The organism is Burkholderia sp. MSMB1459WGS (assembly GCF_001534535.1).
In the GTDB taxonomy this organism is placed as follows: domain Bacteria; phylum Pseudomonadota; class Gammaproteobacteria; order Burkholderiales; family Burkholderiaceae; genus Burkholderia.
Genome location: NZ_LPMU01000067.1, coordinates 1 through 56,203 on the forward strand (window position 1 = coordinate 1; position 56,203 = coordinate 56,203).

At 66.6% G+C, this 56,203-nt stretch carries 52 protein-coding genes and 3 tRNA genes (1 of these 55 cut by a window edge); 36 read left to right on the forward strand and 19 right to left on the reverse strand.

Going from position 1 to position 56,203, the window contains the following annotated elements; translation table 11 throughout:
- The 6 genes from WT97_RS25930 (at position 1) to WT97_RS34330 (ending at position 2,873) form a co-directional block, all read left to right on the forward strand.
- A tRNA-Gly gene (locus WT97_RS25930) sits at positions 1 to 76 on the forward strand.
- Between the two features lie 99 nt (positions 77 to 175).
- Positions 176 to 249, forward strand: a tRNA-Cys gene (locus tag WT97_RS25935).
- 358 nt (positions 250 to 607) lie between these two features.
- Positions 608 to 1,069, forward strand: a complete 462-nt coding sequence (locus WT97_RS25940) for a hypothetical protein (RefSeq protein WP_257128558.1) — start codon at positions 608 to 610, stop codon at positions 1,067 to 1,069.
- A gap of 171 nt (positions 1,070 to 1,240) precedes the next feature.
- Positions 1,241 to 1,783 (forward strand): suppressor of fused domain protein, encoded by a 543-nt coding sequence (locus WT97_RS33540; protein ID WP_082751484.1) that lies wholly within the window; start codon positions 1,241 to 1,243, stop codon positions 1,781 to 1,783.
- 340 nt (positions 1,784 to 2,123) lie between these two features.
- Positions 2,124 to 2,711, forward strand: coding sequence for a hypothetical protein (locus WT97_RS34325; RefSeq protein ID WP_156440324.1), 588 nt, complete (start codon positions 2,124 to 2,126; stop codon positions 2,709 to 2,711).
- A gap of 56 nt (positions 2,712 to 2,767) precedes the next feature.
- Positions 2,768 to 2,873, forward strand: a tRNA-Ser gene (locus WT97_RS34330).
- Positions 2,874 to 2,924: 51 nt separating this feature from the next.
- Here WT97_RS34330 and WT97_RS25950 read toward each other — a convergent pair.
- Positions 2,925 to 3,545, reverse strand: a complete 621-nt coding sequence (locus WT97_RS25950) for an NADPH-dependent F420 reductase (protein ID WP_059501565.1) — start codon at positions 3,543 to 3,545, stop codon at positions 2,925 to 2,927.
- Positions 3,546 to 3,657: 112 nt separating this feature from the next.
- Between WT97_RS25950 and WT97_RS25955 the strand changes: the two genes are divergently transcribed.
- Positions 3,658 to 4,584, forward strand: a complete 927-nt coding sequence (locus WT97_RS25955; RefSeq protein ID WP_060354646.1) for a LysR family transcriptional regulator — start codon at positions 3,658 to 3,660, stop codon at positions 4,582 to 4,584.
- A 239-nt stretch (positions 4,585 to 4,823) separates the two neighbouring features.
- Here the strand turns inward: WT97_RS25955 and WT97_RS25960 are convergent, their stop codons facing one another.
- Complete coding sequence (locus WT97_RS25960; protein ID WP_060354647.1) at positions 4,824 to 5,372, reverse strand: GNAT family N-acetyltransferase; 549 nt, start codon at positions 5,370 to 5,372, stop codon at positions 4,824 to 4,826.
- Between the two features lie 50 nt (positions 5,373 to 5,422).
- Complete coding sequence (locus WT97_RS25965) at positions 5,423 to 6,040, reverse strand: helix-turn-helix domain-containing protein (protein ID WP_060354648.1); 618 nt, start codon at positions 6,038 to 6,040, stop codon at positions 5,423 to 5,425.
- A gap of 147 nt (positions 6,041 to 6,187) precedes the next feature.
- On the opposite strand from WT97_RS25965, the gene WT97_RS25970 reads away from it, so the two are divergent.
- Both WT97_RS25970 and map read left to right on the forward strand, forming a co-directional pair.
- On the forward strand, positions 6,188 to 6,424 hold the full coding sequence (locus WT97_RS25970; protein ID WP_059501559.1) for a ParD-like family protein: 237 nt from the start codon (positions 6,188 to 6,190) through the stop codon (positions 6,422 to 6,424).
- Entirely contained in the window at positions 6,424 to 7,230 is an 807-nt protein-coding gene (map, locus tag WT97_RS25975; RefSeq protein ID WP_059501557.1) for a type I methionyl aminopeptidase, read from the forward strand. Before WT97_RS25970 ends, map begins: the two co-directional genes overlap by 1 nt.
- Before the next feature lie 103 nt (positions 7,231 to 7,333).
- On the opposite strand, the gene WT97_RS25980 is transcribed toward map, so the two are convergent.
- Entirely contained in the window at positions 7,334 to 7,837 is a 504-nt protein-coding gene (locus WT97_RS25980) for a GAF domain-containing protein (RefSeq protein WP_059501555.1), read from the reverse strand.
- Between the two features lie 102 nt (positions 7,838 to 7,939).
- Positions 7,940 to 8,857: a LysR family transcriptional regulator gene (locus WT97_RS25985; protein ID WP_060354649.1), complete on the reverse strand. Its 918-nt coding sequence runs from the start codon at positions 8,855 to 8,857 to the stop codon at positions 7,940 to 7,942.
- 110 nt (positions 8,858 to 8,967) lie between these two features.
- Between WT97_RS25985 and WT97_RS25990 the strand changes: the two genes are divergently transcribed.
- Positions 8,968 to 9,834 carry a pirin family protein gene (locus WT97_RS25990; RefSeq protein ID WP_059824191.1) on the forward strand — a complete coding sequence of 289 codons (867 nt, stop codon included), beginning with the start codon at positions 8,968 to 8,970 and terminating at the stop codon, positions 9,832 to 9,834.
- A 135-nt stretch (positions 9,835 to 9,969) separates the two neighbouring features.
- Positions 9,970 to 10,461: a GNAT family N-acetyltransferase gene (locus WT97_RS25995; protein ID WP_060354650.1), complete on the forward strand. Its 492-nt coding sequence runs from the start codon at positions 9,970 to 9,972 to the stop codon at positions 10,459 to 10,461.
- Positions 10,462 to 10,483: 22 nt separating this feature from the next.
- On the opposite strand, the gene WT97_RS26000 is transcribed toward WT97_RS25995, so the two are convergent.
- Genes WT97_RS26000 through WT97_RS26010 form a run of 3 tightly spaced genes read right to left on the reverse strand, consistent with a single transcriptional unit; the run spans position 10,484 to position 12,454 of the window.
- Positions 10,484 to 11,353: a cytochrome c oxidase assembly protein gene (locus tag WT97_RS26000; protein ID WP_060354651.1), complete on the reverse strand. Its 870-nt coding sequence runs from the start codon at positions 11,351 to 11,353 to the stop codon at positions 10,484 to 10,486.
- Positions 11,354 to 11,363: 10 nt separating this feature from the next.
- The gene (locus WT97_RS26005; protein WP_059824185.1) at positions 11,364 to 11,810 is read right to left on the reverse strand and encodes a copper chaperone PCu(A)C; all 447 of its coding nucleotides are present in this window, start codon (positions 11,808 to 11,810) and stop codon (positions 11,364 to 11,366) included.
- Positions 11,811 to 11,818: 8 nt separating this feature from the next.
- On the reverse strand, positions 11,819 to 12,454 hold the full coding sequence (locus WT97_RS26010) for an SCO family protein (protein ID WP_059791441.1): 636 nt from the start codon (positions 12,452 to 12,454) through the stop codon (positions 11,819 to 11,821).
- Between the two features lie 408 nt (positions 12,455 to 12,862).
- Between WT97_RS26010 and otsB the strand changes: the two genes are divergently transcribed.
- The gene (gene otsB / locus WT97_RS26015; protein ID WP_034206805.1) at positions 12,863 to 13,615 is read left to right on the forward strand and encodes a trehalose-phosphatase; all 753 of its coding nucleotides are present in this window, start codon (positions 12,863 to 12,865) and stop codon (positions 13,613 to 13,615) included.
- Entirely contained in the window at positions 13,612 to 14,997 is a 1,386-nt protein-coding gene (gene otsA / locus WT97_RS26020; protein WP_059501547.1) for an alpha,alpha-trehalose-phosphate synthase (UDP-forming), read from the forward strand. The genes otsB and otsA overlap by 4 nt, the downstream gene beginning before the upstream one ends.
- Positions 14,998 to 15,080: 83 nt before the next feature.
- Here otsA and WT97_RS26025 read toward each other — a convergent pair whose 3' ends face one another.
- On the reverse strand, positions 15,081 to 16,913 hold the full coding sequence (locus WT97_RS26025) for an ABC transporter ATP-binding protein (protein ID WP_034206807.1): 1,833 nt from the start codon (positions 16,911 to 16,913) through the stop codon (positions 15,081 to 15,083).
- A 566-nt stretch (positions 16,914 to 17,479) separates the two neighbouring features.
- Here WT97_RS26025 and WT97_RS26030 point away from each other — a divergent pair.
- The 3 genes from WT97_RS26030 (at position 17,480) to WT97_RS26040 (ending at position 20,074) form a co-directional block, all read left to right on the forward strand.
- Entirely contained in the window at positions 17,480 to 18,544 is a 1,065-nt protein-coding gene (locus WT97_RS26030) for a glycosyltransferase family 4 protein (protein WP_034186533.1), read from the forward strand.
- A 225-nt stretch (positions 18,545 to 18,769) separates the two neighbouring features.
- Positions 18,770 to 19,570 carry a hypothetical protein gene (locus WT97_RS26035; RefSeq protein WP_059501544.1) on the forward strand — a complete coding sequence of 267 codons (801 nt, stop codon included), beginning with the start codon at positions 18,770 to 18,772 and terminating at the stop codon, positions 19,568 to 19,570.
- A 39-nt stretch (positions 19,571 to 19,609) separates the two neighbouring features.
- Entirely contained in the window at positions 19,610 to 20,074 is a 465-nt protein-coding gene (locus WT97_RS26040) for a DUF2214 family protein (RefSeq protein WP_060354652.1), read from the forward strand.
- 211 nt (positions 20,075 to 20,285) lie between these two features.
- On the opposite strand, the gene gudD is transcribed toward WT97_RS26040, so the two are convergent.
- The gene (gudD, locus tag WT97_RS26045; protein ID WP_059501540.1) at positions 20,286 to 21,638 is read right to left on the reverse strand and encodes a glucarate dehydratase; all 1,353 of its coding nucleotides are present in this window, start codon (positions 21,636 to 21,638) and stop codon (positions 20,286 to 20,288) included.
- 356 nt (positions 21,639 to 21,994) lie between these two features.
- Here gudD and WT97_RS26050 point away from each other — a divergent pair, with 356 nt between their 5' ends.
- Entirely contained in the window at positions 21,995 to 22,744 is a 750-nt protein-coding gene (locus WT97_RS26050) for a FadR/GntR family transcriptional regulator (protein ID WP_034206811.1), read from the forward strand.
- A gap of 138 nt (positions 22,745 to 22,882) precedes the next feature.
- On the opposite strand, the gene WT97_RS26055 is transcribed toward WT97_RS26050, so the two are convergent.
- The 3 genes from WT97_RS26055 to pdxY form a co-directional block, all read right to left on the reverse strand.
- Positions 22,883 to 24,031: a branched-chain amino acid ABC transporter substrate-binding protein gene (locus WT97_RS26055; protein ID WP_059782139.1), complete on the reverse strand. Its 1,149-nt coding sequence runs from the start codon at positions 24,029 to 24,031 to the stop codon at positions 22,883 to 22,885.
- 367 nt (positions 24,032 to 24,398) lie between these two features.
- A complete protein-coding gene (locus WT97_RS26060) occupies positions 24,399 to 26,543 on the reverse strand; it encodes a phosphocholine-specific phospholipase C (protein ID WP_059791437.1) in 2,145 nt (714 codons plus the stop codon).
- Positions 26,544 to 26,916: 373 nt separating this feature from the next.
- Entirely contained in the window at positions 26,917 to 27,777 is an 861-nt protein-coding gene (gene pdxY / locus WT97_RS26065; protein WP_060354653.1) for a pyridoxal kinase PdxY, read from the reverse strand.
- 184 nt (positions 27,778 to 27,961) lie between these two features.
- Here pdxY and WT97_RS26070 point away from each other — a divergent pair, with 184 nt between their 5' ends.
- On the forward strand, positions 27,962 to 29,023 hold the full coding sequence (locus tag WT97_RS26070) for an alpha/beta fold hydrolase (RefSeq protein WP_059501534.1): 1,062 nt from the start codon (positions 27,962 to 27,964) through the stop codon (positions 29,021 to 29,023).
- A gap of 36 nt (positions 29,024 to 29,059) precedes the next feature.
- Here WT97_RS26070 and WT97_RS26075 read toward each other — a convergent pair whose 3' ends face one another.
- Positions 29,060 to 30,058, reverse strand: coding sequence for an LLM class flavin-dependent oxidoreductase (locus WT97_RS26075; protein ID WP_059501532.1), 999 nt, complete (start codon positions 30,056 to 30,058; stop codon positions 29,060 to 29,062).
- Positions 30,059 to 30,695: 637 nt separating this feature from the next.
- Between WT97_RS26075 and hpnI the strand changes: the two genes are divergently transcribed.
- The 5 genes from hpnI (at position 30,696) to WT97_RS26100 (ending at position 36,024) form a co-directional block, all read left to right on the forward strand.
- Complete coding sequence (gene hpnI, locus WT97_RS26080; RefSeq protein ID WP_060354654.1) at positions 30,696 to 31,871, forward strand: bacteriohopanetetrol glucosamine biosynthesis glycosyltransferase HpnI; 1,176 nt, start codon at positions 30,696 to 30,698, stop codon at positions 31,869 to 31,871.
- A gap of 133 nt (positions 31,872 to 32,004) precedes the next feature.
- Positions 32,005 to 33,447, forward strand: a complete 1,443-nt coding sequence (gene hpnJ / locus WT97_RS26085; protein ID WP_306453344.1) for a hopanoid biosynthesis associated radical SAM protein HpnJ — start codon at positions 32,005 to 32,007, stop codon at positions 33,445 to 33,447.
- 3 nt (positions 33,448 to 33,450) lie between these two features.
- On the forward strand, positions 33,451 to 34,335 hold the full coding sequence (gene hpnK / locus WT97_RS26090) for a hopanoid biosynthesis-associated protein HpnK (protein ID WP_059501528.1): 885 nt from the start codon (positions 33,451 to 33,453) through the stop codon (positions 34,333 to 34,335).
- The gene (locus WT97_RS26095; RefSeq protein ID WP_060354655.1) at positions 34,332 to 35,381 is read left to right on the forward strand and encodes a lysylphosphatidylglycerol synthase domain-containing protein; all 1,050 of its coding nucleotides are present in this window, start codon (positions 34,332 to 34,334) and stop codon (positions 35,379 to 35,381) included. Before hpnK ends, WT97_RS26095 begins: the two co-directional genes overlap by 4 nt.
- Positions 35,382 to 35,469: 88 nt before the next feature.
- Entirely contained in the window at positions 35,470 to 36,024 is a 555-nt protein-coding gene (locus WT97_RS26100) for a lipoprotein (RefSeq protein WP_034206821.1), read from the forward strand.
- Positions 36,025 to 36,027: 3 nt separating this feature from the next.
- Here the strand turns inward: WT97_RS26100 and WT97_RS26105 are convergent, their stop codons facing one another.
- On the reverse strand, positions 36,028 to 36,324 hold the full coding sequence (locus WT97_RS26105; protein ID WP_060354656.1) for a BrnA antitoxin family protein: 297 nt from the start codon (positions 36,322 to 36,324) through the stop codon (positions 36,028 to 36,030).
- On the reverse strand, positions 36,308 to 36,634 hold the full coding sequence (locus tag WT97_RS26110) for a BrnT family toxin (RefSeq protein ID WP_082751485.1): 327 nt from the start codon (positions 36,632 to 36,634) through the stop codon (positions 36,308 to 36,310). The genes WT97_RS26105 and WT97_RS26110 overlap by 17 nt, the downstream gene beginning before the upstream one ends.
- 368 nt (positions 36,635 to 37,002) lie before the next feature.
- Here WT97_RS26110 and WT97_RS26115 point away from each other — a divergent pair, with 368 nt between their 5' ends.
- The 11 genes from WT97_RS26115 (at position 37,003) to WT97_RS26165 (ending at position 49,661) form a co-directional block, all read left to right on the forward strand.
- Positions 37,003 to 37,692: an ABC transporter permease gene (locus WT97_RS26115; RefSeq protein ID WP_006488734.1), complete on the forward strand. Its 690-nt coding sequence runs from the start codon at positions 37,003 to 37,005 to the stop codon at positions 37,690 to 37,692.
- The gene (locus WT97_RS26120) at positions 37,689 to 38,402 is read left to right on the forward strand and encodes an ABC transporter permease (protein ID WP_034206823.1); all 714 of its coding nucleotides are present in this window, start codon (positions 37,689 to 37,691) and stop codon (positions 38,400 to 38,402) included. Before WT97_RS26115 ends, WT97_RS26120 begins: the two co-directional genes overlap by 4 nt.
- 20 nt (positions 38,403 to 38,422) lie before the next feature.
- Positions 38,423 to 39,223 carry an ABC transporter ATP-binding protein gene (locus WT97_RS26125; RefSeq protein ID WP_034206824.1) on the forward strand — a complete coding sequence of 267 codons (801 nt, stop codon included), beginning with the start codon at positions 38,423 to 38,425 and terminating at the stop codon, positions 39,221 to 39,223.
- Positions 39,224 to 39,245: 22 nt separating this feature from the next.
- On the forward strand, positions 39,246 to 40,286 hold the full coding sequence (locus WT97_RS26130; RefSeq protein ID WP_060354657.1) for a GlxA family transcriptional regulator: 1,041 nt from the start codon (positions 39,246 to 39,248) through the stop codon (positions 40,284 to 40,286).
- A gap of 1,005 nt (positions 40,287 to 41,291) precedes the next feature.
- The gene (locus tag WT97_RS26135) at positions 41,292 to 42,524 is read left to right on the forward strand and encodes an aspartate aminotransferase family protein (protein WP_059501812.1); all 1,233 of its coding nucleotides are present in this window, start codon (positions 41,292 to 41,294) and stop codon (positions 42,522 to 42,524) included.
- A 30-nt stretch (positions 42,525 to 42,554) separates the two neighbouring features.
- Complete coding sequence (aruF, locus tag WT97_RS26140) at positions 42,555 to 43,607, forward strand: arginine/ornithine succinyltransferase subunit alpha (protein ID WP_060354658.1); 1,053 nt, start codon at positions 42,555 to 42,557, stop codon at positions 43,605 to 43,607.
- Positions 43,604 to 44,635, forward strand: coding sequence for an arginine N-succinyltransferase (gene astA, locus WT97_RS26145; protein WP_059791429.1), 1,032 nt, complete (start codon positions 43,604 to 43,606; stop codon positions 44,633 to 44,635). The genes aruF and astA overlap by 4 nt, the downstream gene beginning before the upstream one ends.
- 7 nt (positions 44,636 to 44,642) lie before the next feature.
- Entirely contained in the window at positions 44,643 to 46,106 is a 1,464-nt protein-coding gene (gene astD / locus WT97_RS26150) for a succinylglutamate-semialdehyde dehydrogenase (protein WP_059501818.1), read from the forward strand.
- Positions 46,107 to 46,120: 14 nt separating this feature from the next.
- Positions 46,121 to 47,461, forward strand: a complete 1,341-nt coding sequence (gene astB, locus WT97_RS26155; protein ID WP_059501819.1) for an N-succinylarginine dihydrolase — start codon at positions 46,121 to 46,123, stop codon at positions 47,459 to 47,461.
- A gap of 7 nt (positions 47,462 to 47,468) precedes the next feature.
- Complete coding sequence (gene astE / locus WT97_RS26160) at positions 47,469 to 48,512, forward strand: succinylglutamate desuccinylase (RefSeq protein WP_179949812.1); 1,044 nt, start codon at positions 47,469 to 47,471, stop codon at positions 48,510 to 48,512.
- A gap of 354 nt (positions 48,513 to 48,866) precedes the next feature.
- Positions 48,867 to 49,661 (forward strand): ABC transporter substrate-binding protein, encoded by a 795-nt coding sequence (locus WT97_RS26165; RefSeq protein ID WP_006490898.1) that lies wholly within the window; start codon positions 48,867 to 48,869, stop codon positions 49,659 to 49,661.
- 87 nt (positions 49,662 to 49,748) lie between these two features.
- Here the strand turns inward: WT97_RS26165 and WT97_RS26170 are convergent, their stop codons facing one another.
- Positions 49,749 to 51,278 (reverse strand): HDOD domain-containing protein, encoded by a 1,530-nt coding sequence (locus tag WT97_RS26170; RefSeq protein WP_060354660.1) that lies wholly within the window; start codon positions 51,276 to 51,278, stop codon positions 49,749 to 49,751.
- Between the two features lie 27 nt (positions 51,279 to 51,305).
- On the reverse strand, positions 51,306 to 53,048 hold the full coding sequence (gene cdpA, locus WT97_RS26175) for a bifunctional diguanylate cyclase/phosphodiesterase (RefSeq protein WP_218919463.1): 1,743 nt from the start codon (positions 53,046 to 53,048) through the stop codon (positions 51,306 to 51,308).
- A gap of 278 nt (positions 53,049 to 53,326) precedes the next feature.
- Between cdpA and WT97_RS26180 the strand changes: the two genes are divergently transcribed.
- Positions 53,327 to 53,875 carry a peroxiredoxin gene (locus tag WT97_RS26180; RefSeq protein ID WP_059791418.1) on the forward strand — a complete coding sequence of 183 codons (549 nt, stop codon included), beginning with the start codon at positions 53,327 to 53,329 and terminating at the stop codon, positions 53,873 to 53,875.
- Between the two features lie 85 nt (positions 53,876 to 53,960).
- Here the strand turns inward: WT97_RS26180 and WT97_RS26185 are convergent, their stop codons facing one another.
- Entirely contained in the window at positions 53,961 to 54,590 is a 630-nt protein-coding gene (locus WT97_RS26185; protein ID WP_034206834.1) for an SDR family oxidoreductase, read from the reverse strand.
- 251 nt (positions 54,591 to 54,841) lie between these two features.
- Between WT97_RS26185 and WT97_RS26190 the strand changes: the two genes are divergently transcribed.
- On the forward strand, positions 54,842 to 56,203 hold the 5' portion of the coding sequence (locus WT97_RS26190) for an NYN domain-containing protein (protein ID WP_060354661.1). It continues 138 nt past the right edge of the window; 1,362 of the gene's 1,500 nt are visible here — the first part of the coding sequence; it begins with the start codon at positions 54,842 to 54,844; its stop codon lies beyond the right edge, outside the window.

Below are 56,203 nucleotides of genomic sequence, written 5' to 3' on the forward strand. Positions count from 1 at the left end.
GCGGGAGTAGCTCAGTTGGTAGAGCGCAACCTTGCCAAGGTTGAGGTCGCGAGTTCGAGACTCGTCTCCCGCTCCAGGTAACGGGGAAGCCACGCTTCCCTTTTTATTTGATGGACTTCCGGTCCTCGAATAAAAATCTGTCGCTTGCCTCACGGCATCCGGACAGTCCGCTTTTGGCGCGATAGCAAAGCGGTTATGCAGCGGCCTGCAAAGCCGTTTAGGCCGGTTCGACTCCGGCTCGCGCCTCCAAGTAAGAAGAGAAAAAGCCCTGAGAAATCAGGGCTTTTTCTTTTTCCAGTCCTGCTTTCATCCTTGTAAGAAAGTCGCCTAGAGTGGTACAAAGTCGCCTCTAACCACTCAAGAAACACGCGCAACCACGCCTTAGTCGGCTCTTTGGCCGTATAGGTGAGTTCGCATTAATGCATGGCGACCAAGCGACTACGACCCTCCGGAACGTGGGAATACGTCATCCGGCGTTCGAAACTTCTTCCAAAGCCACTTTCCCTGACGTTCCAATCTGAAGAAGAGGGTGACGCGTATGTCGCTCGGCTTGAGCAGTTGACTCGACGCCGGCATCGTGCCGGCAGACGTCGTAGAGCAACGGGAAATGATCTCGACGACGTCCGACGCTATCCGCGAGTATTTGCGTCGTGTCTCGGTGCCCGATTCTGATGTCCAGGTGCTCAATACACTGCTCGGTCGGCTGCCAACGAAAGCGCTTACCACAGTCGACTATGAATGGGCCGAACGATGGGTGATGGGCATGAAGCGCGAGCGTCACTTGTCGCCGTCGACAATTCGCCACAATGTTGGTGCGCTTGCCCGCTGTTTCGATTGGGTAGTCAAGTCCGGTACCTCGATGCTCGCGGTGAATCCACTTCGATTGCTCCCGAAGCGCTATGCGACCTACACCGATGAGGATCGCGTGGCGGTCGAGGCGCAGGACGTTGCGGCGAAAGACGATGTGCATCGCGACCGACGTCTGAGCGCGGCCGAGGAGGTCGAGATCCGACGCATCATGGCGGGTGGAAAGCCCAAGGGGCGAGAGCGAGCCTTCGAACTACCGTAAGATCACTAGATCTGAGGCGATTGAGCAGGCAAATGCGCCAGGTAATATAAATGGTGCCTGTACGTCCTGTAATAGTTCTAAAGGGGCGCGGGAGTTGAGCCGGACAGCGGGCCCTGGCAAGTGGGTGGCCCCGAATGGATTTTATCCTGAATAACGTGGTGGATTGATGTGATGAAGCTTGAAAAGTACCAAGCCGCCGTATTGACATTTCTCTTCGATAGGGTCCCGATAGGGGATGATGTCGATTCGTTGGAGTTTTCTTTATCTGGCGAGTTTTCAGGAAAGTACCGTGTGGTTCATTCGGTTATTGAGTCTGACGGTCGGCCGGTGCGAGTGGTTTTCACATTGCCGACTTACTCGCGTAGTGTTTTTATTGCACTGACTCTAACGAGACCAAACGAAACGGCGCGGATCTTAGCAAATTTGGAAGACTATGAGCGAGAGTCTTCCACGGCACTGGGACTCGGAGAAGTTGTTGTTACGCCTGATCATGGTCCGGAAAGTGCCGACATGCCGTACGCCGTGATCTTGATGAGAACCGCGACGTCTCTCGACTGTGCTGGAGTGCCGGACCACCAGATGATTGGTGGAAAGCAAACGCAGTTCTTTCTCGTGGTGCCGCTTTCGAGGGACGAGTGGGAATTACGTCGTCAGAGCGGGCATGATGCCCTTATCGATCGATTCCGAGACGACCAGAAGGAGCTTTTCTTCTAACGGTGAAGTATTCCGCGATGCGAGTACGAACTGGCAGAACTGGTTCTATGTGGGCAAACTTGGAGGTTGCTTTGCAGCCAAGTGGCAGGATCTGCGCTCAGAAGCACAAAAGCCCGCTGCGAGCGGGCTTTTTCATGTGCTACAAATTTGCTACAGCAAGGGGTGGAAGCCTTGCTGGACAAGCCTTGCGCTTGTCATTCCATCCCCTGAACTACGGGACGGATGCCTGCCCTTCGCAGCAACTCACCAAGAGGTCACTGGAGCGAAACCCAGGTGGCGTTCTTCTTTTTGTCCTACCATTGTTCTCGGCGCCAATCCTAGGTGAAGCGAGGAAAACAAGATGTCGACCCATAGCTCGGATACGTCGAAGGACGACGCGGTGACGCAGGCCAACGCGGAAGATTCCGCAGGGCATGTGGTAATGCAGCAGCATCAAAGCATCCAAGCGCCGACTTCAGCGGACGTGGATCCGCCGGCCGAAGCTACCGCCGGAGGTAACTGGAGTGGTGTAGGCACTTCGGAGCAGGCGCCGTCGCCGGCCGACGCGATGGCCTCCGTGCCCAGAGGGATGGCGTATCAGTCGACGGCGCACTCGACGGGCGCAGCAATGCAGCAGACTCAAGAAAGCAACCCCGACGTGGCGCGTCCTGGTGGCGTGGCGACAATTGAAGATCCCCCCGAATACAGTGCCACGAATCCGGATACAGCCAGTAAAAACGATCGGTCGGGTGCCTCGGAGGTAATGCCTCAAGAAAGTCTACGCGGTGGTCAGCTCAAGTGGAACGAGCAGCGTAGTGATTTGGCTTTGGACTCCGCCGAACCAGGGATTCCGAGTGCCGGTGATCCGATCAATCACGACGATCCGGTCGGGGAACGTGTAGAGAAGCCGGATGATCTTTCCCCGTTCGGCAGCGGTGGGGTCAACTAGTGGCAGTGTCGGCCGGGTTCGACTACCCCTGAGGCAAGTCACCCACCCGTGCTCTTGGGGCGGCTGAATTGGATGGTCAAATATCTCAACGTTCTGATTTTCAAAGGGTTCTGACGGCCTGCAAAGCCGTTTAGGCCGGTTCGACTCCGGCTCGCGCCTCCAGAAAAAGCCCCGCTTCGGCGGGGCTTTTCTTTTTTCTGCGTCGCTTCGTCGTTACTGATCCAGCTGGGTGAGGTTAATCACTGCGAGCGGCCCACCCGGAAACTGGATAAGCCGACCTTCGTCCACACCACCGAGATCGACCGGCGCGAAACCGAGGCGAACGATCAGGTCGCTGACGGATTTCTTTGCATCAGCATCTTGTCCGGCCAAGAACAGCACGCGTCGACCACCGTCAACCTTGGGGCCAGAGGCCAGCGGCCCGGCACTCAAATGGTTGAACGCCTTCACAACCCTTGCTCCAGGCGCCCACTGCGCGACTAGCTCGCTGGAAGCGCGACCGCCAAAATCGATAGCATGGAACGACGGTACGTTGTCGACACCGATTCGTACTTCTACCGCGTTGTTTGCGTCGACCAGAACGCGGGCGTTCCACGGGCCGAGATCCTTCAAGACAGTCGCCACCTGATCCCAAGGCACCGCGAGAAACACGATGTCGGCGCGTGCGGCCTCTTTTACGCTCACGGCTCTGATATAGGGGCCAAGTTCATTGGACAGTGCCTGTAGTGATTGCGGTCCACGGCTGTTGGCAATGGAAGCCGAGATGCCACTACGGGCGAGATTGCGCGCGATGGCCGAGCCGATGGCGCCGGCCCCAATGATTGCGATACTCATACTGGTTCCCTCTGGTTGAAAGTGATTTCGTAGAAGGACTTTATGCTCGTCGAGCCTTTACAGGTAGTTGAATGCAAGTAGAATCAGTTTCAATCAATATTTGAAGCCCATCATGGAAAGCCTTGCCAACCTGGAATGCTTCGTCCGGAGTGCCGAGTCAGGAAGCTTTTCGGCGGCTGCACGCAGGCTCGCGCTTACGCCTGCAGCGGTCAGCCGCAACGTTGCGCACCTTGAGCGCAACCTGGGCGTCCAACTGTTTCAACGTAGCACGCGCGGCCTGACCCCCACCGAAGCGGGCGACCGTTTTCTGCTGTCGGTGCGGAGCGGTCTCGACAGTATCCAGGGTGCGATTGCGGATCTCATGGTCAATGCCACCAAACCCTCGGGCGTTCTGAAGCTGAGCGTTCCAGCGGGTTTCGGAATGGACTACCTGTTACCGCTGATGCCTGCTTTCCTGGAGCGCTATCCTGAGGTGAGGCCGGATTGGTTTTTCGATAACCGGCCGGTCGATCTCATCGGGGAAGGATTCGATGTGGCAATTGGGGGCGGTTTCGAGCTACCTGCCGGTATGGTGGCTCGCGAGTTGGGCCGGATTCATTTGATTGCGGTGGCATCACCGGCATTCATGGTCGGTAAACGTTCCCCGAAAGATCCCGCTGATCTCGCGAGACTGGGAAGCGTGACGATGCGTTCGCCTCTAAGCAGTCGTCAGCGCGCGTGGGTCATGCGCGACTCGGTCGGCACCGAGATGGCCGTAGCAGAAAAGCCAGTGATGCTGGTCAACGACCCCGATGCGGTATGTCGGTCGGCTCTACTGGGTATTGGCGTCGGTGTGGTTTCGCTACTACATGCAGCGCCACACCTCGCCAGCGGCGCCCTGGTGCGAGTGCTGGAAGATTGGCATGTCGATGCTGGGCCATTGTCGTTGTATTTTTCGAACCAAAAACTCTTGCCGGCCAAAACACGCGCGTTCGTGGACTTCATCACCGAGTCATTTCGGGCGCAGAAGTTGCCGAGGATTGAGCGCAATCGGAGGTAGCGTAGAAGATGGTGAAGCCGCCATGCAAAGACTCGCATTCAGGAAGCGGCTGCCTTGGCGGTTAAACCGTATAAGTAATTGAAGTAAAGGAACTCATCGCGGCCTGCAAACCGTTTAGGTCGGTTCGATTCCGCCTCGCGCCTCCAGGTAAAACGAGATAATGCCTCGCTTCGGCGAGGCTTTTTTTTCGCGTCGCTTTGAAACAATCGCGCACGATGCATACGACGGCCGCCAACCAATCACCCATCCACCGGCTGCACCGGCGTCTCGAGCTTCAACTGATAGAACGCCGCATCGAGCCAGCGGCCGAACTTGAATCCCGCCTCGGCGATCGTGCCCGCGTGCACGAAGCCCAGTTTCGTATGCAGCGCGATGCTTCCGGCATTGGTCGCGTCGATGCAGCCGACCAGCACGTGCACCTGCGCTTCGCGCGCACGCCGCACGACTTCGCGCAGCAGCAGTTCGCCGAGCCCGCGACCGCGCTGGTCGTTGCGCACGTACACACTGTGTTCGACCGTGTACTTGAACGCCGGGAACGCGCGAAACGTCCCCCAGCTCGCGAAGCCGAGCAGCGTGCCCGCTGCGTCGACGGCGCCGAAGACCGGAAAGCCGCCCGCGCGCTTCGTCGCGAACCACGCGACCATTGCTTCCGGCGGCCGCGGCCGGTAGTCGTACAGTGCGGTCGAGTTCACGATCGCGTCGTTCAGGATCTCGAGAATCGCCGCTGCGTGTTCGGCCTCGCTGCAATCGATCAGGCGCACGTCGTCGCGCTGTGTCGGAGAGTTCATATGGATTCCTTCCTGTTGGCTCTAAATCGGTTGCGCACACGCCGTGCGCATCACGCGCTCCGCACGGCGGCGGATGCGTCGCAGATCGCGACGACATAGTGCGCGGCATGCGACGACGGATTGCTGAAGATGAGCGGCCGGTCGAGCCGCATGGCCAGGCAGTCGCCTTCGCAAAGCTCGTGAAGCGCATCGCCCAGCGTGACGTCGACGCGGCCGCTGATGATCCACACCTGCTGATGCAGCGCGTTTTCGCGCCCGCCGCTGTCGTACGCGACGCGCGCGCCGGGCGGGAAATCGACCTCGACGAGCTGGAGCGGCGACGGCCAGCCGGCCGGCGACAGGTTGCGTCGCACATAGCCGGACGCCGGGTCGCGCCATTCGGCCTGCTGCGCGCGGCGGGCCAGCGGCTGCGCGGGTGCGTCGTCCCGGTCGCCACCGAACAGCCCGGCCAGCGACACGCCGAGGCCGGCGGCGAGCTTGTCGAGCACGACGGCCGTCGGGCTGGCCGACGCGCGTTCGATGAGCGAGATCATCGAACGGCTGACACCGGAACGCGCGGCCAGCGCATCGAGCGTGTAGCCTCGAACGGCGCGCAGGTCGCGCACGCGCCGGGCAATGCGCTCGTTGATACCGGCGTCGTCGGCCGTGGGGATCGCTGATTCTTTCATGATGGATTTATTTTCCAGCAAGATGGAATTCGATGTCAACGGCATTCCCCCGAGGGGGTTGAAGAGGGGCGGAAGCCAAACGGCTTGCCCGGTCATCATGCGCAGCGTAATATACGAAACAGCTACGTTTCGTTTAATTGGGGATATATGGGCATCATCAAGATTTCCGAGCACATGCATGAGCGGCTGCGCTCGACGAGCACGGCGCTGAGCCGTTCGATCAACGCGCAGGCCGAACACTGGCTGCGCGTCGGAATGCTGGCGGAACTCAATCCGGCGCTGTCCTATGGCGACATCTGCAAGATGCTGATCGAGGCAGAGGCGCGTGGCGGCGACATGGGGCCGGCGGAACCGGTCGCGCAGCACATCGAGCAGGTGGCGTAATGGCGAAACGCGAAATCCCGATCCGCGGTGCCGCGGAAATCGCCAAGTCGCGCGAAGCCGCGAAGCTCGCGTCGCAGGTGCTGACGATGATCACCGAGCACGTGAAGCCGGGCGTCACCACCGACGAGCTGGACGCGCGCTGCCGCGAATACATCGTCGACGAATTGGGCGCGATTCCCGCGAACATCGGCTACCACGGCTATCCGAAGACGCTGTGCACGTCGGTCAACCACGTGGTCTGTCACGGCATTCCGACGTCGCGGCCGATGCGCGACGGCGACATCGTGAACCTCGACATCGCGGTGATCAAGGACGGCTGGTTCGGCGATACGAGCCGCATGTATTTCGTCGGCGAACCGAACGCGCTCGCGCGGCGGCTCGTCGCGGCGACCTACGAGGCGATGCATGCCGGCATCCGCGCGGTGCGCCCCGGCGCGACGCTCGGCGACGTCGGCTATGCGATTCAGCAGGTCGCCCATCGCGAGGGGTTCAGCGTGGTGCGCGAATATTGCGGGCATGGCATCGGCGACGTCTATCACGACGAACCGCAGGTGCTGCACTACGGTCGCCCGGGCACCGGCCTGCCGCTGCGGCCGGGGATGATCTTCACGATCGAGCCGATGCTGAATGCGGGCAAGCGCGATACGCAGGTGCTGGCCGACGGCTGGACGGTCGTCACGAAGGACCATTCGCTGTCCGCGCAATGGGAGCACATGGTCGTGGTGACGGACACGGGCGTCGAGGTGCTGACCGAGGATGCGAAGCCGCAGGCGTTCGCGGCGCTTTCCGGCACGCACGCGGCCTGACGGCGACCGTGCGCCGCATACGGCGGCGCGGCGTTGCAATGAAACGGGCTCCTTCGCGGAGCCCGTTTCGCTTGCCGCGGCCAGCGCCGCGGCGCCGCCGAGCTTAACCGCGCGCCTTCTGCCACGCGTGTTCGACGAACACGCGGCACAGCGCTTCCATGCCACGGCGGTCTTCGTCGTCGAAGCGCGCGGCGACCGGGCTGTCGACGTCCCATACGCCGATCAGCGTGCCGTCGCCGGCCACCAGCGGCACGACGATTTCCGATTCCGACGCCGCATCGCAAGCGATATGGCCGGGGAAGTCGTGCACGTCGCGCACGACCTGCGTTTCGCGCGTCTGCGCGGCGGTGCCGCACACACCCTTGCCGAGCGCGATCCGTACGCACGCGGGCTTGCCCTGGAACGGGCCGACCACGAGCTCGGCGCCGTCGAAGAAGTAGAAGCCCGCCCAGTTCAGGCGATCGAGCGAGTGATAGACGAGCGCGGAGAAATTCGCCGCGTTCGCGGTCAGGTCGCGTTCGGATTCGACGAGCGCGCGTGCCTGCTCGACGAGCGTCGCGTATTGATCGGCCTTGGAGGCGGTAGGGTCGTTGGACAGCGTGAACATGGCGGGAAAGCGATAGGGGTTGTGAAATGCGCATTGCGCGTACCGCAGTCTACGGCACCCGCGCGCGGTCTGCAGCACTGGGTCGTGCGCGATGCGGCGTGCTCAGTCGGGTTCGAGTTCGGCGAACCGTTCGGCCAGAAAGTCGAGCAGCGCCCGTACCGCGGGCAGCAGCCCGCGGCGCGACGCGAACACCGCGTGCACGATTTCGCGGCGGGGCGCCCAGTCGGGCAGCACCGTGACCAGTTCACCGCGCGACACCTCATCGCGCACCATCATCGTCGGCAATTGCACGACGCCGACGCCTGCGGCGGCCGCCGCGCGCAGCGCGAGCATCCCGCCCGTCACGAAGCGCGGCTGGTGATGGATTTCCGCGTGCGCGCCGTCAGGCCCGCGCAGCCGCCACACGTGCGTGGACTGCGGCACGCCGTGATCGAGGCTCGGCAGGTGCGCGAGATCGGCGGGAACGGCCGGTACGCCGTGCTCGCGCAGCAGCGCGGGGCTCGCGACGAGACACTGGCCGCGCTCGGCGAGCACGCGCAGCGCGAGATCGCTGTCCTCGAGCGGCGGCGGGCGCACGCGGATCGCGACGTCGATTCCTTCGCCGACCACGTCGACGCGCCGATTCGTGGCTTCCAGGTGGATCTCGACGCGCGGGCACGCGGCCATGAACGCGGCGATCATCGTGCCGACCAGCGAATCGAGCAGCACGATCGGGCAACTGACGCGCACGATGCCGCGCGGCTCCTCATGCAGCAGCGCAATCGCCTCGTCGGCGGCATCGGCCTCGACGAGCATCGCGCGGCAATGCGCGTAATAGGTCTGGCCGACGTCGGTGACCGTGAAGCGGCGCGTCGAACGCTGGATCAGCCGCATCCCGAGCCGCGCCTCGAGCAGCGCGATGCGGCGGCTCAGTTTCGATTTCGGCATGTCCAGCGCGCGCCCGGCCGGCGCGAAGCCGCCGTGTTCGACGACCTGCACGAAGTAGTAGAGATCGTTCAGATCCCGCGCTTTATCGTTCATGAAATGGAACGCTGAGTGCGATTTTGGCAGTCTACCGGATCGATCGTTCCATCTCTATATTGTCATCCATGGATGCGAAACACGGGTTTCGCCGCAATACGGAGAAGGCAATGAAGAAGATCCAGGGTGTGTACAGTGCGCCGCGCGGTCATTGGGTCGGCGACGGTTTCCCGGTGCGTTCGATGTTCAGCTATCAGTCTCACGGCACGCACCTGAGCCCGTTCCTGCTGCTCGATTACGCAGGCCCGGCGACGTTCGAACCGACGAGCACGCCACGCGGTGTCGGCCAGCATCCGCACCGCGGGTTCGAAACGGTGACGATCGTCTATGACGGCGAAGTCGCGCACCGCGACTCGACCGGCGCGGGCGGCACGATCGGCCCGGGCGACGTGCAGTGGATGACGGCCGCGAGCGGGATCCTGCACGAGGAATTCCACTCGGAGGCGTTCACGAAGCGGGGCGGCCCGCTCGAGATGGTGCAGCTGTGGGTGAACCTGCCCGCCGCGGACAAGATGGGCGCGCCCGGCTATCAGACGCTGCTGAACGCCGATATCCCGGTGGTCGAGCTGCCGGACGGCGCGGGGCGGGCGCGGATCATCGCCGGTGAGCTCGACGGGCGGCGCGGCCCGGCCCGCACGCACACGCCGATCGACGTGTGGGACGTGCGGCTCGTCGCAGGCGGTCATGCGCGGTTCCCGGTCGCCGAAGGGCGTACGCTCGCGGTGGTCGTGCTGAGCGGCACCGTGCAGGTGAACGGCGAGACGGTGGCCCGCGAAGCGCAGTTCGTGCAACTGGGCCGCGACGGCAGCGACGTCGAGATCGAAGCGAACGGCGACGCGAAGCTGCTGATCCTGAGCGGCGAGCCGATCGACGAGCCGGTTGTCGGCTACGGTCCGTTCGTGATGAACTCGCAAGCGGAGATTCGTACCGCGATCGAGGACTTCAACAGCGGCCGCTTCGGCCAGATGCCGGCATGACGGCATGACGAGCAGGCCCCGCGCGATGCGGGGCCTTTTTTTCGCACGCGGGCAGGCGGTCGCGCGCGAGGCGCGCTTCGAGGCATAATCGACGGTTGCCGCGCGCCGGTCGGCGCGCCCGACTCAGGACCGCACATGAACGCATCCGCACCCGCCGCATCCCCGAGCACCGCCGATCTCGACTGGCGCTGGAAATCCTTCGACGCGCTGACGGCGTGCGAAATCTATTCGATCCTCGAAGCGCGCAGCGCCGTATTCGTCGTCGAACAGAACTGCGTGTATCGCGACATCGACGATGCGGACCAGGCCGCGTGGCACCTGGCGGCTTTCGATCCGGCCGGCCGTCTGGCCGGCTATCTGCGCGTGCTGCTGCCGGACGCGCAGCACACCGACGTGCGCATCGGCCGCGTGCTGACGACCGCCGCGTTTCGCGGCGCGGGGCTCGGCAACGGGCTGCTGTCGCGCGCGCTCGAGCATATCCGCGCGCAGTGGCCGGATACGCCGGTGAGCCTGCATGCACAGGCTCACTTGCAACGTTTCTACGGAGCATTCGGCTTCACGCCGAGTTCGGACGTGCACGACGAGGACGGCATCCCGCACGTCTGGATGAGCAGCGCGCGCGCGTGACGCGCGCCGCGCTGCGCGGCAGTCAGTGCGCGCCGCGTGCGACGCGCGGTTCGTCCGTGCGCCGCGCGGCCCGTTCGCCGATCAGGCGCCCGCGCGCGGACAGCCGTAGCCAGTGCCGCAGCGCGATCAGTGCGCCGATCACGCTCATCATCGAACCGGGAATCCACAGCAGCAGGCCGCCGATCTGCTGGTCGCGCAGCGGGCTCAGCCACGTGAACGCGCGGCCGCAGATCGAATAGATCGGATACAGCTCGTGCGGCGTGAAGAAGATCAGCGCGCCGAGCGCGATCTGCGGCGGGATCGCCGCGACGACGATCAGGATCCGGCGGCCAGGCGACAGCCGCGCGGGCGGCGCGGGACGCGGATCGACGACGAGCCACCAGAACAGCAGCCCGTCGATCACCATGCTCCAGTTCATCACGCGATAGAGACGCCAGTCGAGCATCGCGATGAAGTGGATCGGCGACAGCAGCCAGAAATAGATCAGCCCGACGAACAGCACGACCGCGACGACCGGATGGAATACCACGTCGAGCGTCGCGCGCACCGGCGCCCACGCGAGCGCGGGGCGCACGAAGCGCTGCCGCCAGCGGAACGGAATGCCTGCGCGGATCGCCGCGCCCGGATAGGACAGCGCGATGAAGAACGGCCCGAGGTGATGCAGCACGAGGTGCTGCGCGCGGTGCATGAAGAATTCGTGCTCGAAGAAGTAGTCGAGCCGCGTATGCAGCGCGATATAGAGCGCCGTCAGCCCGAACCAGAACGAGAACTGCCGCAGCGGCGACACCTTCGCCTTCTTCGCACCGCGTGCGAACAGCACGGCGGCCGCCAGCACCGCGACGACCACGGTCGGCGACGGTTCCCACGGATCGAGCCAGTACAGGAGGTTCATCGTGCGTGCATCACTTTGCCCGGGCCGGCGATTTCACGGCGAACGGCGCATCGACCGTTTCGCCGTCGGAGAACTTCAGGCGCAGATGCACGGTGTCGCCCGGCTTGATCGCGTGCTTCGGCTCCTCGAGCATGAAGTGATAGCCGCCCGGCGCGATGTCGACCTTGCCGCGCGCGGGGATCGTCAGCTTGTCGACCATCTCCATCTTCTGCGTCGAGCCGTTCGATACCGTCTGGTGCAGCATGGCCATTCCGTAGTCGGGGCTGTCGACGTCGACGAGGTCGATCGGCTTGTCGCCGGCGTTCACGAGCGTCACGTAGCCGCCCGCGGGCAGCTTGTTCGGCAGCCAGCGCACCCAGGCGTTCTGCGCGCTGATCGCGCCGGCGGCATAGGCGTGGGCGCCGGCGCACAGCGCGGCGAGGAGGGCGAACGTCTTGAGGGTCGTTTTCGTGTTCATCGCGGAATTCAGGTCGTGGAGGCAGGGTCGATGATCCGGCGCACATCGGCGGCGATGGCGTCGGGCGAATCGCGATCGGTCGCGAGCAGGCGCGCGCGGCCGGTCGCGTCGAAGATGTAGACGGCCGAGCTGTGCGTCACTTCGTAGCCGCCGGACGGATCGCGTTTTTCCATCTGGTACGCGACGCGATAGCGCTTCGCGAGCGATTCGATCTGGCCGTCGGTGCCGGTCAGGCCGCGCGCGTGCGCGGCGTCGAACGCGGCGACATAGGACTGCATCGCCTGCGGCGTGTCGCGCGCGGGATCGACCGAGACGAACAGGATGCGCACGTGGTCCGCCTGCGGGCCGAGCTTCGCCAGCACTTCCATCAGCCGCGCCAGGGTTTCGGGGCAGACATCGGGGCAGTGCGTGTAGCCGAAGTAGACGAGCGCGACGCGGCCGCGGAACGCATCGGCATCGACGGGATGGCCGTCGCCGCCCGTCAGCTCGAACGACAGGTCGGGCAGGTGGCCGGTGACGTTGGTCAGGTTCCAGCGTGGCTCGTCGTGCGTGCACGCGGCGAGCGCCAGGGCGGCGGCGAGGGCCGCGGCCGTGTGGATGAGGCGGGAGAAGCGCCGGCGCGGCGCGGGACAGGCAGACGGCATCTCAGGGACTGTTTCCATATGGAACGCGCATGCGCTGCCACGAGAACGGCCGTTCGCGAGGCGCGTGACGCTGACCGTATCCGCAAGGGGCGCAACGCGGCGAGCGGACGTTGTCGTGGCAACCCCAAATTAAAAAACATTCTACGGGAATGTCCGAAATTGCCCGTATGGCGGCGTCGCGCGGCAGGCGGTTGCGACTGTAGCGCAATTCGCGCGCCTGCGTCCTTTCGAAACCCGTACGGCGCGGGCGAGCGGGGCAATATGTCGCAGTTGGCGCAGCGGGCGGCGCGACGTCCGTGCTGCCCGCGGTTTCGCCCATCTGGACGCGCAGGCGCGGTAAGATGCGCACAACTCCATTCGCGCAGCGGCGGCCGGCATGTGCCGGCTGCCCCTCAGACTATCGAATCGATGCAATCCGTTCCGGCTTCCCTGTCCCTGACCGATACCGCGTTCTTCTTCGACTTCGACGGCACGCTCGTCGAACTGGCGCCGACGCCCGACAGCATTCGCGTTCCGCCGTCGTTGCTGACGCTGCTCGACGAGTTGTCGCGCCGCTCGCACGGCGCGGTCGCGATCGTGTCCGGGCGCGGCATCGACAACCTCGACACGTTCCTGAAGATGCCCGGCCTGCCGATCGCCGGCCTGCACGGCGCGGAGCGCCGCGATGCGAACGGCGACACGCAACGCATCGGCTTCAACGACGAACGCCTGCTGCGCATCGAGCGCGAGCTCGCGGACGTCGTCGACCGCCATCCGGGCATGCTGCTCGAGATCAAGGGCGCGGCCGTCGCGCTGCACTTTCGCAATGCGCCCGAGCGCGAGGCGGTGGCGCGCGAAGCGGCCGAGCGCCTCGTCGCCGACTATGCGGATGCGTACGTGCTGCAACCCGGCAAGATGGTGTTCGAGATCAAGCCGAAGGGCGTCGACAAGGGCCGCGCGCTGGCCGCGTTCCTCGACGAGCCGCCCTTTGCGGGCCGCGTGCCGCTGTTCGCGGGCGACGATCTGACCGACGAGAAGGGCTTCGCGGTGGTCAACGCGCGCGGCGGCCTGTCGATCAAGGTCGGTGCGGGCGAGACGTCCGCGCGCATGCGGCTCGATTCGGTCGACGCATTGCATGAGCAGATCGCCTGCTGGCTCGGCGCGGGGCAGCCGCACGCATGAGCCGGCTCATCATCGTTTCAAACCGCGTCGCGCCGATTTCGGAAGGCGAACCGGCGGCGGGCGGCCTCGCGATCGGTGTCTATGACGCGCTGAAGGAAACCGGCGGCATGTGGTTCGGCTGGAGCGGCGAAGTGGTCGCGTCCGGCGCACCGCAGCCGCAGATCCGCATCGAGGAGCGCGGGCCCGTGACGTTCGCGACGGTCGGGCTGTCGCGCCGCGATTACGACCAGTATTACCGCGGGTTTTCCAACGCGACGCTATGGCCCGCGTTCCATTACCGCGCGGACCTGATCCAGTACGATCGCCACGAATTCGACGGCTATCGCCGCGTCAACGTCTGGCTCGCGCAGCAGCTCGTGCCGCTGCTGCAGGACGACGACGTGATCTGGGTGCACGACTATCACCTGATTCCGTTCGCGCGCGCGTTGCGCGACGCCGGCGTGAAGAACCGCATCGGCTTCTTCCTGCACATCCCGTTTCCGGCCGCGCAGGTGCTCGTCAACGTGCCGCCGCACCGCGAGCTCGTCGAGTCGCTGTGCGCGTTCGATCTGCTGGGCTTCCAGACCGGGCCCGATCTGCGCGCGTTCTGCGATTACGTCGAATTCGAGGCGGACGGCGAGGTCGAGCACGACGGGCACACGGTGCGCGTACGCGCGTTCGGCCAGACGCTGCGCGCGGCCGCCTATCCGATCGGCGTGTACCCGGACGAGATCGCGTCGCTCGCGCAGGCGGGCGAGCACGGCAAGGCGGTGCGCACGCTCGCGACGTCGCTGCGCGGGCGGCAACTGATCATGAGCGTCGACCGGCTCGATTATTCGAAGGGGCTCGTCGAACGATTCCGTGCGTTCGAGAAGCTGCTCGAGCACCAGGCGTCGATCCGCAACCGCGTGTCGTTCCTGCAGATCGCGCCGTCGACGCGTGCGGACCTGCGTGCGTACCAGGACATCCGCCTGCAGCTTGAAGCGGAGTCGGGACGTATCAACGGGCGCTACGCGGAGCTCGACTGGGCGCCGATCCTCTACATTCACCGTCAGTACGACCGGCAGGTGCTGGCCGCGCTGTACCGGCTCGCGCGCGTGGGTTTCGTGACGCCGTTGCGCGACGGGATGAACCTCGTGGCGAAGGAGTACGTGTCCGCACAGAATCCGGATGATCCGGGCGTGCTGGTACTGTCGCGCTTCGCGGGCGCCGCGCGCGAGCTCACGGGCGCGCTGATCGTCAATCCGATCGATATCGACGGAATGGCCGATGCGCTGTCGCAGGCGCTGACGATGCCGCTCGCCGAGCGGCGTGCGCGCTATGCGGACATGATCGCGCAGCTTCGCGAGAACAACGTGTCGGTGTGGCGGGACAATTTCCTGCGCGATCTGCAGCAGGTCTGATCCGATCCGTTGCTGTCGGCGCAAATGAAAAAGCCGCCGTGCGGGAAGCACGGCGGCTTTTTCGTCTGCGCGATGCCGGCGCGTCAGGCCACGCGTTCGCCGGTCGGCGTGTTGCCGTCGGGGGCCGCATGATGGCGGCCGTGCTGCTTCGCGAGCAGGTCGCGATACAGGCCGGGGCGGCTGCGCAGCACGTCGGGCGGGCCGTCGTCGATCACCTTGCCGTTATTCATCACGATGATGCGGTCGAAGTTGCGCAGCGTCGACAGGCGGTGCGCGATCGCGATCACCGTGCGGCCCACCATCAGGCGGTCGAGCGCGCTCTGGATCGCTTCCTCGGACGCGCTGTCGAGCGCCGACGTCGCTTCGTCGAGCAGCAGGATCGGCGCATCCTTCAGGATCGCGCGCGCGATCGCGATGCGCTGGCGCTGGCCGCCCGACAGCTTCACGCCGCGGTCGCCGACGATCGTGTCATAGCCTTCCGGCATCGCTTCGATGAACTCCGCGCAGCGCGCGTCGCGCGCGGCGGCGAGCACTTCGTCGCGGGTCGCGTCGGGGCGGCCGTACGCGATGTTGTCGTAGATCGTCCGGTGCAGCAGCGAGATGTCCTGCGGCACCAGCGCGATCGCGTGGCGCAGGCTGTCCTGCGTGATGCCCTTCACGTCCTGGCCGTCGACCTTCACCGCGCCGTCCTGCGTGTCGTAGAAGCGCTGCAGCAGCGCGAGCACGGTCGACTTGCCGGCGCCCGACTTGCCGATCAGGCCGACGCGCTGGCCCGGCTCGATATGAAGGTCGAAGTGGTCGAGGATCGCGCGGCGGTGCGGGTACGCGAACGTCACGCGCTCGAAGTCGACGCGGCCGCCCTTGGCCGACAGCGGCTGCGCGTCCGAGCGGTCCGGCATGCCGTGCGGTTCGAGCAGCGTCTTCACGGCTTCGGACAGGCGTGCGACGTGCTGGGTGACGTCGACGAGCGCGACCGCGAGATCGCGCGTGCCGTGCAGGATCGTGAAGCCGAGCGAGCTGACGAGCACGATGTCGCCCGACGTCGCGCGGCCTTGATCCCACAGCCACAGCGCCCAGCCGAGCAGGCCGGCGGACAGCATCGCGGTGATCACAGCGTGCAGCAGGCGCAGCTTTTCGAGATAGAGCAGGCTCTGCTGGCGCGCATCCATCTCGGCCTTCACCGTCGCGCTGAAGCGCTTCTGTTCGCGCAGCGTCATCCCGAACGCGCGCACGAGGCCCATGTTGCCGATCACGTCGACGAGCTCGCCGTCGACCGCCGCAGCCTTCGCCGCGAACGCATGGTGGCGCGCGGAACCGCGGCCGGCAAGCTTGAACAGGATGACGGACAGCACGGCCGAGCAGCCGAGCAGGCCGGCCGCCATCAGCGGATTGACGACGATGATCATCAGGATCGCGCCCATCACCGCGATGCACGGCGGCAGCACGTTCCACGCCATCGTGTTCTCCGACGTGTAGACCGCGTTCGACGTGGCCGTGATGCGGCTGGCGAGCGTGCCCGGCTGCTTCTCCGAGTAATACGTCGGCGAATGGCCGATCAGGTACTGGAACAGGTCGCGCCGCAGGTCGCCCGTGACCGCGACGAACGTGTGCGCGGCGACCCAGCCGCCGACGCGCCACAGCAGGTTGTCGGCCGCGATCAGCCCGACGAGCAGCGCGAACGCACTCCACAGCGGGCCCGGGTGATGGCGTCCGGTCGCCAGCACGTCGATCAGGTGCTTGATCGCATATTGCGAGCCGAGCGCGCAGCCCACGGCGGCCAACACGCTGCAGAGCACGACCAGGTGCGCGACGGGGTGGAGGCGGATGTAGCGGAACAGGAACGCGATCGGCCGATGCGCGTAGCTCGACAGCTTCGCGTTGTGGGCGTTGCGCTGGGCGGGGGTGAGAGATTCCAAAATATGCGTGCGGTGATTCGGTGAGTGAGCGTGGCGGCTGGGTCGCAGGCCGGCGTTCGCCCGGACTGAATAATCCGGCATTGTAAACAACGCCGCGCGTCGCGCTGCGCGAATCTTGCCTTGGCCAGGGGCTCGCGCTCGATTTTGAGATAAAATCCGGCATCCCGTCCTGCGTCGTATGCCGGAATCGCGCTGCCGGCAGCTGCGGGTTAACAAGGATCGCCAAAACGGCCTTCCACTCTAGAACGGACGCCCGAGTCCGCGGGTTGCAAAGTGTTGCGCCTTTGTAACAAAGTAAAGTGTTTGAAATGTCGTGCGCCGTATCGGGATTAACCCTAGATAATCGGCTCCGGGTTCGATTCCAGGTTTTTTACGAACCCCTGTCAACGGGTCTTCGTTTCAAACGTTCTATGCCTGTCGCGTCGCCGACGCTCCTTGAGCAGCGCGGGTTTCGACGCTCCCGGCAGGCCGATTCGTCCGATGTTCGGGCGACGCGCAGCCAGCCCGGACCGCCGGCAGGTTGCCGACCCATACCTGGTTTTTTGCCGATTTTTTAGGAGTTACGCATGCGAATCGCCCAAATCGCTCCGTTGCACGAAGCGGTGCCCCCGAAACTGTACGGTGGTACCGAGCGAGTGGTGTCCTACCTCACCGAAGCACTTGTCGAGATGGGGCACGACGTCACGCTCTTCGCGAGCGGCGATTCGCAAACGTCCGCGAAGCTCGAAGCGTGCTGGCCGCAGGCGCTGCGCCTCGACCCGACGATCCGCGACGTGATGGCCCCGCACATGCTGCTCCTCGAGCAGGTGCGCCGCCGCGCGGAAGAGTTCGATGTCCTGCACTGCCACATCGACTACTACCCGTTCTCGCTGTTCTCGCGCCAGCCGGTCCCGCATCTGACGACGATGCACGGCCGTCTCGACCTGCCGGAACTGCAGCCGATCTTCAATGCATTCAGCGACGTGCCGGTCGTGTCGATCTCCGACAACCAGCGCATCCCGCTGCCGCAGGCGAACTGGCTGTCGACCGTCTACCACGGCCTGCCGGAAAACCTGCTGACGCCGATCCCGAACGTGAAGCCGAGCTACCTCGCGTTCCTCGGCCGTATCTCGCCGGAGAAGCGCGTCGACACGGCGATCCGCATTGCCGAGCAGGCCGGCCTGCCGATCAAGATCGCCGCGAAGCTCGACAAGGCCGACCGCGCGTACTACGAAGAGAAGATCAAGCCGCTGTTCGCGCTGCCGCACGTCGAGTACATCGGCGAAATCAGCGAGGCCGAGAAGACCGAATTCCTCGGTAACGCGCATGCGCTTCTGTTCCCGATCGACTGGCCGGAGCCCTTCGGCCTGGTGATGATCGAGGCGATGGCCTGCGGCACGCCGGTGATCGCGTTCAAGCGCGGCTCGGTGCCGGAAGTGATCGACAACGGCGTGTCGGGCTTCGTCGTCGAAGACGAACTGTCGGCCGTCGCCGCGCTCAAGCGCCTCGATACGCTGCCGCGCGAGAAGGTTCGCGCCGCGTTCGAAGCCCGTTTCTCGTCGAAGGTGATGGCGCAGAATTACGTGAAGGGCTACGAGGAACTGCTGCGCCAGAAGCGCCGCACGGTGCTCCGCGAAGTCAACGCGAGCTGATTGCGGGCCGCCGCCGCGCGGCCTTCACGACGCCCCGTCCGGGTTTGCCGGCGGGGCGTTGTCACATCCGCGGCGCGGATCTGTTGTATTCTCGCCGCGCCCGGCGCCGCGAACGGCCTCCGAAGCGGCCCGCCACGCCATCCGGCCATCTGTCCAGACGGTAATGTCCCTATAATGGCCGTGCCGTGAAATCCGGCCGGTACGAATATCCAGAGGAGAGCAGTCTTGGCGAGAACGAAAACCACGCGCGCAGCGCCGGCACCCGGCGCCGGCGTGATCTTCGCGTTGCGCGCGATCGGTCTCGTGCTGCTCGCGCGCTGGCTGTTCTCGATGTCCCAGATGGGCTATCGCTCGTCGCTGTCGGCGATGGTGTCGTCGCCGTGGGCATTCATCTACCTCATCCTGATCTTCCTGCTGCTCGCGCTGCCGGGCGCCGCCGCACGGGCCGAGCGGCCGTTCCATCCGCTGCCGCAGTGGTTGCGCCAGGCGCTGCGCGTGTTCGCGCTGATCGGTCTCCTGTTCGCCGTGTGGTCGATCGGTGCATTCACGTGGGCGGCCGGCTGGCGCCGCGCGCTGCATGCGGTGACGGCGACCAACGGCTGGCTCGTCGCCGCGCCGGCGCTGTACGCGGCGATCGTATGGATCTGCCGGCCGCGGCCGCTGTGGCGGACCAACGTGGCCGCGCGCCGCTTCGCGGTTGGCCGGTATGCGATTTCGCTCGACGTGCTGACGCGTACCGCGATCGTCTGGATGGAAAGTCGCAAGGTCGGCCAGTACGACGCGCGCGAACTGTCGGTGCGCTGGCCCGGCCACGCGGCGCCCGCCGCGGGCGAGCAGGGCGCGCAGCCGGCGGTCGTGCCGCCACGCCGCGGCAGCCTGTTCAATCGACCGAAGGTCGAGCTGCTGTGGGATTCGCCGGCGGCTGTCGGTCACAACCGGCAGACCGTGATGCGCACGCCGCTCGCGACCGAAGGCGACCGCGTCGCGGTGCTCGCGCTCGACGCGGCGCTCAAGCAGATCGTCTGACAGGGCCCGCGCACCGGGTGCGGGCGACAAGGAGGCGCGATGATCGTCCATTGGTTGCTGGCCGCCATTCACCTGAGTGCGTTCGGCGTCGCGTTCGCCGCGATCGCGGGGCGCAACCGCGCGTTGCGCCGGCTCGTCGCTTCGTCGCAGGCGGCCGATTTGCCCGGCGTGTTCAAGGCCGATGCGGTCTGGGGGCTGTCCGCGCTCGTGCTGATCGCGACGGGGCTTGTACGAGCGTTCGGCGGTTTCGAGAAAGGGACCGCGTACTACCTGCACGAACCGTTCTTTCACCTGAAGATGACCGCGCTCGCACTGATCCTGCTGCTCGAGATCGCGCCGATGCTGGGGCTGATCCGCTGGCGTGTCGCCGCGCGGCGGCAGCAGATGCCCGATATCGGCCGTGCGCGCACTTATGTGCGGATCGGCCACTGGCAGGCGGTGCTGGTGATCGTCATCGTCTTCGCCGCGTCGGGGATGGCGCGGGGGATAGGGACGCCCGGTTAGGGACGCCCGGTTAGGGGCGTCCGGCCGGACACCCCGGCTAGGACTGACCGGCTAGGCGCGGCCCCGCCTGTCCGGCACGGCGGCAGCCATCCGGATCTCGTCCCACTCGCGAGGCGTTTCGAGCCCGACGCCAGCCGGACAGGCCACGCACGGCGTCGTGCCTGCCGATCCCGTCCGACCGGGCGGTTCCGCCGCCCGGCTTGCCCCATGCTCAGCGCACGAGGCAGGGGCGCTTGTTGTCGAACGTCCAGCCCGGGATCAGATACTGCATCGCCGCCGCGTCGTCGCGGGCGCCGAGGCCGTGCTGCTTGTACAGCTCGTGTGCGCGTGCGACCGCGTCCATGTCGACGTCGATGCCGAGCCCCGGCCGCTTCGGCACTTCCACCAGCCCGTTCTCGATCTTCAGCGGCTCGCGCGTCAGCCGTTCGCCGTCCTGCCAGATCCAGTGCGTATCGATCGCGGTGACCTGGCCCGGCGCCGCGGCCGCGACGTGCGTGAACATCGCGAGCGACACGTCGAAGTGGTTGTTCGAATGCGAACCCCACGTGAGGCCCCAGTCGCGGCACATCTGCGCGACCCGCACCGACCCCTGCATCGTCCAGAAGTGCGGATCGGCGAGCGGGATGTCGACGGCGTGCAACTGTACCGCATGGCCCATCTGCCGCCAGTCGGTCGCGATCATGTTGGTCGCCGTCGGCAGCCCCGTCGCGCGGCGGAATTCGGCCATCACCTCGCGACCCGAGTAACCGTTCTCCGCGCCGCAAGGATCTTCCGCATACGCGAGCACGTGATGCTGGTCGCGGCACAGCCGCACGGCCTCGTCGAGCGACCATGCGCCGTTCGGATCGAGCGTCACGCGCGCGTCGGGGAAGCGCTCGGCGAGCGCCGTCACGGCTTCGATCTCGCGTGCCCCCTCGAATACGCCACCCTTCAGCTTGAAGTCGTTGAAGCCGTAGCGCGCATGCGCGGCTTCGGCGAGCCGCACGACGGCTTCGGGCGTCAGCGCGGCTTCGTCGCGCACGCGCGTCCAGTCGTCGGTCGCGCCGCGGCCGTCGCGGTAGGGCAGTGCCGTCTTCGTGCGATCGCCGATGTAGAACAGGTAGCCGAGCATTTCGACGCGCTCGCGCTGCTGGCCCTCGCCGAGCAGCGCGGCGACCGGCACGCCCAGATGCTGGCCGAGCAGGTCGAGCAGTGCGGCTTCGAGCGCGGTGACCGCGTGGATCGTCGTGCGCAGGTCGAAGGTCTGCAGTCCGCGGCCGCTCGCGTCGCGGTCGGCGAAGGTGCGCCGCACGTCGTTGAGCACCGCTTGATGGTTGCCGACCGGCTGGCCGACGACCAGTGCGCGCGCGTCGTCGAGCGTACGGCGGATGCTTTCGCCACCGGGCACTTCGCCGACGCCCGTGCGGCCCGCGCTGTCCTTCAGGATCACGAGGTTGCGGGTGAAGAACGGGCCATGCGCGCCGCTCAGGTTGAGCAGCATGCTGTCGTGGCCGGCGACCGGAATCGCTTGCAGGTCGACGATGCGCGGCGTGTCGTGGGAGGGCGAGGCAGTGACGGCGTTCATGGGCGGCGATGGCGAAAGAGTGGGCGATGCCGTGCGGCAAAAGCTTTGCCGCGCGCGGCGGGAGGTGCGATCATTCGACAACCGACGTGCGCGGCGCGCAAGCCCGCATGCCGACGCAACCCGAAACGGGGTGGGAGCGACAGCCGGGCCAGCGGAGCGCAGAACGCGAACGCGGGTCGATCGTCGCGCATGGGACCAGATGTGCTGAACAGCCGATTTGAGTCGACAGGAGATCCATGCGCCGATCATCAGTCGTCGGATGACTTGTGACGCAGTATAATGAATCATCGGCTTTCGCTCAAACCCCGCGTAAACCCTCGGCTCACATTACGATCATTCAAAAAGGAACCGGCCACATGTCCGTGCCTACGCTTCCCGCAGCGCCGCGCCGTCGCGCACGCAGCCTCGCACAAGATGTCGTCGACGCGCTGACCGCGCAGATCGAAAACGGCACGCTGCGTCCCGGCGACAAGCTGCCGACCGAAACCGAAGTCATGGCGGCACAGGGCGTGAGCCGCACGGTCGTGCGCGAGGCGATCTCGCGGATGCAGGCGAGCGGCCTCGTCGAGACGCGCCACGGCATCGGCAGCTTCGTGCTGGAGCCGTCGCGCCGCCAGACGCTCGGCATCGATCCCGCGACGATCACGACGCTGCGCGACGTGCTCGCGGTGCTGGAGTTGCGCATCAGCCTCGAAAGCGAGTGCGCGAGCCTCGCCGCGCAGCGTGCGAACGATACCGACCTCGCCGCACTGCGGCGCGCACTCGACGCGATCGCGACGGGCGCGGGCAGCGGCCGCGACACCGCGCAGCTCGATTTCCAGTTCCACCTGCAGATCGCCCAATCCACCGGCAACCGCTATTTCGTCGACATCATGACGCAGCTCGGCACGTCGATCATCCCGCGCACGCGCGTGAATTCGGCGCGCTTTGCCGGCGACGACCTCGAGCGCTACGTCGGCCGGCTGAACCACGAGCACGAGGACATCTACGAGGCGATCGCGCGCCACGACCCGGAAGCCGCCCGCGCCGCGATGCGCACGCACCTCACGAACAGCCGCGAGCGGCTGCGTCGCGCGCACGAGGCAGCCGAGGCCGAGGCAGGTTGACCGTCAAGTCTCGCGGGACTCGCATGGCTGCGTGTCCCGCCGCATGGCATCAACATCAGTCGTCATACAAGGTCGGCATGACCGCCTCGATCTCGGCGGCCACGCGGCGTTTCCGCCGCCGGCCGCCTCCCTCGCCGCTCAGCCCCCCTTCGTCACGATCGTCTTCCACGCGCCGTTCTTCACCTGGTACAGCGTCGACATCCCGCTCTTCAGCGAGCCGTCGTTCGAGAACGAGATACGGCCGGTCACGCCTTCGAAGTCGATTTTCTTGAGCGCCGGGCGATAGGCCTTCGGGTCGGTCGAACCGGCCGCCTGCATCGCCTTGATCGCCGCCCATGCGGCGTCGTAGCCGAACTGCGCGTACGACAGCACGTCGACGCCGAAGCGCTTCTTGAAGCGTGCCTCGAAATCCTTCCCCTGCGGCAGCTCGTCGAGCGGCCGGCCGTATTCCCACGCCATCGCGCCTTCGGCGGCCGGCCCCGCGATCTTGATGAACTCGTTGTCCTTCACGCCGCCGCCGCCGACGAACTGCGCGTTCAGCCCGAGCTGCCGCATCTGCTTGATGAAGTTCGCGGCGAGCGAGTCGAGGCCGCCGAAGAAGATCAGGTCGGGATTCTTGGCCTTCAGGCTCGTGATCTGCGCGCGGAAATCGACCGCCTGGTTGCTGGTGAACTCGCGCCCGATGAGGTTGCCGCCGGCGGCTTTCACCGCCTTCTCGAATTCGTCGGCCTCGCCCTGGCCGAACGCCGTGCGGTCGTCGATGATCGCGATGCGCTTCGCCTTCGTCACGTCGACCGCGTACTTGCCCGCGTTGCCGGCATTCTGGCCGTCGGTCGCGATCACCATGAACATGTTCGCGAGCCCGCGCGACGTGAGCGTCGGATTGGTCGCGGCCGGGTCGATCACCGGAATGCCGGCCTTGTCGTAGACCACCGATGCCGGGATCGTCGTCCCCGAGTTGAAGTGACCGACCACGACCGACACGTTCTGGTCGACCAGCGCCTGCGCGGCCTGCACGCCGATGCGCGGGTCGGCCTGGTCGTCCTGCACGACGAGATTGAAACGGGCAGGCTTGCCGGCGATCTGCACCTTCTGCGCGACCGCATCGTCGAGCGCGAGTTGTACGCCGTTTTGCAGATCCTTGCCGTAGCCGGCATTCACGCCCGTGAGCGGCGCGGCGAAGCCGACTTTCACGTCGGTTGCGTCGGCGGCCTGGGCGGCCTGTTGCGAGAGGAGGGCAAGCGCGGATGCAATCGACACCGACAGCAGGGAATGACGGAATTTCATGTTGTTCCTCTTGTTCGACACCTGCGAGTAGGTACCGCACGCGTTCGGCGGGCCGGCGCGTGCGACGGGCGGGCGGTTCGACCGCTTCTCGGAATCGGGCGGGGAGGTCGGCATCGTGATTCTCGGAAACATCTCCCGTCAGGCTCCGCGAAGAGCCCCGATTGCCTCGATATATAGGTCGCCGATATGCACGGGTCTTGGAAATTTGTCGCGCATTCGATGCGGATTTGCGCATAGCTTCCGCGCGTGCGCGGGCGGCCGGTATCGGGAATTTCCCGTCGCGAACGGAATGGCCGGGGGAGGAAGGGGGCGGAGCGGGGCAACGCAGCGGCGCGGCCCGCCGGGGCCGCGCCGCGTTGGGTCGACGTCAGTCGGACAAGGCGTCCGATGCGGCTTCGGCGTCGTCGTGCGACGCGGTCGTGCGGATCAGCGGGTCGCTGGTGCTTGGGCGGCCCGTTTCGACGTGACCCGCGAAGCGGCGCAGGAAGCCGAGCAGCCGGCCGTCGCTGACGGTCAGGTCGTACCAGCCGTGGCTGCCGCGCAGGTCCCAGTAATCGTCGACGTGCGCGCCCGGCGCGAGGTCGAACGTGCGCGCTTGACCGTGGCCGTACGCGTTCGTGACCTTGAGCCGCACGGCCTTGTGGCCGCGGTTCATCAGGCGCAGCGTGATGTTGCCGTTCGCGACGTCGTAGCCGTAGATCACCTCGGGGTTCACGTTCGCGCTGCCGACACCGGTCGCGAACGGGCCGCGGAAATGGCAGTAGAAGCCGTTCGGGCCGTACACGTCGAGGTCGTACAGGCCGAGCGACGCGGCGGCGCTCCACGTGTCGGCGACGCGCTTGCCGGCTTCGACCGTGTACGCCCACGGGCCGTCGACGCGATTGCGCGACTGGACCTGGAACGCCGCGCCTGCCCGGCCCGTGTTCGCGAAGGTCAGCCGGAACTGGCCGTTCGCGGCTTCGACGCGGCCGTGCACGAACAGCTCGTACGGCAGCGCACGCGCCGGACGCAGCCCGGCCTCCTGTTTCGGCAGCTTCTGCAGCACCGGCGGCACCGGGATGTAGTCGGGATGGCGCGCGCGGTCGGGCGGCGCGTAGCCGCTCGTGTCGGGCAGCGTCGGCCAGGCGGCGTCCGCGGTCGCGAAGTCGAACGCCGACGTCAGGTCGCCGCACACCGCGCGACGCCACGGCGACACGTTGGCGGCCGTGACCGGATACTGCGCGCCGAACCGCGCCTCGATGAATTGCAGCAGCGACGTGTGATCGAAGGTCTGCGAGCAGACCCAGCCGCCCTTGGTCCACGGCGACACGACCAGCATCGGCACGCGCGGCCCCAGGCCGTACGGGCCGGCCATGTGCGATGCGTCGCCGGCGTATACCTCGTTGGTCGTCGCGACCGTCGACAGCCCGTTGTCGCGCGACTGCGGCGCGAACGGCGGCGGCACGTGATCGAAGAAGCCGTCGTTTTCGTCGTACGTGATGAAGAGCGCGGTCTTGCTCCACACGTCGGGATTCGACACGAGCACTTTCAGCACCTGCTCGATGTACCACGCGCCGTAGTTGGCGGGCCAGTTCGGATGCTCGGAATATGCTTCCGGCGCGCAGATCCACGACACCTGCGGCAGCGTGCCGTTCTTCACGTCCTGCTGCAGCACGTCGAACAGCGTGCCGCCGGCGCTGACGTTGGTGCCGGTGCGCGCCTTGTCGTACAGCGGCGTGCCGGGCAGCGCGGTGCGGTACTGGTTGAAGTAGAGCAGCGAGTTGTCGCCGTAGTTGCCGATGTACGGGTTTTGCGTCCAGCCCCACGAGCCGTTCGCGTCGAGCCCGGTGCCGACGTCCTGGTAGATCTTCCACGACACGCCGGCCTGTTCGAGCACTTCCGGATAGGTCGTCCAGCCGTAGCCCTTTTCGTCGTTGCCGAGCACCGGGCCACCGCCCGTGCCGTCGTTGCCGACGTAACCGGTCCACATGTAGTAGCGGTTCGGGTCGGTCGAGCTCGGGATCGCGCAGTGGTACGCGTCGCAGATCGTGAACGCGTCGGCGAGCTGGTAGTGGAACGGGATGTCGTCGCGCTTCAGGTACGCCATCGTCGTGGTGCCCTTGTTCGGCACCCACTGGTCGTAGCGGCCCTTGTTCCAGGCGGCGTGCATGTCCTGCCAGCCGTGCGGCAGGTCCTGCAGGAACTGCAGGCCGAGCTTGTCGGCGCCCGGGTGGAACGGCAGCAGTTCGGCCGGGCCGACCGGCTGGTGAAACACCGATTTGCCGTTCGCGAGGCGCAGCGGGCGCGGGTCGCCGAAGCCGCGGACACCGCGCATCGTGCCGAAGTAGTGGTCGAACGAACGGTTCTCCTGCATCAGGATCACGATGTGTTCGATATCGCGGATCGTGCCGGTGCGGCGGTTCGCGGGAATCGCGAGCGCATCTCGGATCACGGGCGGGAACAGGTTCAGCGCGGCGGCGCCGGCAGTGCCGGCGGCGACACGCAGGAAGTCACGACGGTTCGATCGGGTCATGGTCGTTATCGTGCGGAAAAGGGGGAGCCGATTGGCGGGACCTGCGGGAACGGCGCGCGCCGGGTCGCAGGATGCGGCTGCGCCGGTTCGTGCCGCCGCGAGCATAGCGAGGAATCGGTGTCATTCATGTGAAGTCCGGAAACGTTTGCACGCGCGGATCGGATAGCGGGCGGCGGCACGCCGCCGTACGAACCGCGAGGAAGCGGCGACGGTCGAGGCGGGCGGCGCGTGGCACGCCGGAGGAGTGGGGAGCGGCGGGACGGGTGCGGGGGCGGCAGAGGGACGGCAGAGGGACGGCGGAGGGCGGTAGAGAGCGGCAAAGGTGCAGAGGGTGCAGAGGGGCGGCAGCGGCGACGATCGCGATGCGCATGCGTCAGGCGTCGGTCACCCACGCGCCGAACCATTCGCTCGGCCGCGCGATTTCGTCCTGCGCGGCGACGAGTTCGAGCTCGTAGCGGCGGGCGTCGTAGGTGGCCTTCACGACCGCATGCACGGCCGCGAGCGTGTGCTCGAACGCGGCGCGCACCGAGTCGCCGCGCAGCCGGCACGCGACGAAGATCGCGCTGGTCAGGTCGCCGACGCCGACCGGATGGCGCGGAAACGCATACAGCGGCCGCTGGCCGATCCACGCTCCGGTTTCGGTGACGGCGAGCATGTTGAAACGGTCGGCCGGGCTGTTGCGGTCGTGCAGGTGCTTGACGAGGATGATCTTCGGGCCGCGGCGGATCAGCGCGCGGCAGGCGTCGACGGCTTCGGCGACGGTCTCGATGCGCCGCCCGGCGAGCTTCTGCAGCTCGGTGTGGTTCGGCGACATGCCGTCCGCGAGCGCGGGCATCTCCTGGACGATGAATTCCTCGACGCCGGGCTCGGGCCGGATGCCGCCCGTCTGGCCCATCGCCGGATCGCAGAAGTACCATGCGTTCGGATTCATCGCCTTCACCGAGCGCACGATCTCGGCCGCCGCGCGCGCCTGCGGCGGCGAGCCGAGAAAGCCGGACAGCACCGCGTCGCAACGCTTGAGCGCGCCGATGGCGGCGACGCCGTCGACGAGCTGTTCCATCTTCGCGGCATCGATCGCGCTGCCGGCCCAGTGGCCGTACTGCATGTGATTCGACAACTGGACGGTGTTGAGCGGCCAGACGTTGATGCCGAGACGCTGCATCGGGAACACGGCCGCACTGTTGCCGGCATGGCCGTAGATGACGTGCGACTGAATGCTGAGGACGTTTTTCATGGGAATTCGCCTGCACGCGTTTCAGGGTCACGTCACACGATACCCGAGTTCGTCGTACGCACGGAAGTCGCGCGGCCCCGGAGTGTTGCGCGTCGTCGTCATGCGACCGCGTAAAATCGCGGGGCGCGATGCAGCACGGGTGCAGCCCGACTGCCCGCGCGCGTCTCCAATCACCGTGATCGCCATGCTTTCGATTTGCAAGATGTTGTCCGTCGCGCGCGCCGCCGTGCTCGGCGCGAGCGCCGCCGCCGCGTGCGCGATACCCGTTGCGACCGTCGCCGCGACACCCGCCGCCAACGACGGGCCCGTGTACGGCCCGCGCCTCGAAGGGTTCGCGTATCCGGCGCCCGTGCACGAATACGCGTTCGTGTCGCAGCGCGAAACCCTCGAGATGGCGTACCTCGACGTGCAGCCTGCGCACCCGAACGGCCGCACCGTCGTGCTGCTGCACGGGAAGAATTTCTGCGCGGCGACCTGGGAGGACACGATCGGCGTGCTGAGCCGCGCAGGCTACCGCGTGATCGCGCCGGACCAGATCGGCTTCTGCAAGTCGTCGAAGCCCGAGCGCTACCAGTACAGCTTCCAGCAACTCGCGCGCAACACGCACGCGCTGCTCGAATCGGTCGGCGTGAAGTCGGCGACGATCATGGGCCACTCGACGGGCGGGATGCTCGCGATCCGCTACGCGCTGATGTATCCGAAGGCGACCGAGCAGCTCGTGCTCGTGAACCCGATCGGCCTCGAGGACTGGAAAGCGCTCGGCGTGCCGCCGCTGTCGGTCGACTACTGGTATGCGCGCGAACAGAAGACCACGGCCGACGGGATCCGCCGCTACGAGCAGGGCACGTACTACGCGGGCAAGTGGTCGCCGTCGTACGAGCGCTGGGTGCAGATGCTCGCCGGGATGTATCGCGGCGCCGGCCGCGACGCGGTCGCGTGGAACTCCGCGCTGATCTACGACATGATTCTCACGCAGCCGGTGGTCTACGAACTCGGCGCGATCCGCGTGCCGACGCTGTTGATGATCGGCGACAAGGATACGACCGCGATCGGCAAGGACGTCGCGCCGCCCGACGTGCACGCGAAGCTCGGCCGCTATCCGGAGCTCGCGAAGCGCACGCAGGCCGCGATTCCCGGCGCGCAGCTCGTCGAATTCCCGGCGCTCGGACACGCGCCGCAGATCCAGGACCCGGACGCGTTCCACAAGGCGCTGCTCGACGGGCTGGAGGCCGTGCACCCGCAGTGATGCGGGGCAGGCGGCCGGCCGCGCGCGGTCGTGCCGTCAGCTTGCCTCGTTCGCGAGCTCGTCGCGGATCTGGGCGGTCAGCTCGAACGAGCGCAGCCGCGCGGCATGATCGTAGATCTGCGCGGTGACGATCAGCTCGTCGGCGCCCGTCTGCGCGATACGGTCGCGCAGCTTGTCGCGCACCGTGTCGCGCGAACCGACTGCCGCGAACGACAGCGAATGCGCGACGGTCGCGAGTTCGAGTTCGTTCGCCTCGAGCACGTCGACGGGCGGCGGCAGCTTGCCCGGCGTGCCGCGCCGCAGGTTGATGAACTGCTGCTGCAGCGACGTGAACAGGCGCCGCGCCTCGTCGTCGGTGTCGGCCGCGAACACGTTGACGCCGACCATCGCATGCGGCTTCGGCCATGCGGCCGACGGCCGGTACTGCGCGCGATAGATCTCGAGCGCCCGCATCAAATAATCCGGCGCGAAATGCGACGCGAACGCGAACGGCAGCCCGAGCATCGCCGCGAGCTGCGCGCTGAACAGGCTCGAACCGAGCAGCCACACCGGAACGTCGAGCCCGGCGCCCGGCACTGCCCGCACGCGTTGACCGGGTACCGGCTCCGCGAAGTAGCGCTGCAACTCCGCGACGTCATCCGGAAACGAGTCCGCGCTGCCGATCAGGTCGCGGCGCAGCGCGCGCGACGTGGTCTGGTCGGTGCCCGGCGCGCGGCCGAGGCCGAGATCGATGCGCCCCGGATACAGCGACGCGAGCGTGCCGAACTGCTCGGCGATCACGAGCGGCGCGTGGTTCGGCAGCATGATGCCGCCCGAACCGACCCGGATCGTCTGTGTGGCGCCCGCGACGTGGCCGATCACGACGGCGGTGGCCGCACTCGCGATCCCCGGCATGTTGTGATGCTCGGCCAGCCAGTAGCGCCGGTAGCCCCAGCGCTCTGCGTGCTGCGCGAGGTCGACGGTGTTACGGAACGCTTGCGAGGCGTCGGCGCCGGCCGGAATGGGGGCGAGATCGAGTACGGAAAAGGGTGTCATCGGGGGACCTTCGAAACGGGGTGGCGTGGTGATGCGATTACGCAACAAACGCCAAGGATTTTGCCAAAGGGTTCCGGAACGTGCTGGCGGCGCGCGGATACCCATGCGCCTTACAGGGGCGCAGGGTTGCTTGCGACGATCGTTGCAAAAATCAATCTAATCGTCGATTAATTACCAAATTTTACGGCGATTGGAAGTGATACCGCATCGACATACAAATTTGCACGAAACGTTTGATTTTCAAGACTGCAATACGCCTGCAAAGTGCTTACGCTAATGTGAACGTGGCCGGGCCGATCGGGTTCGTCGACCGCTCAGCTTTGCCGGAATTGCACTAGTCCGTTTCTCGTAGCGCCGAGCGCGGGGGGGCGCGGACTGCTAAAATCCGGCGCCTGCCCATGTTGTGCCCATGGAGCCATTCGAGTCTTCCCGCATGCCGTCCTGGCGCTGCGCGGGGATACGCCACGCGAAGCCGGGCATGGCCGAACCCGAACAACGGGTCGTGCCTCCCCCTTACAGACGCTGCTGGAACAAGGAGTCGGGTCGTGCCCGCGTTCGTCGTTGTCGGAAAACCGCATCACGCTCAATCGTGCTCAAGCGTTTGCCATGGCGCCCAGGCCGCCGGGAGGCGTCGCGCATGACGCCCACCGTCACGCTGCTCGACTGGCTCCTGATCGCGTTCACGCTGGCCGCGGCCGGTTATGCGCTCGTCGCGGCCTTCGCGCCGCGGCCGCGCACGCCGCGCACGGCGGTGCGCGACGGCTTCGAGCCGGTCAGCGTGCTCAAGCCGCTGTGCGGCGCCGAGCCGCACCTGTACGAAAACCTCGCGACTTTCTGCGTGCAGCGCCATCCGCGCTATGAGGTGCTGTTCGGCGTCGCATCGTCCGCCGATCCGGCGATCGCCATCGTCGAGCGCCTGCGCGCCGATCATCCGGAGTGCGACATCACGCTCGTGATCGACACGCGCGTGCATGGCAAGAACCTGAAGGTCAGCAACCTGATCAATCTCGCCGAGCGCGCGAAATACGGTCGCATCGTGATCGCGGACAGCGACATCGCGGTGCAGCCCGACTATCTGGAGCGCGTGACGGCGCCGCTCGCCGACGCGTCGGTCGGGGTCGTCACGTGCCTGTATCATGCGCGCAGCGTCGGCGGCTTCTGGACGCGGATCGGCGCGCAGTTCGTCGACGCCTGGTTCGCGCCGTCGGTGCGGATCACGCACCTCGGCCGCTCGAGCCGTTTCGGCTTCGGCGCGACGCTCGCGCTCACGCGCGACACGCTCGACCGGATCGGCGGTCTCTTCGCGCTGAAGGACGAGCTGGCCGACGATTTCTGGCTGGCCGAGCTGCCGCGCCGCCTCGGGCGGCGCACCGTGCTGTCGGAGGTCGAGGTCGCGACCGACGTGATCGAACCGTCGTTCGGGCCGCTATGGCACCGCGAGACGCGCTGGCTGCGCACGATTCGTTCGCTGAACCCGGCCGGCTTCGCGTTCCTGTTCATTACGTTTACCGTGCCATGGCTCGCGATCGGCGCGGCGCTCGCATTGCGCCTCGACGGCACCTTCGCCGGCTGGCTGGCGGGCGGAGCGGCTGCGGTCGGCGCATTCGGGCGGCTCGTGCTGCATGCGCGCGGCGAGGACGGCTGGCGCGCGTTCTGGCGCGACCTGCCGCTCGTCGCGGTGCGCGACACGCTGCTCGCGCTCGAGTGGCTCGCGGCCGCGTTCGGCACGCAGGTCGTGTGGCGTGGCGCAAGGATGACGGTCGTCGGCGGCGAGCGCGCGACGGCGGCCGTGGAAGCAGTGGACGGCCGCTAGGGCTGTCGATCGAACCGGCCCGCGGGCCGAGACGCGTCGCACGGTGAAGCCGCGCGGCGCGACATGACGGAGAGGCGGGCGCCGGCATGGCGGCCCGCGGTTTTTTGACTGAATCGTTGTAACGAAACGAACTATGCAGGCTACCGGAGCATTCATGAAAACGCTGTTCTTGCAGGCCCCTTCGTATGACGGCTTCGACGGCGGAGCCGGCTCGCGCTATCAGGCGAAGCGCGAAATCCGTTCCTTCTGGTATCCGACCTGGCTCGCGCAGCCGGCCGCGCTCGTGCCGGGCAGCCGCGTCGTCGACGCGCCGGCCGACGGCCTGTCGGTCGAGGAGACGCTGAAGATCGCCAACGACTACGATCTCGTGATCATCCACACGAGCACGCCGTCGTTCCCGACCGACGCGATGTTCGCGCAGGATCTGAAGAAGATGAAGCCGTCGATGCTGGTCGGCATGGTCGGCGCGAAGGTGATGGTCGATCCGCACAACTCGCTCACGGCGAGCGACGCCATCGACTTCGTGTGCCGCGAGGAGTTCGACTACACCTGCAAGGAACTCGCCGAAGGCAAGCCGTTCCCCGAGATCAAGGGCTTGAGCTGGCGCGCGAAGGACGGTTCGATCGAGCACAACGAAGCGCGTCCGATCCTCGAGAACATGGACGAGCTGCCGTTCGTCGCGCCCGTCTACAAGCGCGACCTGAAGATCGACAACTATTTCATCGGCTATCTGAACTATCCGTACGTGTCGATCTACACGGGCCGCGGCTGCAAGTCCCGCTGCACGTTCTGCCTGTGGCCGCAGACGGTCAGCGGCCATCGCTACCGCACGCGCTCGGTCGAGAACGTGCTCGCGGAAGCGAAGTGGATCCGCGACAACATGCCGGAAGTGAAGGAACTGATGTTCGACGACGACACCTTCACCGACGACCTGCCGCGCGCCGAAGCGATCGCGATCGGTCTGGGCAAGCTCGGCATGACCTGGTCGTGCAACGCGAAGGCGAACGTGCCGTACAAGTCGCTGAAGGTGATGAAGGAGAACGGCCTGCGCCTGCTGCTGGTCGGCTTCGAATCGGGCGACGACCAGATCCTCGTGAACATCAAGAAGGGCGTGCGCACCGATTTCGCGCGCCGCTTTAGCGCGGACTGCAAGAAGCTCGGCATCAAGATCCACGGCACCTTCATCCTCGGCCTGCCGGGCGAGACGCAGGAGACCATCAAGAAGACGATCGAGTACGCGAAGGAAATCAACCCGCACACGATCCAGGTCTCGCTCGCCGCGCCGTATCCGGGCACGACGCTCTACAAGCAGGCCGTGGAAAACGGCTGGATGGAAGAGAACAAGACCATCAACCTGGTGAGCAAGGAGGGCGTGCAGCTCGCCGCGATCGGCTATCCGCACCTGTCGCGCGACGAGATCTATCACCATCTCGAGCAGTTCTATCGCCAGTTCTACTTCCGTCCGTCGAAGATCTGGGAGATCGTGCGCGAGATGCTGACGAGCTGGGACATGATGAAGCGTCGCCTGCGCGAAGGCGTCGAGTTCTTCCGCTTCCTGCGCGCGCACGAGGCCTGATCCGTGGCGACGCAGCGGGCGGCGCAGGCGCTGATTTTCACCGCGGACGACTTCGGGCTGCATCCGCGCGTCAACGCGGCGGTCGAGCGCGCGCATCGCGACGGCGTGTTGAACGCCGCCAGCCTGATGGTCGGTGCGCCCGCGGCGCAGGATGCGATCGAACGCGCGCGGCGGCTGCCGTCGCTCGCGGTCGGCCTGCATCTGGTGCTCGCGGACGGGCCGGCCACGCTTCCCGCGCATGACATTCCCGCACTCGTCGGCCCCGACGGGCGATTCGGCGACGCGATGGCGAAGGACGGCTGTCGCTTTTTCTTCCTGCCGCACGTTCGCGCGCAACTGCGCCGCGAAATCCGTGCGCAGTTCGATGCGTTCGCGGCGAGCGGCCTGCCGCTCGACCACGTGAACGCGCACAAGCATTTCCACCTGCATCCGACCGTGCTGTCGATGATCGTCGAGATCGGCCGCGACTACGGGCTGCGCGCGGTGCGGCTGCCGTACGAAACCGGCGCGCCCGCGTGGCTCAAGCCGTGGATCGCGCTGGTGCGCGCGCGGCTGAACCGGGCCGGGCTCGCGCATAACGACTACGTGGTCGGCATCGAGCGGACGGGCGCGATGGACGAGGCCGTGCTGCTCGACGCGCTCGCGAAGCTGCCGCCGGGTGTCGGCGAGATCTACTGCCATCCGGCCGAAGCCGGCGACGGCCCGATCACGCCGACGATGGCCGGCTACCGTCCGGTCGACGAACTGGATGCGCTGCTGTCGCCGCGCGTCGCGGCCGCGCTGAAGGCGGCGGGCGTCGCGACCGGCGGCTTCGCCGCCGTGTTCGGCGAGCCCGCGGCACGGCGCGGCGCGCACGCGTCGCGGGCGCCGGGAGCCCAGCCGTCATGAGCAAGTGGATCAAGTGGCTCGGCTGGCCGATCGGCGTCGGCATCCTGCTCGCGCTGGGGCTGCACGAAGGCGTCGGCGACGTGTCGCAGATGCTCGCGCGCGCCGGCTACGCGCTGCTGTGGCTGGTGCCGTTCCACGCGCTGCCGCTGCTGCTCGATGCGTACGCGTGGCACCTGTTGCTCGACCGGCGCAGCTCGCTGCCGTTCCTGTGGTGGATCGCGACCGTGCGCGAGGCCGTGAACCGGCTGCTGCCCGTGGTCGGGATCGGCGGCGAGATCGTCGGCATCCGGCTCGCGCGCTGGCAGGTGCCCGACGCGAGCCGTGTGACTGCGTCGGTGATCGTCGAGGTGCTCGTGACGATCGTCGTGCAGTATGCGTTCGCGGCGCTCGGCCTCGTGCTGCTGCTCGCGGCGACCGACAACATGGGCGGCGGCACGATCGGCCTCGCGCTGTTGCTGACGCTGCCGTTGCCGGTGCTCGGCGTGGTGCTGATGCGGCGCGGCGGCATCTTCCATGCGATCGAGCGTTTCGCGGGCCGCCTGCTCGGCGATTCGCACCGGCTGCTGCAGGGCGTCGACGGCCGTCGGCTCGACGCCGACATCGATTCGCTGATGTCGCGCACGGGCCTGCTGTTCAGCGCCTTCTTCTGGCAACTGGCCGGCTACGTGCTCGGCGCGCTCGAGATCTACTGGGCGCTCGCGCTGCTCGGCCACCCGGTGTCGATCGGCGGCGCGATCGCGATCGAGGCGATGACGCAGGCGGTGCGGCATGCGGCATTCATGGTGCCGGGCGGGCTCGGCGTGCAGGAAGCGACCGTCGTGCTGCTCGCGCAGATGTTCGGCGTCGACCGCGAGACGGCGCTGTCGCTCGCGGTGGTCAAGCGCGGCCGCGAGGTGCTGTTCGGTTGCCTCGCGCTCGGCTCGTGGCAGCTCGTCGAGCTGCTGCGCACGCGCCGCCGTCTGGGCGCGCAGCCGGCCGTGCCGCGCACCGCGCCGCCGGCGAATCGGGCGTCCGAAACCCGGACCGAAACGGAAACGACGCATTGAATCCGGGACGGGGCGCACGGCCCGTCTCGCGCTTTCGGCGTCGCGCGGGTATCCTTGCCGCGTGTTTCCTACACGCGCAACTCTTCCGATGATTTTCCGTTTCCGGCTGCTTTCCGTGACGATGCTGGCCGCTGCGCTGGCGCTAACCGGTTGTGACGACCAAGGCCATCTCGACGTGCAACGTATCAGGGACTTCTTCAACGCGATCAAGCCCGCGCCGCTGCTGCTGAAGGGGCTGAAGGTCGGCGAATCGACCGAGGCCGACGTGCGCGGCACGATGGGCAAGCCCGAGACCGAGCGCACGTTCACCGACGGCTCGAAGCGTCTCGAATATCCGCGCGGCCCGATGGGCAACCAGACCTGGTTCGTCGACCTCGATGCGAACGGGCGCTACACGGGCGCGACGCAAGTGCTGACCGCCGAGAATTTCGCGAAAGTGCGCCCGGGGATGAACGAGGACGAGGTGCGACGCCTGCTCGGCAAGCCTGGCGACATCGCGCAATACCCGCTGAAGCCCGAGACGGTCTGGAGCTGGCGCTGGCTCGAGGACGGCGTCAACACCGATGCGTTCTTCAACGTCCATTTCGGCCCGGACGGGCTCGTCTATACGACTTCGCGCTCCGACATCCTGAAAGGGCGGTGACGTTTACCCGCGGCGCTTCTTCAGCCAGTCGCGCAGCGCGTCGTTCATGCGCGTCTGCCAGCCGGGGCCGTCCGCCCGAAACGCGGCGAGGATGTCGGCGTCGTAGCGGATGCTGACCTGTTCCTTCGGGTGCTCGAGCTTCGGGCGCCCGAATTTTTTCGCGACGACCTCGACGAATGGCTCCATCGCATCGATTTCTTCGTCGCTGAGTTCATGGGCGTCCGGATCGGCGGCGATGCCGCGCGCGATCGCCGCTTCTTCCTCGGGCGTGTTGCGTATGAATTTAACCGCCTTCTTCATATCGAATCATCTCTCGGTTGTTGGCTTTTCGCAGGCTGACGACACGCAGCGCGCGGCCGCGCGGGACGACGATCGCCGTGTGAAGGCGCGCGCCGATCGGCACCAGGCAGACCCAGCGCGTCTCGCCGTAATCGCGACGAACGTCCGGCCACGCGCACGCTGCGTCCCACTCGGCGAATTCGGCCATTCGCAGCGATATGCCATGTTTCAGTCGGTTCGACAGATCCTTGGCATCATCGAAAACGAACGGAATTCCGACTAATTGTGGATGCGAAAAACATGAGGTGACAAGAAGTTTTTGTAGATGCAAAAATGAGGCGTCGCCGCGGATGACATCGAATCGGCCCGCATCGCGTCGCGGGCATGAGCGAGCGATTGTGTGGCGTGTGTCCGGACATGCCCATTCGGCTCGATGGCCAGTGCGGCGCTATATCGAAAAAGCGACCGGAAAATTGCAAAAAACCCGCTTCCCGACGTGTCATGAGACTGTCAGGAAACGGGTTTTTCCCTTTTGAAACAGCGGCGTAAGTCATGCGCACAAATGGTGGGACGAATTGCTGCGACGCAGCAAACGCGTGCACGGTGATTTGAGGCAATCAATTTCGCTTGCGACTATCCGCGTCAGCCCGGCGCGGGACAGGCATACGCGTCGGCATTCATTCAATTCTGGAGACGCGCGTGTTCCTTTACGGCTTTGGTCCTGTCCTCTGGGCCGGCACCGTGCAGACCATCGAGCTGTCGGTGCTGTCGCTCGCTACTGCGGTGGCATTGGGACTGATCGGCGCGGTGGCGAAGCTGTCGCACAACCGGGTGCTGCGAGCGATCGCGACCGGTTATACGACGCTGATCCGCTCGGTGCCCGATCTTGTGCTGATGCTGCTGCTGTTCTACAGCATCCAGATCTGGCTGAACCAGTTCACCGACCTCGTCGGCTGGAACCAGATCGACATCGATCCGTTCGTGGCCGGCGTGCTGACGCTCGGCTTCATCTACGGCGCGTACTTCACCGAGACGTTCCGCGGCGCGTTCCTGTCGGTCCCGCGCGGCCAGCTCGAAGCCGGCGCGGCTTACGGGATGAGCGGCGCGCGCGTGTTCGCGCGGATCATGTTTCCGCAGATGATGCGCTTTGCGCTGCCGGGCATCGGCAACAACTGGCAGGTGCTCGTGAAGGCGACCGCGCTGGTGTCGATCATCGGTCTTGCGGACGTCGTGAAGGCCGCGCAGGACGCCGGCAAGAGCACGTTCAACATGTTCTTCTTCATCCTCGTCGCGGCGCTGATCTATCTCGCGATCACGACCGTTTCCAACCTCGTGCTGATCCAGCTCGAGAAGCGTTATTCCATGGGCGTGCGGCACGCAGAACTATGATCGAGATCCTCCAGGAATTCGGCAAGGCGTTCCTTTTCTGGGACGGCCAGCGCCTGTCCGGCCTCGCGGTGACGCTGTGGCTGCTCGTCGCATCGATTTCGCTCGGCTTCGTGTGCGCGGTGCCGCTCGCGGTCGCACGCGTGTCGAGGAACAAGTGGGTGTCGATGCCCGTGCGGTTCTACACGTACGTGTTTCGCGGCACGCCGCTCTACGTGCAGTTGCTGCTGATGTACACGGGCATGTACAGCCTCGAGTTCGTGCGCTCGCACTCGCTGCTCGACGCGTTTTTCCGCAGCGGCTTCAACTGCGCGATCCTCGCGTTCGCGCTGAACACCTGCGCATACACCACCGAGATCTTCGCCGGCGCGATCCGTGCGATCCCGCACGGCGAGGTCGAGGCGGCGCGTGCGTACGGGATGACGCCGTTCACGATGTATCGCCGCGTGATCCTGCCGTCGGCGCTGCGCCGTGCGCTGCCGCTGTACAGCAACGAAGTGATCCTGATGCTGCACGCGACGACCGTCGCGTTCACGGCCACCGTGCCGGACATCCTGAAGGTCGCGCGCGACGCCAATTCCGCGACCTACATGGCGTTCCAGTCGTTCGGAATCGCCGCGCTGATCTATCTTGCGGTATCGTTCGCACTCGTCGCGGCGTTTCGCCGCGCGGAGCGCCACTGGCTCGCGTATCTCGCGGCCGCCCGTCATTGAATTCACTCGAGGAGAGCCAGTTGGCCGAGATCACTCAAACGAGCGCGTCCGCTTCCGTGAAGCTTGCCGCGGTCGACATTCACAAGCGCTACGGCGACAACGAGGTGCTCAAGGGCGTGTCGCTGGACGCGAAGGCGGGCGACGTCATCAGCATCATCGGCGCGAGCGGCTCGGGCAAGAGCACGTTCTTGCGCTGCATCAATTTCCTCGAGCGGCCGAATGCGGGGCAGATCGTCGTCGACGGCGAGGCCGTGCGCACGAAGGCCGACAAGACCGGCGCGCTGGAGGTGGCCGATCACAAGCAGCTGCAGCGCATCCGCACGAAGCTCGCGATGGTGTTCCAGCACTTCAACTTGTGGGCGCACATGAACGTGCTCGAGAACGTGATGGAAGCGCCCGTGCACGTGCTCGGCATTTCGAAGAAGGAAGCCGAGGAGCGTGCGCGCGAGTACCTGGAGAAGGTCGGCCTGCCGCCGCGCGTCGAGAAGCAGTATCCGTCGCATCTGTCCGGCGGCCAGCAGCAACGCGTGGCGATCGCGCGGGCGCTGGCGATGCATCCGGACGTGATGCTGTTCGACGAGCCGACCTCCGCGCTCGATCCGGAGCTGGTGGGCGAAGTGCTGAAGGTGATGCAGAAGCTGGCCGAGGAAGGCCGCACGATGATCGTCGTCACGCACGAGATGGGCTTCGCACGCAACGTGTCGAACCACGTGATGTTCCTGCACCAGGGGCGGACCGAGGAGGAGGGCGATCCTAAGGAAGTGCTGGTGCGCCCGCAGAGCGAGCGGCTCAAGCAGTTCCTGTCGGGCAGCCTCAAGTAACGCGACGGGGCAGGTTTCAACCGTGGTACCGGTGTCCCGTCCCGCAGGCGCCGCCCGCACGACGCAGGTGGCGATCGTTGCATTGCCGCCCGTGTCGATGTCGGGTGTGGGTCCGATCGTCGATGCGCTGAATCTCGCGAACGAGATCGACGGGCGGCTTTTGTACCGCTGGCAGGTGTGTTCGTGGGATGGGCGGCCGGTGCCGCTCGCGGGCGGCGCGCAATGGCATGCCGATGCGGCGTTCAACGATGCGATCGCGTGCGACTGGTTGATCGTCGTGTCGGAGCGGTTTCAGCAGTTTGCCGATTACCGGCTGTTTCTCGCGAGTCTCGCCCGGGTCGGGCAGCGCACGCCCGTCGTGACCGGCATTCACCACGGCGTGTGGTGGCTTGCGATGGCGGGACAGCTCTCCGGGTATCGCGTAAGCGTGAACTGGGAGACGTACCAGCAGTTCGCCGAACAGTTCGAGCGGTCGATCGTCACGCAGCAGATTTTCGAGATCGATCGCGACCGGGCGACTTGTGCCGGTGGGCAGGCAACCGTCGATTTCATGCTGGCCATGATCGGCCGGGAGCATGGGGCGGACCTCGCGGAGCGGATTGCCGATGCGCTCGGCGTCGGGGCATTGCGCAGCGGCGAGGAGCGGCAGCGGATTCCTTTTGTCACCGCGCCCGGCGAGCGGCATCCTCGGTTGAACGACGCGTTGCTGTTGATGGAGGCCAATGTCGAGGATCCGTTGACGACCGATGAGATCGCCGGGTTGGTCGGCGTGTCGCGCCGACAGCTCGAGCGGCTCTTTCGGCAGTATCTCGGGGCGATGCCCTCCAAGTATTACCTCAATCTTCGATTGCTCAAGGCAAGGACGCAGTTGCAGCGGACCAGCAAGTCCGTCGTTCAAGTGTCGCTCGCCTGTGGGTTCTCTTCTGCTGCGCATTTTTCCAATGCTTATCGAGAGAGGTTCGGCGTCACGCCGCGGGAAGATCGACGAGCCTGGCTCGAGAAGCAGACCGGCGGGGGCAGCGAGCCTCGAGGGGGGGCGCTCGTTGAGCGGGGGAAGGATTGAGGGTGGTTTTTTGGGGTTTGGTTTTGGGGGATGTTCGCGGGGTTGCTTGCGGTTTTCGTGAAATGCCCGTGATCGTGTCGGTCCATTAGCGTCGCCCCTGCGCGGGGCGGCGGTCACTTTTCTTTGTCTTGCCAAAGAAAAGTAACCAAAAGAAAGGCGCTCGAAATCGCATGACTTCCCGGTGCCATGGCCATCAGAGTGGCCACCATCTAAGTGTCCGCGCCAGTCAGGACAACGGAGTGGTTCGAGCAATGGTTCTGACACCACTCACTACCCCACGGAGCGGTATACCCTCCGCTAGCTCCATCCTCGCTACGCTCGGCTGCAAGGTACTTCAGGGCGTGCGGTTGCGTTCGCGCTCCTCCACGAACTGTCAGTGCCGGCACTCTTCCCGCTCTCGGCATTTATATGACCAGGTCATTTGACGATCGGTGTCTCCGATAGCACGTGTTTGCGGCCCCCATTTTCTCGCAAGGCTTTCCTGCGTATCGAAAATACAGTGGGTCCCTGCTGAGGACGGGCAATGTCGGCATGGTGGGGATGGACCTGTCGGCCGAGCGAAGCGAGGACGGAGCGAGCGAGCGGTATACCGCTCCGTGGGGTAGCGAGCGGTGTCAGAACCATTGCTCGAACCACTCCGTTGTCCTGACTGGCGCGGACACTTAGATGGTGGCCACTCTGATGGCCATGGCACCGGGAGGTCATGCGATTTCGAGCGCCTTTCTTTTGGTTACTTTTCTTTGGCAAGACAAAGAAAAGTGACCGCCGCCCCGCGCAGGGGCGACGCTAATGGACCGACACGATCACGGGCATTTCACGAAAACCGCAAGCAACCGCCAACCAGCAAAAGCCCCAAAATACCGCCAAGCGGCAGCTGCCCCATCCCGAGAGGGCAAAAAACCAAAACCTTCCGATAGAACCCGTCGCAATTCCGCAAGACGCTTGCGTCACCCTTACCTAAACTTGATCCTGTTGAACCCTCTTACGAAACCGAAAGGAACGACCATGACGACCTCGACCGTGACCCGCCAGACATTCGACGAAGTGATGGTGCCGGTATTTTCTCCCGCCCCGTTCGTGCCGGATCGCGCAGAGGGCTCCCGCGTGTGGGACACGGCCGGCCGTGAATACATCGATTTCGCGTGCGGCATCGCGGTGACGTCGCTGGGCCACGGCCACCCGGAACTGCTGAAAGTCCTGGACGAGCAAAGCCGCAAGCTCTGGCACATCGGCAACGGCTACACGAACGAGCCCGTGCTGCGCCTCGCGAAGCGCCTCGAATCGCTGACCTTCGCCGATCGCGCATTCTTCGCGAACTCGGGCGCGGAAGCGAACGAAGCCGCGCTGAAGCTCGCGCGCCGCGTCGCCTTCGATCGCCACGGCGCCGACAAATTCGAAATCGTGTCGTTCGTCCAGTCGTTCCATGGCCGCACGTTCTTCACGGTCAGCGTCGGCGGCCAACCGAAATACTCGGAAGGCTTCGGCCCCGTGCCGGAAGGCATCAAGCACCTGCCGTTCAACGACATCGAAGCCGCGAAGGCCGCGATCGGCCCGAAAACCTGTGCCGTGATCGTCGAGCCGGTGCAGGGCGAGGGCGGCGTGATCCCGGCCGATCCGGCGTTCCTGAAGGCGCTGCGCGAAGCATGCGACGCCAACGATGCACTGCTGATCTTCGACGAAGTGCAAACGGGCGTGGGCCGTACGGGCCAGTTCTACGCTTACATGGACACGGGCGTCACGCCGGACATCCTCACGACCGCGAAAGCGCTCGGCAACGGCTTCCCGATCGGCGCGATGCTGACGACGAACGAACTGGCCGCGCACTTCAAGGTCGGCGTGCACGGCACGACGTACGGCGGCAACCCGCTCGCGTCGGCGATCGCGGACAAGGTCGTCGAACTGATCGGCGATCCGGCCCTGCTCGAAGGCGTGCGCGAACGCAGCGTGCGCCTGAAGGGCGCGCTCGAACGCATCAACGCGCGTTTCGGCATCTTCAAGGACGTCCGCGGCAAGGGCCTGCTGGTCGGCGCGGAACTCACCGCCGCATTCGACGGCCGCGCGAAGGACTTCGTCACCGCCGCCGCCGAGAACGGCCTGATCATGCTGATCGCCGGGCCGAACGTGCTGCGCTTCGTCCCGTCGCTGGTGATCCCGTTCGACCTGCTCGACGAAGGCATGAAGCGCTTCGAGAAGGCAGTCGAACAAGTGCTCGCCGCACAGGAAGCCACCGCGCGCTGATCGGCGCGCCCATCGCAGACAGGAACGACGATGCTATTTGTTCGCCCCGGCAAACTCACGGATCTCGATGCGCTCGCGCACATGGCGCGCACCGCGCAGCCGGTCCTGCACTCGCTGCCGCACGACCGCGCGGCGCTCGAAGCGCGTGTGGCGCTCTCCGAGGATTCGTTTCGCGCGGACGTCGACTTCGCCGGCGAGGAGTTCTATCTCTTCGTGCTCGAGGATTCGTCGACCGGCAAGCTGCTCGGCACGGCGAGCATCGTGGCCGCGGCCGGCTACTCGGAACCGTTCTACGCGTTCCGCAACGACGCACTGATCCACGCGTCGCGCGAGCTGCACGTGAACCGCAAGATCCACGCGCTCACGATGTCGCACGAGCTGACCGGCAAGAGCCGGCTCGCGGGCTTTTACGTCGATCCGTCGCTGCGCGGCGACGCGGCCGCGCATCTGATCTCGCGCGCCCGGATGATGTACATCGCCGCTAACCGTCGCCGCTTCACGCCGGAAGTCTTCACGCTGCTGCTCGGCGTGAGCGACGCCACGGGCGCGTCGCCGTTCTGGGAAGCGGTGGGCCGCAAGTTCTTCGGCCGCGACTTCACCGACGTCGACATCGCATCGGGCGGCCGCAGCCGCACGTTCATCGCGGAAGTGATGCCGGCCTATCCGCTCTACGTGCCGCTGCTGCCGGAAGCCGCGCAGCGCGTGCTCGGCGAGCCGAACGAAACGGCGTTGCTCGCGTACGACATCCATCTCGAGGAAGGTTTCGAGCCCGACCGCTTCGTCGACATCTTCGACGCCGGCCCGGTGCTGACCGCGCAGGTCGACCGCACCGCGTGCGTGAAGCACGGCTCGGAACGCGTCGTGCGCGAGACCGCGCATCAGCAGGGCGACGTCGCGTACATGGTGTCGACGGGCAGCGGCGAATCGTTCCGCTGCGTGCTGGCCGACCTGCCGGGCGACGCGCACGATGCGCCGCTGGCCGGCGACGTGCGCGCGGCGCTCGATGTGAAGGAAGGCGATGTGGTGCGCTGCGTGCCGCTGCATCGCCGCAGCGATGAAGATTTGACGGGAGACGCAGCATGATCGTCGTTCGGGTCGTACAAACGGGCGACGTCGACGCGCTCGTGTCGCTCGCGCAGGAAACCGGGCCGGGCCTGACCACGTTCAAGCCCGACCGCGATGCGCTCGCCGCGCGCATCGAGCGCTCGCGCCGCACGCTCGAAGGCCGGGCCGCACCGGGTGAAGCCGGCTACTTCTTCGTGATGGAAGACTCGAAGACGGGCGACATCGCAGGCGTGTGCGGAATCGAAACGCAGGTCGGCCTCGAGCAACCGTTCTACAACTATCGCGTGAGCACGGTCGTGCACGCGAGCCAGGAGCTCGGCGTGTGGACGCGGATGTCCGCGCTGAACATCTCGCACGACCTGACGGGCTACGCGGAAGTCTGCTCGCTGTTCCTGAGCCCGCGCTATCGCACGGGCGGCGTCGGCGGCCTGCTGTCGCGCTCGCGCTTCATGTTCATCGCGCAGTTCCGCGACCGCTTTCCGGAACGCATCTGCGCGGAACTGCGCGGCCACTTCGACGAGGACGGCACGTCGCCGTTCTGGCGCGCGGTCGGTTCGCACTTCTACCAGATCGATTTCAACGCGGCCGATTACCTCAGCTCGCACGGCCGCAAGTCGTTCCTCGCGGAACTGATGCCGCGCTACCCGGTGTACGTCGACCTGCTGCCGCAGGACGCGCAGGACGCGGTCGGCCTCACGCACCGCGACACGCTGCCGGCCCGCAAGATGCTCGAGGCGGAAGGGCTGCGTTACCAGAACCACGTCGACATCTTCGATGCGGGCCCCGTGCTCGAATGCCACGTCAACGACCTGCGCACGGTGCGCGAGAGCGTCGTCGTGCCGGTCGCGATCGGCGTGCCCGATGCACGTGACGACGCGCCGAAGTCGCTCGTGTCGAACACGTCGCTCGGGGATTTCCGCGTCGGCGTCGCGCCGGGCGTGGTCGCGAACGGCTCGTTCGTGCTGTCGGCCGACGATGCCGCCGCGCTCGACGTGAAGGCCGGCGATCCGGTGCGCGTGCTGCCGCTCAAAGTCAAACAGGGATAAACGAATCATGACGGAACTCTTCATCGACGGCGCCTGGGTCGCAGGCTCGGGCCCCGTCTTCGCTTCGCGCAACCCCGGTACCGACGAGATCGCATGGCAGGGCGCAAGCGCGTCGGCCGCCGACGTCGACCGTGCGGTCGCGAGCGCGCGCCGCGCATTCGCCGGCTGGTCGGCGCTCGACTTCGAAGCACGCTGCGAGATCGTCAAGCGCTTCGCCGCCTTGCTTGCCGAACGAAAGGAAGCGATCGCGACCGCGATCGGCCGCGAAACGGGCAAGCCGCTGTGGGAAGCACGCACCGAAGTCGCGGCGATGGCCGCGAAGGTCGGCATCTCGATCCAGGCCTACCAGGAACGCACCGGCGAGAAGCGCCAGGACATGGCCGACGGCGTCGCGGTGCTGCGTCACCGGCCGCACGGCGTCGTCGCGGTGTTCGGCCCGTACAACTTCCCCGGCCACTTGCCGAACGGTCATATCGTGCCGGCGCTGATCGCCGGCAACACGGTCGTGTTCAAGCCGTCCGAACTCGCGCCAGGCGTTGCGCGCGCAACGGTCGAGGTATGGAAGGAAGCCGGGCTGCCCGCCGGCGTGCTGAACCTCGTGCAGGGCGAGAAGGACACCGGCATCGCGCTCGCGAACCATCGGCAGATCGACGGGCTGTTCTTCACCGGCAGCTCGGATACCGGCACGCTGCTGCACAAGCAGTTCGGCGGCCGTCCGGAAATCGTGCTCGCGCTCGAGATGGGCGGCAACAACCCGCTCGTGATCGGCGAAGTCGAGGACATCGACGCGGCGGTGCATCACACGATCCAGTCGGCGTTCCTGTCGGCCGGCCAGCGCTGCACGTGCGCGCGCCGCATCTTCGTGCCGCAGGGCGCGTTCGGCGACCGCTTCCTCGCGCGCTTCGCCGACGTCACGTCGAAGATCACCGCCGACGTGTTCGACGCCGATCCGCAGCCGTTCATGGGCGCGGTGATCTCGGCGCGCGCGGCCGCGAAGCTGGTCGACGCGCAGTCGCGCCTGATCGAGCAGGGCGCGAAGCCGATCGTCGCGATGACGCAGCGCGATCCGCGCCTCGGCTTCGTGAACGCGGCGATCGTCGACGTGACGGGCGTCGCGAACCTGCCCGACGAAGAACACTTCGGCCCGCTCGCGCAGATCGTCCGCTATGCGACGTTCGACGACGCGATCGAGCGTGCGAACGACACGGCATTCGGCTTATCCGCGGGCCTCTTGGCCGACGACGCGAAGGTGTGGGAGCACTTCCGCCGCACGATCCGCGCCGGGATCGTCAACTGGAACCGGCCGACCAACGGTGCGTCGTCCGCCGCGCCGTTCGGCGGCACGGGCCGCTCGGGCAACCATCGCCCGAGCGCGTACTATGCGGCCGACTATTGCGCGTATCCGATGGCGTCGGTGGAAAGCACGCAACTGACTTTGCCCGCGAGCCTGTCGCCGGGCCTGCATTTCTGATCGAGGGAACGACGATGAACGCACAAGAAGCCAATTTCGACGGGCTCGTCGGCCCGACCCACAACTACGCCGGGCTGTCGTTCGGCAACGTGGCGTCGCTGAACAACGAGAAGTCGGCCGCGAACCCGAAGGCCGCCGCGAAGCAAGGGCTGCGCAAGATGAAGCAGCTCGCGGATCTCGGCTTCGCACAAGGCGTGCTGCCGCCGCAGGAGCGGCCGTCGCTGCGCCTGCTGCGCGAGCTCGGCTTCTCGGGCAAGGACGCCGACGTGATCGCGAAGGCCGCGAAACAGGCGCCCGAGCTGCTCGCCGCGGCGAGTTCGGCGTCGGCGATGTGGACCGCGAACGCGGCCACCGTCAGCCCGTCGGCGGATACGAGCGACGGCCGCGTGCACTTCACGCCGGCGAACCTGTGCAGCAAGCTGCATCGAGCGATCGAACACGAAGCGACGCGCCGCACGCTGTCGACGCTGTTCGCGGACCCCGCGCACTTCGCGGTGCATGAAGCGCTGACGGGCACGCCGGCGCTCGGCGACGAAGGCGCGGCGAACCACACGCGCTTCTGCGCCGAATACGGCAAGCCGGGTATCGAGTTCTTCGTGTACGGCCGTGCCGAATACCGCCGCGGCCCCGAGCCGAAGCGCTTCCCGGCACGCCAGACCTTCGAGGCGAGCCGCGCGGTTGCGCATCGTCACGGGCTCGCCGAGGAAGCGACGGTCTACGCGCAGCAGGATCCGGACGTGATCGATGCGGGCGTGTTCCACAACGACGTGATCTCGGTCGGCAACCGCGATACGCTGTTCACGCACGAGCGCGCGTTCGTCAACAAGCAGGCAATCTACGACACGTTGACCGCCGCGCTCGACGCACGCGGTGCGCGCCTGAACGTAATCGAGGTGCCGGACGCGGCCGTGAGCGTCAACGACGCGGTGACGTCGTATCTGTTCAACAGCCAGCTGCTGTCGCGCGCGGATGGTTCGCAGGTGCTCGTCGTGCCGCAGGAATGCCGCGAGAACGCGAGGGTCGCCGCCTATCTCGACCAGCTCGCGGCCGGCAACGGCCCGATTCGCGACGTGCTCGTGTTCGACCTGCGCGAAAGCATGAAGAACGGCGGCGGCCCCGCGTGCCTGCGCCTGCGCGTCGTGCTGACCGAGGCAGAGCGCGCGGCCGTCACGTCGAACGTGTGGATCAACGATACGCTGTTCGCGTCGCTCGACGCGTGGATCGACAAGCACTATCGCGATCGCCTCGCACCGGAAGACCTCGCGGATCCGGCGCTGCTCGACGAGTCGCGCACGGCGCTCGACGAGCTCACGCAGATCCTGCGCGTCGGCTCGCTGTATGACTTCCAGCGCTGAGGCACGGATGCCGGCCGTCGCGCTGCTAGACGATTTTCTCGCGTTCACGCTGGCCGGTGATGCGCCGGCCGTCAAGGACGGCGCCTGCGCGGGCGGCGCGGTGCGCTGGCAATGGCTCGGCGACGGGCTGCTCGCGTTCGAACCGGCAGCGGCCGACGCCGCGGCGCGCGCGAGCGTGCTCGTGTCGGCCGGCGTGCACGGCGACGAGACCGCACCGATCGAGTTGCTGTCGATGCTGGTGCGCGATCTGGCGTCGGGCGCGCTGCCGCTCGCGTGCCGGCTGCTCGTCGTGCTCGGCAACGTGCCGGCGATGCGCGCGGGCGAACGCTATTTCGACGACGATCTGAACCGGCTGTTCAGCGGTCGTCACGCACAGGCGCCCGCGAGCCGCGAAGCGCCGCGCGCCGCGCAACTCGAAGCGGCGGCGTCCGCATTCTTCGCGGCGGCGCCGGCGGCCGGCGCACGCTGGCACATCGACATGCACACGGCGATTCGCGCCTCGGTGTTCGAGCAATTCGCGCTGCTGCCATACACGGGCACGCCGCCGACGCGCGCAATGGTCGAATGGCTCGGCGACGCCCGCATCGCGGCCGTGCTGCTACATACGGCGAAAGGCAATACGTATTCGCATTTCACGGCCGAGCATTGCGGCGCGCTTGCGTGCACGCTGGAACTCGGCAAGGTGCGGCCGTTCGGCCAGAACGACCTGACGCGCTTCGCGCCGGCCGATCGCGCGGTGCGCAAGCTCGTGTCGGGGGGGCCGACGGATGGCGATGCCGGGGGCGGCCATCCGTCGCTGCCGCGCGTTTTCACTGTGATCGATCAGATCACGAAGCAGAGCGACGCGCTCGAGCTGTTCGTCGCGGCCGACGTCGCGAATTTCACCGCGTTCCCGCGCGGCACCGTGCTCGCGCAGGACGGCGACTATCGCTATACGGTGCAGCACGACGAGGAACGCATCGTGTTCCCGAACCCGACCGTGAAGCCGGGGTTGCGCGCGGGCCTGCTCGTCGTCGATACGACGCGCGACACGCTGGCCGCGCTCGTCTGATCGATGCGCCATCGGGCGGACCGCGGCGCTCGCGGCCCGCGCATCGTTCTGCGGTCCATTCATTTTTTGCGACGACGCCCGTACGCCGCGCACCTGGTGAGCGGGCCGCGCTTGCATATTTGCGACACCGTCTTGCAAGTTCGACAGGTCGCGTGGCGGCCGCCGCGCACGCAGCGCAGCATCGCGTATCGGCGGCCGCTTTGCCATATGGGGCCGCGCGGATTGGTACAATCGCGGCCTTGCGGCTGTTGCGCCGCATCACGACGCGGCGTCGACATTGCCGGGGTCATCCGACCCTGCGATGATGCATGCGCCCGTCGTTCCGGAACATTCGAGTATCGAGGAGAACACCTGATGAAGTTGGATTGGCGTAAAGTGGCCGCGCATGCGGTGGTGGCGGCATCGGCGGTGGCGGCAGGCAGCGCGTTTGCCGCGGATCTGAAGGAGATCCGGTTCGGCGTCGAGGCCTCGTACGCACCGTTCGAATACAAGACGCCCGACGGCAAGCTGACCGGCTTCGACATCGATATCGGCAACGCGGTGTGCGCGAAGCTGAAGACGAAGTGCGTGTGGGTCGAGAACGACTTCGACGGCCTGATCCCGGCGCTGCAGGCGCGCAAGTTCGACGCGATCAATTCGGACATGACGATCACCGACCAGCGCAAGCACGCGATCGCGTTCACCGACCCGATCTACACGATTCCGAACCAGCTGATCGCGAAGCAGGGCAGCGGCCTCCTGCCGACCCCGCAATCGCTGAAGGGCAAGCGCGTCGGCGTGCTGCAGGGCACGATCCAGGAAGCGTACGCGAAGAAGAAGTGGGCGCCGGCCGGCGTTGAAGTCGTGCCGTACCAGACGCAGGATCTGGCGTATGCCGACCTGAAGTCGGGCCGTCTCGATGCGACCTTCCAGGATTCGGAAGCCGGCTCGAAGGGCTTCCTGACGAAGCCGCAAGGCCAGGGCTTCGCGTTCGCGGGCGGCACGGTCAGCGACACCGAGATTCTCGGCTCGGGCGTCGGCTTCGGCCTGCGCAAGAACGACGCGGCGCTGAAGACCGCGCTCGATCAGGCGCTGAAGGAATTGAAGGCCGACGGCACGATCGACAACCTCGCGAAGAAGTACTTCAGCGTACCCGTCACGCTCAAGTAAGCGTTTCGTTCGATCGCACGATGGTAAAAAACCGGCCGCCGATGCGGCCGGTTTGCTTTGGTGGAGCGCAAACGGCGGGGCCGAGCGTCAGCCGGGCGGCGCGGGAAAGAACCGCCCGAGCTCGCGCGCGAGTTCGTTGAGCACGGCCATCTCCTGCTGCGAGATCTTGCGCGCGGGCTGCCCGCCGGCCCAGTCGCCGTACAGCAGCGCGACGCTCGTTGCGCCGACGCGCACGGGCAGCAGCACGAACGCGCGCGTGTCGTCGAACACGTCGAGATACCACGCGGGCAGGCGCTTCATCATCTTCGGCTCCCGCGCCTGCTCGATGAAGATCCCGACCGAGTTCGAGATCGCGAGATGAAACACGTCCGGCTCGAAGCGCTCGTCGAAGCGCAGCCGGTCGAGCGCCGTATCGACGCCGGGGCCGAAGCCCAGACGCGCGGCGAACGTGCCGTCGTCGTGACGCACGAACATCACGGTGCGCGTGAAGGCGAGGCCGGCCAGCAGGCTTTCCGACGCGAGCGCGAGCACCGGCGTCAGCACGTGCTCGGACGGCAGCGCGCGCAGGTCCGCGAGGCCGGCTTCGAGGCATGCCTCGGGCTCGGCCTGCGCGCGCGCGATCGCATCGGCGTTCGCGCGCAGCTCGACGATCTCGCGCATCACGGTGTCGCTCGCTTCCTCGCGCGCGAGGCGCTCGGCGATCTCGACGAGCGCTGCGGGTTCCATGCCGAGTGCCGGGCTGCAGTGCTGCGCGAGCGCCGCGACGCGCGCGTCGCGCTGCGGGCCGGCCGGCAGCGCGAGCGCACTTGCGACGTCGGTCGAGCAGCGGCTCACCGCGCGCAGCCAGTGGATACGGTCGGCCGGGCCGCGATCGGCCGGGCCGTCGTCGGCGGCGACCGTCGGGCAGCAGCCGCCCACGCCGTCATCGTCGAATGCGTCGGCACAGGTCGCGTGGCCGTCGTCGTTGGCCATCCCCGCGCGGATCACGTCGGGCAGCCGCCACCGCGCGGCCGCCTCGAGGCCGATCTCGTCGAAGCCGACGCCGAGCACGTCGGCGCAGGCGGCCGATTCGTCGCCGTTCAGCTCGGCCGCGCGGCGGCGGATGCGGTCCCATTCGCTGTCGAGATAGCAGACCACCAGCAGCTTGCCGACCTGGCGCATCAGCGTGCAGACGACGGCTTCCTCGCCCGCGCGCAGTTCGACGCGCTCGGTGAGCTTGCGCGCGACGCAGCCGGACAGCAGCGCGCGGTTCAGCTCCAGCTTCGCGTCGATGCGACGCGGCGTGCTCTGATGGAAATGGTCGACGAGCTTGAGCCCGACGACGAGATGGCCGACGGCGTCCATGCCGAGCACCATCAGCGCGCGGGTCACGGTGGTGATGTTGCCGCCGAACGCCATGTACATCGCGGAGTTCGCGAGGCGCAGCACTTTCTGCGTGAGCGCGAAGTCCGACAGCACGACGCGCACGAGCGCGGTGAAGTCGAGGTCGTCGTTCTTCATCGCGGCCATCGTCGCGCGCAGCGATTCCGACAGCAGCGGGAAATCGCCCCGCTCGTTCATCCGGGCCCACAGCTTGTCGAGCAGCGCGGTGCGGGGCAGGTGTTCGGTGATTGACATACGGATCTGTTCGGTTCGCCGCGCGCGTCAGGCGGCGGCGTGCAGGTGCAGCTGCTGCGCCTCGAAGCGCCGCGCGAGCTCCTCGGACGGCAGCGCCTGGCAGACGAGCCAGCCCTGGATGTGATTGCAGCCCATCTCCGTCAGCAGCTCGCGCTGCGCCTCGGTCTCGACGCCTTCGGCGACGAGCTCGAGATCCAGTGTTTGCGCGAGGCCGACCACCGCCGACACGATCGCGCGGTCGTTGCGCGACGTCAGCAGGTTCTCGACGAAACTGCGGTCGATCTTCAGCTTCGCGAGCGGGAAGCGCTGCAGATAGGCGAGGCTCGAATAGCCGGTGCCGAAATCGTCGATCGCGAAGCGGATGCCGAGGCCGGTCAGTTCCTCGAGCAGCATTTTCGCGTGCGCGGGATCGTGCATCAGCAGGCTCTCGGTGATTTCGAGCACGATACGGCGCGGGTCGATGCCGGTCAGCGCGATCGCCTCGCGCACGCTTTGCGTGAAGCGCGGGTCGCGGAACTGCTGCGGCGACACGTTGACCGCCACGTATTGCAGCGCGAGCCCCTGGCCGTCCCACGCGACGAGCTGCATGCACGCGGCCTTGAGCACCCAGTTGCCGAGGTAGTTGATCAGGCCGATCGATTCGGCGAGCGGGATGAAGGTGGCCGGCGGCACGAGGCCGTGCACCGGATGGCGCCAGCGGATCAGCGCCTCGACGCCGACCACCGCGCCCGACTGGCTGCGCGTGATCGGCTGGAAATGCAGCGAAAACTCGCCGTTGCGCACGCCGTCGTACAGGTCGGCTTCGAGCTTGAGCCGTTCGGCGTCGGCCGGGTCGTCGACGGGTGCATGGAACGCGAGCGCGTTGCCGCCCGATGCCTTTGCCTGCGCGAGCGCGTGGTCGGCGCGGCGCAGCAGCGGGCTGTGGTGCTGCGCCCGATGCGGCGCGGCACGTTCGTCGGGGTAGAGCGCGATGCCGATGCTCGCGGACAGGTGCACGGTTTGCCCCTGGTACACGTAGGGCTCGCGCACCGCGGCCTGCAGCCGGCGCGCGAGCGCATCGGCGGTCTGGCTCGCCTGCGTGCGGTCCGGTGCGCTCAGCACGACCGCGAACTTGTCGCTCGCGACGCGTGCGAGCCGCTCGTTCGGCGTGACGAGCGCCTGCAGCCGCTGCGCGGTCTCGCGCAGCAGCATGTCGCCCGCGTCGTAGCCGAGCGCGCGGTTGATCCGCTGGTAGTCGTCGAGGTCGAGCAGCAGCAGCGCCGCGCAGGTGCCGTCCTCGTCGGCGGTCTGCTGCGCGCGCATCAGCGCCGGCACGAGCGCGGACAGATTGTCGAGCCCCGTCATCGGATCGTGGTGCATTTCGTACGTCAGGCGTGCCTCGAGCGCGCGCCACGACGACACGTCGAAGGCCGCGATCGCGAAGCCGTCGACGCCGTGGTGGCGGCTCTTGAACGCGCGGACCTCGACGTCCAGCGGGTAGGTGAGCGACTTGACGATGCACATCGTCGCCTTCTCGACCTGGCCGGAACGTGCGGCGCGGGCGAGCAGCCCTTCGAGCGCCGGGGTATCCTGTTCGGCGATCAGGTCGCGCAGCGTCAGCGTATGCAGGTAGTCGCGGTGGTAGCCGATGAAGCGCAGGCTGGCGTCGGACACATACAGAAAGCGCAGTTCGCGGTCCACATGGGCGAGGAAATCCACCGTGCCGACCGTCTGTTCCAGCCAGTTGCGCACGGAATCGTCGCGGCGCGGCGCGACGGCGCGCGCGGGCATCAGCGCGCCGCCCGACCGGGCGAAGCGGCGCAGCGTATGCAAGGCGCTGCGCCAGGAGCCCTTGCGTGACGTCTGTTTCCTGTTGGCTTCCATGTTTCTCGCTGACGTGAAGGGCTGGAACCGGTTGTCCGGAAGGAATAACGGCAGACTGTGCGGAATCTTTAACGGGCCGGCCGCGGGCGGCGCTGCCGCGGATCCGGATCATCGACACGGGTGTTCGGCAGGCGAACGCCCACGTGGCCTACATCGGGCTGACTTTATAAGAAATGAGGACGCAGATGAAGCGAAAACTGTTGCTGGGCGCCGTGGCGGCGCTGGTGGCCGGCCATGCGCTGCTGGCGCAGGCGGAACTGAAGCCGGGCGCCGCGGCGCCCGATTTCACGACGCAGGCGTCGCTGGGTGGCAAGACTTACACGTACTCGCTCGCGGACGCGCTGAAGCAGGGGCCGGTCGTGCTGTATTTCTATCCGGCGGCGTTCACGAAGGGCTGCACGATCGAGGCGCATGCGTTCGCGGACGCGGTCGACCGTTACAAGGCTTACGGCGCGACGGTGATCGGCGTATCGGCCGACAACATCGACACGCTGACGAAGTTCTCGGTGAGCGAGTGCCGGAGCAAGTTCCCGGTGGCGGCCGATCCGGATGCGAAGATCATCCGCGAATACGACGCGAAGCTGCCGGCGCTCGACCGCGCGAACCGCGTGTCCTATGTGATTTCGCCGGAAGGGAAGATTCTCTACGAATACACGAGCCTGTCGCCCGACAAGCACGTCGAGAACACGCTCGCCGCCGTGAAGGCGTGGGCCGACGCGCATCCGAAGCAGTAAGCGGCTGCCCCGCGCGTGAAAACGGCCCGTCGTGCGGGCCGCGAGCACGGGCATGCGCCGCCTGCCGGCGGCGCGCAACGGGCCGTTACGCGCGCAAGGCCTGTTCGATCGGCACGCTGCCGCCGACGAAGCCGACGACCTTGCGCGAGATGCCGAGCTTGATCGCCTCGATCGCGGCCCATGCCACGTCCTGGCGCGAGACGGGCGGCGCGGGCTCGAGCCACGTGTCGGTCAGCGCGATCTTGCCGACGCCCGGGTCGTCCGTGAGCGGGCCCGGGCGCAGGATCACGTAATCGACGCCCGACGCGATCACGCGATCGTCGCCTTCGCGCTTCATCTGCGAATAGTGGTGCAGCGCGTCCGGCCCCTGCTCGGGCCGGTATGCGGACAGCGAGCTGACCACCACGAGCTTCTGCGCGTTGTAGGCGAGTGCGTACTCGGCCGCGCGGGCGACCGCGTCGCGGTCGACTTGTTCCTCTTCGGTCGCGCCCTCCGATTCGGCCGAGCCTGCCGCGTAGATCACGTGCGTGATGCCCTGGAACGCGTGCGAGAAATCGTTCGTCAGATCGGCCTCGACGACCCGCGCGCCCGGCAGCGCATAGCCGTGCCGGCGCACGAGCGCCGTGAGCTCGAACTCCGGCTGCTCGAGCAGCAGATCCGCGCAGGCCCGGCCCGTCCGGCCGGTCGCGCCAATCAGCAGTACCTTCGTCGTCATGAAACCGCTCCTTGCTCGATGCGTCATCCACCCAGATAGGGACGGACGACCGATAACTCAAGTGTAATGTCGAATCGGCCCGATGGCGGGCGCGTAATAAGGGGCATACCGGCGCGGGCGTACCGGCCCGGGTGGCGGCGTTCATTCGTTCACACGGATGCGGGAATGACGCGCCGACCGGCTATCATGTGCGCGATGCATTTTTCGCCGCTACGTGTGAATAACGCGTCGGCCCACCGGTTGGAGTACACATGGCATTACCCCTGGACAACGTGAGCATGGCCGTATTCTGCGACTTCGAGAACGTCGCGCTCGGCGTGCGCGACGCGAAGTACGAGAAATTCGACATCAAGCCCGTGCTGGAGCGGCTGCTGCTGAAAGGCAGCATCGTCGTGAAGAAAGCCTATTGCGACTGGGATCGCTACAAGGGTTTCAAGGCGTCGATGCACGAAGCCAGCTTCGAGCTGATCGAGATTCCGCACGTGCGCCAGTCGGGCAAGAATTCGGCCGACATCCGGCTCGTCGTGGACGCGCTCGATCTCTGCTACACGAAGTCGCACGTCGATACGTTCGTGATCATCAGCGGCGATTCGGATTTTTCGCCGCTCGTGTCGAAGCTGCGCGAGAACGCGAAGAAGGTGATCGGCGTCGGCGTGAAGAAATCGACGTCGGATCTGCTGGTCGCGAACTGCGACGAATTCATCTTCTACGACGATCTGGTGCGTGAGCAGCAGCGTGCGCTCGCGAAGCGCGAACAGCAGCAGCGCGCGAGCAACGGCGGCGCGAAGCGACCCGACGAGCCGTCGCGCAAGCACGACATGGACGCGCGCAAGGCCGAGGCGATCGCGCTGGCGGTCGAGACGTTCGACGCGCTCGCGTCGGAGCGCGACGACGTCGGCAAGATCTGGGCGTCGGTGCTCAAGAGCGCGATCAAGCGCCGCAAGCCGGACTTCAACGAGTCGTACTACGGATTCCGCGCGTTCGGCAATCTGCTCGACGAGGCGCAGGCGCGCGGCCTGCTCGAAGTGGGGCGCGACGACAAATCGGGTGCGTTCGTGTCGCGGGCTCGCCAGTCGGCTGCAGCCGAGCCCGTCGCGGCAGGCGGTGAGGGCGGCGCGGCGTACCACGGCGCCCAGCGCGGCACGCGCGCGGCGGAGCCGGCGCCGGCCGGTCGCGGGGCGCGCCGGCGCGAGAAGCGGGCGGAAGCGGTCGTTCACGAAAGCGTGCAGGTCGACACGGAAGACGCGGCGCTTGCCGAGGTCGCCGACGCGGCGCCGGCCGAAACGCGCGACACGTCCGACGTGGCCGAGGTGGCCGAGGTGGCCGACGCTCAGGGTGACGCGAAGGATGGCCGCAAGCGTGCGCGCAAGAGCGCGGCAAAGAAGACCGGCGCGAAGAAGGGCGCGGCCGCGAAGGGCGCCGGTCGCCACGTGGCCGGCAAGCCGGACGCCGCCGCGCAGGGCGACGCGACGCAGGGTGGCGATGCGCAGGCGCACGGCCAGCATGCGGACGAATCGCATCGCGACGCAGCGCATGACGAGGGGCACGCGGTGGCGGTGCCTGCCGAGCCGGCGTCTCGCGCTTCCGGCGCCCGGGACGAGGCCGCGCAACCG

What these genes read in the sequence shown, in the direction of transcription:
- WT97_RS25960 (WP_060354647.1), bottom strand. Translation starts at nt 5,372, where the DNA reads ATGAACTCTCCGACACAGCGCGACGACGTGCGCCTGATCGATTGCAGC.
- WT97_RS26180 (WP_059791418.1), top strand. Translation starts at nt 53,327, where the DNA reads ATGAAGCGAAAACTGTTGCTGGGCGCCGTGGCGGCGCTGGTGGCCGGC.
- map (WP_059501557.1), top strand. Translation starts at nt 6,424, where the DNA reads ATGGCGAAACGCGAAATCCCGATCCGCGGTGCCGCGGAAATCGCCAAG.
- WT97_RS26050 (WP_034206811.1), top strand. Translation starts at nt 21,995, where the DNA reads ATGTCCGTGCCTACGCTTCCCGCAGCGCCGCGCCGTCGCGCACGCAGC.
- otsB (WP_034206805.1), top strand. Translation starts at nt 12,863, where the DNA reads ATGCAATCCGTTCCGGCTTCCCTGTCCCTGACCGATACCGCGTTCTTC.
- WT97_RS25955 (WP_060354646.1), top strand. Translation starts at nt 3,658, where the DNA reads ATGGAAAGCCTTGCCAACCTGGAATGCTTCGTCCGGAGTGCCGAGTCA.
- WT97_RS25940 (WP_257128558.1), top strand. Translation starts at nt 608, where the DNA reads ATGATCTCGACGACGTCCGACGCTATCCGCGAGTATTTGCGTCGTGTC.
- WT97_RS26105 (WP_060354656.1), bottom strand. Translation starts at nt 36,324, where the DNA reads ATGAAGAAGGCGGTTAAATTCATACGCAACACGCCCGAGGAAGAAGCG.
- WT97_RS25965 (WP_060354648.1), bottom strand. Translation starts at nt 6,040, where the DNA reads ATGAAAGAATCAGCGATCCCCACGGCCGACGACGCCGGTATCAACGAG.
- WT97_RS25995 (WP_060354650.1), top strand. Translation starts at nt 9,970, where the DNA reads ATGAACGCATCCGCACCCGCCGCATCCCCGAGCACCGCCGATCTCGAC.
- hpnI (WP_060354654.1), top strand. Translation starts at nt 30,696, where the DNA reads ATGACGCCCACCGTCACGCTGCTCGACTGGCTCCTGATCGCGTTCACG.
- WT97_RS33540 (WP_082751484.1), top strand. Translation starts at nt 1,241, where the DNA reads ATGAAGCTTGAAAAGTACCAAGCCGCCGTATTGACATTTCTCTTCGAT.
- WT97_RS25950 (WP_059501565.1), bottom strand. Translation starts at nt 3,545, where the DNA reads ATGAGTATCGCAATCATTGGGGCCGGCGCCATCGGCTCGGCCATCGCG.
- WT97_RS26170 (WP_060354660.1), bottom strand. Translation starts at nt 51,278, where the DNA reads ATGTCAATCACCGAACACCTGCCCCGCACCGCGCTGCTCGACAAGCTG.
- WT97_RS26165 (WP_006490898.1), top strand. Translation starts at nt 48,867, where the DNA reads ATGAAGTTGGATTGGCGTAAAGTGGCCGCGCATGCGGTGGTGGCGGCA.
- astE (WP_179949812.1), top strand. Translation starts at nt 47,469, where the DNA reads ATGCCGGCCGTCGCGCTGCTAGACGATTTTCTCGCGTTCACGCTGGCC.
- WT97_RS26135 (WP_059501812.1), top strand. Translation starts at nt 41,292, where the DNA reads ATGACGACCTCGACCGTGACCCGCCAGACATTCGACGAAGTGATGGTG.
- WT97_RS26005 (WP_059824185.1), bottom strand. Translation starts at nt 11,810, where the DNA reads ATGAACACGAAAACGACCCTCAAGACGTTCGCCCTCCTCGCCGCGCTG.
- astA (WP_059791429.1), top strand. Translation starts at nt 43,604, where the DNA reads ATGATCGTCGTTCGGGTCGTACAAACGGGCGACGTCGACGCGCTCGTG.
- hpnJ (WP_306453344.1), top strand. Translation starts at nt 32,005, where the DNA reads ATGCAGGCTACCGGAGCATTCATGAAAACGCTGTTCTTGCAGGCCCCT.
- cdpA (WP_218919463.1), bottom strand. Translation starts at nt 53,048, where the DNA reads ATGCCCGCGCGCGCCGTCGCGCCGCGCCGCGACGATTCCGTGCGCAAC.
- WT97_RS26030 (WP_034186533.1), top strand. Translation starts at nt 17,480, where the DNA reads ATGCGAATCGCCCAAATCGCTCCGTTGCACGAAGCGGTGCCCCCGAAA.
- WT97_RS26000 (WP_060354651.1), bottom strand. Translation starts at nt 11,353, where the DNA reads ATGAACCTCCTGTACTGGCTCGATCCGTGGGAACCGTCGCCGACCGTG.
- WT97_RS26055 (WP_059782139.1), bottom strand. Translation starts at nt 24,031, where the DNA reads ATGAAATTCCGTCATTCCCTGCTGTCGGTGTCGATTGCATCCGCGCTT.
- WT97_RS26060 (WP_059791437.1), bottom strand. Translation starts at nt 26,543, where the DNA reads ATGACCCGATCGAACCGTCGTGACTTCCTGCGTGTCGCCGCCGGCACT.
- WT97_RS25985 (WP_060354649.1), bottom strand. Translation starts at nt 8,857, where the DNA reads ATGAACGATAAAGCGCGGGATCTGAACGATCTCTACTACTTCGTGCAG.
- astB (WP_059501819.1), top strand. Translation starts at nt 46,121, where the DNA reads ATGAACGCACAAGAAGCCAATTTCGACGGGCTCGTCGGCCCGACCCAC.
- WT97_RS26095 (WP_060354655.1), top strand. Translation starts at nt 34,332, where the DNA reads ATGAGCAAGTGGATCAAGTGGCTCGGCTGGCCGATCGGCGTCGGCATC.
- WT97_RS34325 (WP_156440324.1), top strand. Translation starts at nt 2,124, where the DNA reads ATGTCGACCCATAGCTCGGATACGTCGAAGGACGACGCGGTGACGCAG.
- WT97_RS26040 (WP_060354652.1), top strand. Translation starts at nt 19,610, where the DNA reads ATGATCGTCCATTGGTTGCTGGCCGCCATTCACCTGAGTGCGTTCGGC.
- WT97_RS26185 (WP_034206834.1), bottom strand. Translation starts at nt 54,590, where the DNA reads ATGACGACGAAGGTACTGCTGATTGGCGCGACCGGCCGGACGGGCCGG.
- gudD (WP_059501540.1), bottom strand. Translation starts at nt 21,638, where the DNA reads ATGAACGCCGTCACTGCCTCGCCCTCCCACGACACGCCGCGCATCGTC.
- WT97_RS26070 (WP_059501534.1), top strand. Translation starts at nt 27,962, where the DNA reads ATGCTTTCGATTTGCAAGATGTTGTCCGTCGCGCGCGCCGCCGTGCTC.
- astD (WP_059501818.1), top strand. Translation starts at nt 44,643, where the DNA reads ATGACGGAACTCTTCATCGACGGCGCCTGGGTCGCAGGCTCGGGCCCC.
- otsA (WP_059501547.1), top strand. Translation starts at nt 13,612, where the DNA reads ATGAGCCGGCTCATCATCGTTTCAAACCGCGTCGCGCCGATTTCGGAA.
- WT97_RS25980 (WP_059501555.1), bottom strand. Translation starts at nt 7,837, where the DNA reads ATGTTCACGCTGTCCAACGACCCTACCGCCTCCAAGGCCGATCAATAC.
- aruF (WP_060354658.1), top strand. Translation starts at nt 42,555, where the DNA reads ATGCTATTTGTTCGCCCCGGCAAACTCACGGATCTCGATGCGCTCGCG.
- WT97_RS26075 (WP_059501532.1), bottom strand. Translation starts at nt 30,058, where the DNA reads ATGACACCCTTTTCCGTACTCGATCTCGCCCCCATTCCGGCCGGCGCC.
- WT97_RS26010 (WP_059791441.1), bottom strand. Translation starts at nt 12,454, where the DNA reads ATGCCGTCTGCCTGTCCCGCGCCGCGCCGGCGCTTCTCCCGCCTCATC.
- WT97_RS25970 (WP_059501559.1), top strand. Translation starts at nt 6,188, where the DNA reads ATGGGCATCATCAAGATTTCCGAGCACATGCATGAGCGGCTGCGCTCG.
- WT97_RS26120 (WP_034206823.1), top strand. Translation starts at nt 37,689, where the DNA reads ATGATCGAGATCCTCCAGGAATTCGGCAAGGCGTTCCTTTTCTGGGAC.
- WT97_RS26100 (WP_034206821.1), top strand. Translation starts at nt 35,470, where the DNA reads ATGATTTTCCGTTTCCGGCTGCTTTCCGTGACGATGCTGGCCGCTGCG.
- WT97_RS25990 (WP_059824191.1), top strand. Translation starts at nt 8,968, where the DNA reads ATGAAGAAGATCCAGGGTGTGTACAGTGCGCCGCGCGGTCATTGGGTC.
- pdxY (WP_060354653.1), bottom strand. Translation starts at nt 27,777, where the DNA reads ATGAAAAACGTCCTCAGCATTCAGTCGCACGTCATCTACGGCCATGCC.